This is a genomic window from Ktedonobacteraceae bacterium, from assembly GCA_035653615.1.
Lineage (GTDB): Bacteria > Chloroflexota > Ktedonobacteria > Ktedonobacterales > Ktedonobacteraceae > DASRBN01.
Window position 1 is genome coordinate 173,015 of record DASRBN010000033.1, and the last position, 57,671, is coordinate 230,685.

General features: G+C 53.8%; 48 protein-coding genes and 1 other RNA gene (2 of these 49 running past the window's edge). 23 read left to right on the top strand and 26 right to left on the bottom strand.

Translation table 11 applies throughout. The features are described from left to right. Nucleotides 1-473, bottom strand: the 5' portion of a protein-coding gene (gene metG, locus VFA09_18975; GenBank protein ID HZU69368.1) for a methionine--tRNA ligase. The gene continues 1,195 nt to the left of window position 1, outside the view; only the first 473 of its 1,668 coding nucleotides appear in the window; it begins with the start codon at nucleotides 471-473; its stop codon lies beyond the left edge, outside the window. A 186-nt stretch (nucleotides 474-659) separates the two neighbouring features. Next, entirely contained in the window at nucleotides 660-1,682 is a 1,023-nt protein-coding gene (locus VFA09_18980; GenBank protein ID HZU69369.1) for a ThiF family adenylyltransferase, read from the bottom strand. A 221-nt stretch (nucleotides 1,683-1,903) separates the two neighbouring features. Here VFA09_18980 and VFA09_18985 point away from each other — a divergent pair, with 221 nt between their 5' ends. After that, complete coding sequence (locus VFA09_18985) at nucleotides 1,904-2,392, top strand: response regulator (GenBank protein ID HZU69370.1); 489 nt, start codon at nucleotides 1,904-1,906, stop codon at nucleotides 2,390-2,392. Next, nucleotides 2,393-2,788: a response regulator gene (locus tag VFA09_18990; protein ID HZU69371.1), complete on the top strand. Its 396-nt coding sequence runs from the start codon at nucleotides 2,393-2,395 to the stop codon at nucleotides 2,786-2,788. 14 nt (nucleotides 2,789-2,802) lie between these two features. Here VFA09_18990 and VFA09_18995 read toward each other — a convergent pair whose 3' ends face one another. The 9 genes from VFA09_18995 to VFA09_19035 all read right to left on the bottom strand — a co-directional run bounded on the left by VFA09_18995 (nucleotide 2,803) and on the right by VFA09_19035 (nucleotide 16,067). Next, nucleotides 2,803-3,807, bottom strand: coding sequence for an oligopeptide/dipeptide ABC transporter ATP-binding protein (locus tag VFA09_18995; protein ID HZU69372.1), 1,005 nt, complete (start codon nucleotides 3,805-3,807; stop codon nucleotides 2,803-2,805). A 19-nt stretch (nucleotides 3,808-3,826) separates the two neighbouring features. Further along, a complete protein-coding gene (locus VFA09_19000) occupies nucleotides 3,827-4,801 on the bottom strand; it encodes an ABC transporter ATP-binding protein (protein HZU69373.1) in 975 nt (324 codons plus the stop codon). A 16-nt stretch (nucleotides 4,802-4,817) separates the two neighbouring features. Next, nucleotides 4,818-5,924: an ABC transporter permease gene (locus VFA09_19005; protein ID HZU69374.1), complete on the bottom strand. Its 1,107-nt coding sequence runs from the start codon at nucleotides 5,922-5,924 to the stop codon at nucleotides 4,818-4,820. An 11-nt stretch (nucleotides 5,925-5,935) separates the two neighbouring features. After that, a complete protein-coding gene (locus VFA09_19010) occupies nucleotides 5,936-6,895 on the bottom strand; it encodes an ABC transporter permease (GenBank protein HZU69375.1) in 960 nt (319 codons plus the stop codon). Between the two features lie 446 nt (nucleotides 6,896-7,341). Next, the gene (locus VFA09_19015) at nucleotides 7,342-9,114 is read right to left on the bottom strand and encodes a peptide ABC transporter substrate-binding protein (GenBank protein HZU69376.1); all 1,773 of its coding nucleotides are present in this window, start codon (nucleotides 9,112-9,114) and stop codon (nucleotides 7,342-7,344) included. A 332-nt stretch (nucleotides 9,115-9,446) separates the two neighbouring features. Beyond that, nucleotides 9,447-11,156: a peptide ABC transporter substrate-binding protein gene (locus VFA09_19020; protein HZU69377.1), complete on the bottom strand. Its 1,710-nt coding sequence runs from the start codon at nucleotides 11,154-11,156 to the stop codon at nucleotides 9,447-9,449. Between the two features lie 168 nt (nucleotides 11,157-11,324). After that, nucleotides 11,325-12,770, bottom strand: coding sequence for a hypothetical protein (locus VFA09_19025; GenBank protein ID HZU69378.1), 1,446 nt, complete (start codon nucleotides 12,768-12,770; stop codon nucleotides 11,325-11,327). Nucleotides 12,771-12,957: 187 nt separating this feature from the next. After that, entirely contained in the window at nucleotides 12,958-13,731 is a 774-nt protein-coding gene (locus tag VFA09_19030; protein HZU69379.1) for a hypothetical protein, read from the bottom strand. A gap of 116 nt (nucleotides 13,732-13,847) precedes the next feature. Further along, the gene (locus VFA09_19035; protein ID HZU69380.1) at nucleotides 13,848-16,067 is read right to left on the bottom strand and encodes a tetratricopeptide repeat protein; all 2,220 of its coding nucleotides are present in this window, start codon (nucleotides 16,065-16,067) and stop codon (nucleotides 13,848-13,850) included. Nucleotides 16,068-16,349: 282 nt separating this feature from the next. On the opposite strand from VFA09_19035, the gene VFA09_19040 reads away from it, so the two are divergent. Continuing rightward, nucleotides 16,350-16,775: a cyclic nucleotide-binding domain-containing protein gene (locus VFA09_19040; GenBank protein HZU69381.1), complete on the top strand. Its 426-nt coding sequence runs from the start codon at nucleotides 16,350-16,352 to the stop codon at nucleotides 16,773-16,775. Nucleotides 16,776-16,976: 201 nt separating this feature from the next. Here VFA09_19040 and nrdR read toward each other — a convergent pair whose 3' ends face one another. Both nrdR and VFA09_19050 read right to left on the bottom strand, forming a co-directional pair. Continuing rightward, nucleotides 16,977-17,474 carry a transcriptional regulator NrdR gene (gene nrdR, locus VFA09_19045; protein ID HZU69382.1) on the bottom strand — a complete coding sequence of 166 codons (498 nt, stop codon included), beginning with the start codon at nucleotides 17,472-17,474 and terminating at the stop codon, nucleotides 16,977-16,979. Between the two features lie 94 nt (nucleotides 17,475-17,568). Then, nucleotides 17,569-17,901 (bottom strand): DUF6788 family protein, encoded by a 333-nt coding sequence (locus VFA09_19050; protein HZU69383.1) that lies wholly within the window; start codon nucleotides 17,899-17,901, stop codon nucleotides 17,569-17,571. A gap of 549 nt (nucleotides 17,902-18,450) precedes the next feature. Between VFA09_19050 and raiA the strand changes: the two genes are divergently transcribed. Further along, entirely contained in the window at nucleotides 18,451-19,086 is a 636-nt protein-coding gene (gene raiA, locus VFA09_19055; GenBank protein ID HZU69384.1) for a ribosome-associated translation inhibitor RaiA, read from the top strand. A 239-nt stretch (nucleotides 19,087-19,325) separates the two neighbouring features. On the opposite strand, the gene VFA09_19060 is transcribed toward raiA, so the two are convergent. The 3 genes from VFA09_19060 to VFA09_19070 all read right to left on the bottom strand — a co-directional run bounded on the left by VFA09_19060 (nucleotide 19,326) and on the right by VFA09_19070 (nucleotide 22,758). Next, the gene (locus VFA09_19060; GenBank protein ID HZU69385.1) at nucleotides 19,326-19,961 is read right to left on the bottom strand and encodes a ClpX C4-type zinc finger protein; all 636 of its coding nucleotides are present in this window, start codon (nucleotides 19,959-19,961) and stop codon (nucleotides 19,326-19,328) included. Between the two features lie 125 nt (nucleotides 19,962-20,086). Next, nucleotides 20,087-20,962 (bottom strand): hypothetical protein, encoded by an 876-nt coding sequence (locus VFA09_19065; protein ID HZU69386.1) that lies wholly within the window; start codon nucleotides 20,960-20,962, stop codon nucleotides 20,087-20,089. Beyond that, nucleotides 20,959-22,758 (bottom strand): MurT ligase domain-containing protein, encoded by a 1,800-nt coding sequence (locus VFA09_19070; GenBank protein HZU69387.1) that lies wholly within the window; start codon nucleotides 22,756-22,758, stop codon nucleotides 20,959-20,961. The genes VFA09_19065 and VFA09_19070 overlap by 4 nt, the downstream gene beginning before the upstream one ends. A gap of 415 nt (nucleotides 22,759-23,173) precedes the next feature. Between VFA09_19070 and topA the strand changes: the two genes are divergently transcribed. The 3 genes from topA (at nucleotide 23,174) to VFA09_19085 (ending at nucleotide 27,308) form a co-directional block, all read left to right on the top strand. Next, nucleotides 23,174-25,609, top strand: coding sequence for a type I DNA topoisomerase (gene topA, locus VFA09_19075; protein HZU69388.1), 2,436 nt, complete (start codon nucleotides 23,174-23,176; stop codon nucleotides 25,607-25,609). A gap of 169 nt (nucleotides 25,610-25,778) precedes the next feature. Next, the gene (locus VFA09_19080; GenBank protein HZU69389.1) at nucleotides 25,779-26,864 is read left to right on the top strand and encodes an isocitrate/isopropylmalate dehydrogenase family protein; all 1,086 of its coding nucleotides are present in this window, start codon (nucleotides 25,779-25,781) and stop codon (nucleotides 26,862-26,864) included. A 36-nt stretch (nucleotides 26,865-26,900) separates the two neighbouring features. Next, nucleotides 26,901-27,308, top strand: coding sequence for a rhodanese-like domain-containing protein (locus VFA09_19085; GenBank protein ID HZU69390.1), 408 nt, complete (start codon nucleotides 26,901-26,903; stop codon nucleotides 27,306-27,308). 46 nt (nucleotides 27,309-27,354) lie between these two features. Here the strand turns inward: VFA09_19085 and glpX are convergent, their stop codons facing one another. Both glpX and gmk read right to left on the bottom strand, forming a co-directional pair. Next, entirely contained in the window at nucleotides 27,355-28,419 is a 1,065-nt protein-coding gene (glpX, locus tag VFA09_19090) for a class II fructose-bisphosphatase (protein ID HZU69391.1), read from the bottom strand. A 72-nt stretch (nucleotides 28,420-28,491) separates the two neighbouring features. Next, entirely contained in the window at nucleotides 28,492-29,139 is a 648-nt protein-coding gene (gmk, locus tag VFA09_19095) for a guanylate kinase (protein ID HZU69392.1), read from the bottom strand. Between the two features lie 254 nt (nucleotides 29,140-29,393). On the opposite strand from gmk, the gene VFA09_19100 reads away from it, so the two are divergent. Continuing rightward, nucleotides 29,394-31,331, top strand: coding sequence for an NFACT RNA binding domain-containing protein (locus VFA09_19100; protein HZU69393.1), 1,938 nt, complete (start codon nucleotides 29,394-29,396; stop codon nucleotides 31,329-31,331). Here VFA09_19100 and rpoN read toward each other — a convergent pair. Genes rpoN through selD form a run of 3 tightly spaced genes read right to left on the bottom strand, consistent with a single transcriptional unit; the run spans nucleotide 31,314 to nucleotide 34,533 of the window. Next, nucleotides 31,314-32,777: an RNA polymerase factor sigma-54 gene (gene rpoN, locus VFA09_19105; GenBank protein ID HZU69394.1), complete on the bottom strand. Its 1,464-nt coding sequence runs from the start codon at nucleotides 32,775-32,777 to the stop codon at nucleotides 31,314-31,316. The two genes, VFA09_19100 and rpoN, sit on opposite strands and share 18 nt — an antisense overlap. A 20-nt stretch (nucleotides 32,778-32,797) precedes the next feature. Continuing rightward, nucleotides 32,798-33,478: a ribonuclease III gene (rnc, locus tag VFA09_19110; GenBank protein HZU69395.1), complete on the bottom strand. Its 681-nt coding sequence runs from the start codon at nucleotides 33,476-33,478 to the stop codon at nucleotides 32,798-32,800. Further along, nucleotides 33,475-34,533, bottom strand: coding sequence for a selenide, water dikinase SelD (gene selD, locus VFA09_19115; protein ID HZU69396.1), 1,059 nt, complete (start codon nucleotides 34,531-34,533; stop codon nucleotides 33,475-33,477). The genes rnc and selD overlap by 4 nt, the downstream gene beginning before the upstream one ends. Before the next feature lie 298 nt (nucleotides 34,534-34,831). On the opposite strand from selD, the gene VFA09_19120 reads away from it, so the two are divergent. Beyond that, the gene (locus tag VFA09_19120; GenBank protein HZU69397.1) at nucleotides 34,832-35,146 is read left to right on the top strand and encodes a hypothetical protein; all 315 of its coding nucleotides are present in this window, start codon (nucleotides 34,832-34,834) and stop codon (nucleotides 35,144-35,146) included. A gap of 51 nt (nucleotides 35,147-35,197) precedes the next feature. Continuing rightward, an RNA gene (gene rnpB / locus VFA09_19125) (RNase P RNA component class A) lies at nucleotides 35,198-35,614 on the top strand. Nucleotides 35,615-35,722: 108 nt separating this feature from the next. Here the strand turns inward: rnpB and VFA09_19130 are convergent. Further along, entirely contained in the window at nucleotides 35,723-35,923 is a 201-nt protein-coding gene (locus VFA09_19130) for a hypothetical protein (protein HZU69398.1), read from the bottom strand. 459 nt (nucleotides 35,924-36,382) lie between these two features. Between VFA09_19130 and VFA09_19135 the strand changes: the two genes are divergently transcribed. The 13 genes from VFA09_19135 to VFA09_19195 all read left to right on the top strand — a co-directional run bounded on the left by VFA09_19135 (nucleotide 36,383) and on the right by VFA09_19195 (nucleotide 53,937). Further along, nucleotides 36,383-37,567 (top strand): hypothetical protein, encoded by a 1,185-nt coding sequence (locus tag VFA09_19135; protein HZU69399.1) that lies wholly within the window; start codon nucleotides 36,383-36,385, stop codon nucleotides 37,565-37,567. An 84-nt stretch (nucleotides 37,568-37,651) separates the two neighbouring features. Next, entirely contained in the window at nucleotides 37,652-38,866 is a 1,215-nt protein-coding gene (locus VFA09_19140; protein ID HZU69400.1) for a 6-phosphofructokinase, read from the top strand. Continuing rightward, nucleotides 38,863-40,044 (top strand): phosphopentomutase, encoded by a 1,182-nt coding sequence (locus VFA09_19145; protein HZU69401.1) that lies wholly within the window; start codon nucleotides 38,863-38,865, stop codon nucleotides 40,042-40,044. The genes VFA09_19140 and VFA09_19145 overlap by 4 nt, the downstream gene beginning before the upstream one ends. A gap of 48 nt (nucleotides 40,045-40,092) precedes the next feature. Then, a complete protein-coding gene (locus tag VFA09_19150; protein HZU69402.1) occupies nucleotides 40,093-40,653 on the top strand; it encodes a GNAT family N-acetyltransferase in 561 nt (186 codons plus the stop codon). Further along, the gene (manB, locus tag VFA09_19155; GenBank protein ID HZU69403.1) at nucleotides 40,650-42,011 is read left to right on the top strand and encodes a phosphomannomutase/phosphoglucomutase; all 1,362 of its coding nucleotides are present in this window, start codon (nucleotides 40,650-40,652) and stop codon (nucleotides 42,009-42,011) included. The genes VFA09_19150 and manB overlap by 4 nt, the downstream gene beginning before the upstream one ends. A gap of 319 nt (nucleotides 42,012-42,330) precedes the next feature. Then, a complete protein-coding gene (locus tag VFA09_19160) occupies nucleotides 42,331-42,615 on the top strand; it encodes a hypothetical protein (protein HZU69404.1) in 285 nt (94 codons plus the stop codon). 646 nt (nucleotides 42,616-43,261) lie between these two features. Next, nucleotides 43,262-44,026, top strand: coding sequence for a response regulator transcription factor (locus tag VFA09_19165; protein HZU69405.1), 765 nt, complete (start codon nucleotides 43,262-43,264; stop codon nucleotides 44,024-44,026). Between the two features lie 269 nt (nucleotides 44,027-44,295). Then, nucleotides 44,296-46,158, top strand: a complete 1,863-nt coding sequence (locus tag VFA09_19170; GenBank protein ID HZU69406.1) for a non-ribosomal peptide synthetase — start codon at nucleotides 44,296-44,298, stop codon at nucleotides 46,156-46,158. Between the two features lie 231 nt (nucleotides 46,159-46,389). Then, nucleotides 46,390-49,953, top strand: a complete 3,564-nt coding sequence (locus VFA09_19175) for an amino acid adenylation domain-containing protein (protein HZU69407.1) — start codon at nucleotides 46,390-46,392, stop codon at nucleotides 49,951-49,953. 86 nt (nucleotides 49,954-50,039) lie between these two features. Further along, complete coding sequence (locus VFA09_19180; GenBank protein ID HZU69408.1) at nucleotides 50,040-50,240, top strand: MbtH family protein; 201 nt, start codon at nucleotides 50,040-50,042, stop codon at nucleotides 50,238-50,240. Nucleotides 50,241-50,248: 8 nt separating this feature from the next. Beyond that, entirely contained in the window at nucleotides 50,249-51,322 is a 1,074-nt protein-coding gene (locus tag VFA09_19185; protein ID HZU69409.1) for a cellulase family glycosylhydrolase, read from the top strand. Nucleotides 51,323-51,347: 25 nt separating this feature from the next. Beyond that, nucleotides 51,348-52,451: a GNAT family N-acetyltransferase gene (locus VFA09_19190; GenBank protein HZU69410.1), complete on the top strand. Its 1,104-nt coding sequence runs from the start codon at nucleotides 51,348-51,350 to the stop codon at nucleotides 52,449-52,451. A 382-nt stretch (nucleotides 52,452-52,833) separates the two neighbouring features. Beyond that, complete coding sequence (locus VFA09_19195) at nucleotides 52,834-53,937, top strand: GNAT family N-acetyltransferase (GenBank protein ID HZU69411.1); 1,104 nt, start codon at nucleotides 52,834-52,836, stop codon at nucleotides 53,935-53,937. Between the two features lie 141 nt (nucleotides 53,938-54,078). On the opposite strand, the gene VFA09_19200 is transcribed toward VFA09_19195, so the two are convergent. The 4 genes in view from VFA09_19200 to VFA09_19215 are tightly spaced (at most 20 nt apart) and all read right to left on the bottom strand, a layout consistent with a single transcriptional unit that may run on beyond the window. Beyond that, nucleotides 54,079-55,239, bottom strand: coding sequence for a glycosyltransferase (locus tag VFA09_19200; protein HZU69412.1), 1,161 nt, complete (start codon nucleotides 55,237-55,239; stop codon nucleotides 54,079-54,081). Between the two features lie 6 nt (nucleotides 55,240-55,245). Next, nucleotides 55,246-56,622, bottom strand: coding sequence for a hypothetical protein (locus VFA09_19205; GenBank protein HZU69413.1), 1,377 nt, complete (start codon nucleotides 56,620-56,622; stop codon nucleotides 55,246-55,248). 20 nt (nucleotides 56,623-56,642) lie between these two features. Next, nucleotides 56,643-57,425, bottom strand: coding sequence for a DUF1616 domain-containing protein (locus VFA09_19210; protein ID HZU69414.1), 783 nt, complete (start codon nucleotides 57,423-57,425; stop codon nucleotides 56,643-56,645). Further along, nucleotides 57,425-57,671 carry the 3' end of a zinc ribbon domain-containing protein gene (locus VFA09_19215; GenBank protein HZU69415.1) on the bottom strand. Its footprint extends 1,997 nt past the window's final position, so only the last 247 of its 2,244 coding nucleotides appear in the window; the start codon falls outside the window, past its right edge — the gene reads right to left on this strand; the stop codon is at nucleotides 57,425-57,427. The genes VFA09_19210 and VFA09_19215 overlap by 1 nt, the downstream gene beginning before the upstream one ends.

The window sequence follows — 57,671 nt, forward strand, 5'->3', positions numbered from 1 at the left end:
TCGCACTGGTCGCCGCGCGCTGATGTATAGCCGCAGTGCGGGCATGTTCCCTCCACGTAGCGGTCGGGCAGGAAGCGGCGATCAGTTGGGCAATAGGGAGATTCCATCGTATCTTTGAAGATATACCCCTTATCACAGAGCGTGAGAAAGAAATCCTGCGTAATGCGATAATGATTTTCTGTTCCTGTCTCGGTATACAAATCCCAGGATATACCCAGCCTGTCCCATACCTCGCAAATTTGCCGGTGATAGCGCGCCACGAACTCACGTGGCGTAATGCCTTCGCGTTCTGAATCGACGAGAATCGGTGTTCCATGCTCATCGCTGCCCGAAACCATCAAGACATGATTGCCTTTCAAACGATGATAGCGCGCGAAGGTATCGGCGGGCAGATAAGCGCCAACAATCTGGCCCACGTGCGTCGAACTTTTCGCGTAGGGCCATGCCACACATACCAGAATATGTTCGCTCATTCTATAAAAATCTCCCTTAAATGAAAGTAGTAAAGATAAAGCTCTTTATCCTCTGGGGTAGGCGTAGGGGCCATATTGATCGCGCCTTGAGCAGGGCTTCCCCGGTCACTCCGAAGGTGTGAGAACTAGATAGATTGCACGTAACCGTGGCTATTATAACATAGCCTGCGAGGAGTACAACATTTCCTACATCCCCACGTAGCGCGCATAGACTGAACGTGCCACCTGCTCATCATCCGTGCCTTTAATAATAGCGCGCGCATCGGGGAAAACGGTTAGCTCGTAGCCATCGACAAGGAAACGCAGCAAGAACTCGTTATAGGATACCTCTCCAACCGGTTGTAAGCGTTCGGCCAGGGTTGGCAGATCAATGCGATCTCCCCGTTTCCCGCCACGCACCTGTACGGCATTGCGCCCGCACAGGCTTGTGCTGTTCATACCACTCAGTGAATCGAGGAACTCGTAATGATGCTGGCCGCACGCGGGGCAATCGGGCTGGCGAGGCAGTTCAATCCTCTCGCTGGTATTCTCCCACAGATCCATCCAGAACATTGCCCGGCTCACCCTGTCGCTCCTCAACAGCAGTTTGATTGCCTCGGTCGAGGCAACACCGGCAATCGCTCCAACGATACCGTTCAGAACACCAGCCGTATCGCAGGTAGGAGTCGTGCCTGGCATAGGCATCTCAGGAAAAACGCAGCGCAGGCAAGGAGTATCACCCGGAATAATATTCATCGTCACACCATAAGACGCGATAACGCCACTATAAATCCAGGGTCGCGAGTACTTTATGCTAACATCATTGAGCAGATAGCGCGTCTCAAAATTGTCCGTTGCATCCAGCACCAGGTCTGCATTTTGTACCAATGCCTCGATGCCATCGGCATTGATATCTTCCACCAGTGCCTCTATCTTTGTATCGCTATTCACACGCCCCAGCTTCTCGGCGGCAGCAATGGCTTTCGGCAAATGCCGGGCAATGTCATCCTCGTCGAAAAGTATCTGGCGCTGCAGGTTATTCAATTCGATATAGTCGCGATCCGCGATGATCAAGTGTCCAATGCCGGCGCGACACAGATTGCTGGCAAGCACGGTTCCCAGTGCGCCGCAACCGATAATAGCAACTGAGGAAGATAGTAATTGCTCCTGCCCCTTTTTTCCTATAGGGCCGAATAAGGTTTGCCTCGAATAGCGCTCAAGTGTGGACATGAAAAGCATCTCCTGAACTGGCGTTCTGCAACTTTTTCTTGTATTCTAGCACAAATATGGCGGGCGATTCGACTATCCGGGCGCAGCCGGTAAGAATAAAAGTGGGACAAACCTCATGCCTCTATTGAATCCAGTAGCCCATCCGATAAAAGTAGTGTGAATATCGTGTAATACTATGAGTTGGCACTTCAGTGGAACTGTGCTACAATGCAGGAAAGTGGGTGACCATCTTTTCTGGCGGCCAGTACGTTGATGATGTAGCCAGGCAGTGCAGGGAAACAATGAAAAAAGTATTGGTGATTGACGACAATCCAACCATCGTGGAACTTATTAAGTACGCAGTCAATCTGCAGAGCAGCTATCAGGTATTTGTTGCTTATGATGGCGTACAGGGGTTAGAGCGTGTTTACGCTGAACGGCCCGACTGCGTCATCATCGATGTCAAGATGCCTCGCATGGACGGCTATCAATTGGTACGTTGCCTGCGCGGCGATCCTCGCACAGCTAATACTCCCTTGATTATTCTCAGCGCCATGACCCGTGAAGAAGATCAGATGATCGGCCTGCTCTCTGGTGTCGATGAATACCTCACCAAGCCCTTTAAGCCCAGCGCGCTCAATGCAGCAATCGAACGTGTGCTGCGCCTTTCACCGGATGAACGCCGCCGGCGTATGGACTACCTGGTGCAAACACAGGCTGATCGAGAATAAGTGCGTAGATTACACATTCTTTTAGTAGACGGCGATCCCAATGCGTGTATCAGAATGCAGCACTCTTTGGGAAACGAGTTCTTGCTGCAACAGGTTGTATCTCTGTCGCAGGCCAGGCGCTTTCTTGCTGAGGCCCTGCCTGACATTTTGATCTGTGAGGTAATGTTTGGCAATGAAAGCGGCCTGGACCTTTGCCGCTTTGTCCGGCGCTCGCCTGAATTATGTCACCTCCCTATCATACTCCTGACCAATCTCTCCACAATACAGGACAAAGTCGCCGGATTTGATGCCGGGGCGGATGATTACATCGTCAAACCATTTGATGCGCGCCATTTAGCGGCGCGCATCCGTCTATTGTGGCGTATTAAACGCCTTCAACAATTTGACTCTATCTAACTTATACCCATTCCCTATCCTGGGAAGTGACAGGCCGCGAAATGATTCGACTGCTTCTCTTCCAGGGGTGGGATGACTTCGCGGCAAATCTCCTGAGCTTTCCAGCAGCGGGGGTGGAAATTACAGCCACTCGGTGGATTGACAGGGCTTGGCACATCGCCTTCAAGAATGATACGTTTGCGCCGTGCCTCAACATTCGGATCAGGCACAGGAATGGCCGAAAGAAGTGCCTGCGTGTAAGGATGCAGCGGCAATTCGTAGAGGTCCTCACTGTCTGCCAGTTCCACGACACGCCCTAGATACATAACCGCTACTCTATCGCTGATGTGTTTCACTACTGACAGGTTGTGAGCAACGAACAGATAGGTGAGATTGAACTCTTCCTGCAAATCTTCCAGCAGGTTCAATACCTGTGCCTGAATGGAGACATCCAGTGCTGAAACAGGCTCGTCAGCTACGATGAACGAGGGTCGCAGGGCCAGAGCGCGCGCAATACCGATACGCTGTCGTTGACCTCCACTGAACTCATGCGCGAAACGATTCACAAATGCTGGATTGAGGCCTACGACTTCCAGCAGGTGCGCGACCTCGTCTCTGATTGCTTTTTCGTTGCCCTTATGGAAATTGACAAGCGGCTCAGAGATAGACTGACCAACCGTGAAACGCGGATTGAGCGAACCGTAAGGATCCTGGAAAACCATTTGCATTTCTGCGCGCTTTTTTCGTACTTCGCCAGGTGGAAGTGTCGTCAGTTCAACGCCATTCAGCTTCACACTCCCTGCTGTCGGTTTGATCAACTGCAAGATAGCGCGTCCCGTTGTTGATTTGCCACAGCCACTTTCGCCCACCAGCCCTAGCGTCTCGCCCTTGCGGACAAACAGGTCGACACCATCCACCGCCTTGACGTGAGCTACTGTGCGGCCCAACAATCCCCCTTTGATGGGGAAATGGACTTTTAAGCCTTTGACATCAATCAGAGTTGTTCCTGTCGCCACTGGCGTCTCTATTTGTTGTGTCATAGCACCAACCCTTTCCCCTTTAATCTGGATAGAAGCAGGCAGCTACCTGTTCACCACGACCTACGGGCTTCAATTCCGGACGTTCTTGTCGACAACGCAGCTGCACTTTCGGACAGCGCGGCGCATATGGGCAACCAGGAGGAGGGTTTAACAAATCGGGCGGCTGGCCAGCAATGGGATTAAGCCTTACACCACGTTGATCATCCAGGCGCGGAATAGAGTGCAGGAGACCGACGGTATAAGGATGAGCCGGAGTCTCAAAAATTTGCTTGACCGGCGCAGACTCCACGATGTGTCCGGCATACATCACATTCACATACTCGCATGTTGCCGCAACCACTCCAAGGTCGTGCGTAATCAGCATTACCGCGGTACCGAATTCTTTTGAGAGGCCTTTCATCAGTTCGAGCACCTGTGCCTGGATCGTCACATCCAGAGCGGTCGTGGGCTCATCCGCGATCAACAACTGCGGGTTACAGGCCAGTGCGATTGCAATCATCACACGCTGGCGCATGCCGCCACTGAATTCATGCGGAAAGTTCCTGGCACGGCGCTTGGCATCTGGTATGCGCACCAGGTCGAGCATTTCAATGGCCCTTTTCCAGGCCTGATCATTGCTCAGGTCTTTGCGGTGCCGTTTGACCGTCTCTGCGATCTGGTAGCCAATGGTAAAGACCGGATTGAGCGAGGTCATCGGATCCTGGAAAATCATGGAGATTTTACTGCCGCGCAGTTCCGTCAGTTCGTCTCTATTCTTATCCATGATATTATCACCGTTGAAAAGAATATCACCGGTGATTTTACCTGGAGGGGTCGCTACCAGGCGCATTACAGAAAGCGCCGTCACGCTTTTGCCGCAGCCGCTCTCGCCTACCACTCCTAATGTTTCACCAGGCTGCATGCTAAATGAGACATCATCAACGGCTTTCACTACTCCTGCGCGCGTGAAGAAGTAGGTCTTGAGATTATTGACTTCAAGCAGATTCTCTGCCATTTTTTATTACACTCCACTAATCTTTTGATCGAGGATCGAAAGCATCACGCAGGCCATCGCCAAAGAAGGAGAATGTCAGCACGATAATTGCCAGCGTGACAGAGGGAACGAGTACCTCCCAGGGATGCGTATTCACGAATTGCGCTCCATCTGCAATCATGAGGCCAAGACTTGATCCCGGCGCCTGCACCCCCAGACCCAACAGGCTAATACCTGCCTCGCCGATAATTGTATTCGAAATGTCAAGCGTTGCCGCGACAACCACAATGCTGAATAAATTGGGGATGATGTGCCGCAGGATGATGTGTACATCCGTCGTGCCGGAGGTTCGCGCCGCTTCAATAAACTGTTGCTCTTTCAACTGCAGCGTCTGGCCGCGTACATAACGTGCCATCAATGGCCAGATGGTAAATGCCAGCGCCAGCGAGACCAGCAGCAGGCGCGCATTGCCATTAGGACCGATCACCGGAATGTGGCTGAAGAAGCTATCAGCGCTGGTTCCGAAAATACCGGTGAGCAGGATGACGAAGAGCAGGCCGGGGAAAGCAAACATCAAGTCCGTGAAGCGGGCAAGCAGTTGATCGATCCAGCCTCCAAAATATCCTGCCAGCACACCTATAAGAATGCCCAGCACAATATCCATGATCTCAACCACAACAGCCACTGACAGCGAGACCAGTATGCCCTGCATCAGGCGAGCCAGAATATCTTGTCCGATTTCATTCGTGCCCAGCCAGTACTGGTTTGATGGCAATTCGTCCTGCCGGTCGAGTTCTGAATGATAGTAGCTGCGATAGACGGTCCCAGGATAGGTGTTGCCATCAATGTTACTTTTATAGAGCGGAGCGTCTACATGCTGGTAGATGAATGGCCCAACGATGGCGACCAGCACAAAGAAAGCAATGATGCCGATACTTATCATGGCACGCTTATCACGCCGCAAGCGCTGCAATGATTCACGGAATGGCGAAACCGGCGGCTTCTGCAGTTTCTTTTCGTCCACGGCAGCAGGAGCCGGCAAATCCAGACTCTGGGCCGGGTTTGTTATATCCGGCGAGATCGGAATCGCTCCCGTATCCGGCATGATCGCCTCTGGCGGGTTAAATTGATCCTTTGTGTCCATTCGTAGCCCTCCTAAGCAAGTTTAATGCGTGGATCAACAATCGTATACAGGATGTCCGACACGAGATTGGCCAGCACGACGGCAATCGCCAGCATCACCGTGGTTGCCTGGATCACCGGGTAGTCGCGCGAGGAGATGGAAGCGATCGTGATGTCCGCAATGCCGGGGATGTTGAAGATCTGCTCGATGAAAAAGGCCCCCGTCACCAGGAAGCCGACCGAGACGCCGATGACGGTCACCAGGGGAATCATGGCATTGCGCAACGCATGGCGGTAGATGACCACCCGTTCGCGCATGCCCTTGGCGCGTGCCGTGCGCACATAATCCTGGCGTAACACCTCCAACATGGTGGTGCGCGACAGACGCGCGAAGTAGGCGATGCCGATGGCGGCATACACCAGGATGGGCACCAGCTTGAATTGGATATCGCTCCACGAATACTGCCAGGGGGTGCCCCATTGCGAGACCGGCCAGTTGATGCCGGTACCTTGATCGAGGGCGATGATGATCACCTGGGCGAAGACGGCCAGCACAAACGAGGGAATGGCGTACATGAACAGCACAATGCCCTGGTTGGTGGTATCAATCCAGGTATTGGCTTTGAGCGCCGAGAAAATCCCCACCGGCACACCAATGATGACCTGCAAGAACAAGGCCCACAAGCCCAACTCCAGCGAGATAGGCACTCCATCCTTCAAAATATCGATCACCGCCCGGCCCTTGATCTCATAGGAGAGGCCGAAATTGAGCGTGACCAGGTTCTTCAAGAAGTTGAAGTACTGTTGATACCAGGGCAGGTCGAGCCCATAATAATGTCTGAGCGAGACATATTGCGCCGTGGTAAAATGTTGGCCCAGCATAAAGGCGATGGGATCGCCTGGGGCGAAATAGCCCATGATAAAGGTGATAAAGGTGACGCCAATGATGACAAAAATCAAACCGATGAATCGCTTGATCAGAAACTGTATCATATCGTGCCCTCACTCCCTTGCTTTGTTCAAGGTTGCAATCACATGAGAGATAGCCTTCAACTTCCCTCTTTGCTGCGGTTCGTACCTGATGCGTGTACACCTGCGTAAAGACACCTACGAAACGGCACCATTCCATAGAAAATTCCTACAACCCGTAAAAACAGGTGTTACATAGGTCGATTTCTACTAATTGTAAGTGACATTCCAAGCCTTGTCAAGCAAATTGCTAGCATCATTTCTTAGTTCTGCTCTTAGTTCTGCAACCCGACTTCCAATCTCACGTCTTTTTTGGGATATCGTAAGCTTGATAAAGCAGATGAGATAGACAGTGCGGTCGAAGAAAAGTGAAGAGGGACAGGACTCGTACTGAATCCTGTCCCTATCTGGCCTGTGAGCCAGAGCGCATCAGATAAACGCTCCTCGCGACACACAGGCCTCTCTAGCTATCAATGAACCGCGATGTACACATTGGCCCAGTCATCGGCTGGGACGATGGCCTGTGCGTTGAAGACGCGGCCAATGACATAGGTCTTCAGCAGGTGAGTGCCGAAGCGCTGATCCATAGGCAGCCAGGCCACATCGTTGACCAACTGCTGCTCAGCCTGGTTGTACATCTGGATACGCTTGGTCTGATCCAGCGTCACGTCGGCCTGTTCCAACAACTGCTGCGTCTGCACTTGCTGGGCGGCATCGGTGCTGCCATTCTGCCCATAGTTCCAGTCATTGTTAGGCGCACCCTTGTCGAACTGCAACGTCGTCCAGTCCTGCGGATCAGGATAGTCGGCAATCCAGCCCAGTTCCCACATCTGCAAGCCCTGGTTCAAGCAGGAATGGTAATCCGGCTTGGTACAGAGGGTATTGGTGACATCGGTCAGCAAGGTCGGGAAATCGACGATCTGGGTCTGAACGGTGATGCCCAGCACAGTCTGGATCTCCTGACGCACCTCGGTGATCTCGTTCTGCAGGGTAGCAGCGTTGCTCTCGAAGGTGATCTTGATTGGCGGGATCTGCGAGACGCTCGTCCAGCCCTCTTGCTGCATGCCTTGCTGGAGCAACTGCTTGGCCAGGCTGGGATTACCAGAGGTAGACGCTCCACCTGGACACTTGAGACCTGCGTAGTAGCCCGGCATACCCTGCGGTATGATGTGGCAGGTGGCAGGGCGCGTGCCATGGTAGAGGGCATTCATGATCGCATCTTTGTTGATGGCCAGCTCGAATGCCTGGCGAATATCGATGTTATCAAATGGCTTGTACAGGTAGTTCATGGCAAAGTAGTCAATCGTCAGCTCAGGCTGCTGGCCGTATTCCTTAGTCTTTGTCCTGGCTACCTGGATATCCTCTGCTGGGACGGAGGTGATATCGACCTGGTTGGCCTGGTAGGCGGCATAGGCGCTCTCAGCTGTCTTGTAGAAGTCGAAATCGACCTCCTGCAACTGGGGCTTGGCATTGTAATAAAACGTATTGGGCACGAACACGATGCCGGTGGTGTGGCTGTAGCTCTTCACTTTGAACGGCCCGGCTCCGCCCTGACCGCCATTGTCGGCCAGGTGATCGGTCCACTTGAGACCCCACTTATCGATGACGCTCTTCTCAACCACGTAGGCGGTCGGATACGAGAGCGCCTCCAGGAAGTAACCAGTCTCTTTGTTCACCTTGATGACGACGGTGTTGGGATCGGGAGTCAGCAGGCTATCACCGATCAAGGTCGAGATTTTCCCGTTGACGCGCTTGTCCGAATCCTGGATGAGACCCAGGTAGGTCAAGGAAACGCCATTGAGCGAGGAAATCTGTGGCGAGAGGGCACGGTCGATGCTATAGACCACATCCTGCGAGGTGAGTGTCGAGCCATCACTGAAGTGGAGATTCGGTTTGAGTTTGAAGGTCCAGGTCAGGCCGTCAGATGAGACGGTGGGTAGGGCCGCGGCCAGTTGGGGTACGACCTGCAAGTTATCGTTCAACGCGACCAGGCCGGTGAAAGCCATATCGATGGCCTCAATAGAGGGCGCGTCGGTGGCCTGGCCCGGGTCAAAGGTGGCGATATCAGCGGCGCCAATCGCATCGCCATAGCGATAAATCTGCTGCGATGCAGGGGCCTTGGCCGGCTTGTTAGAGCCAGTGTTGCCAGGTGTAGTTGAGCTACCGCAGCTCGCGAGTAACATTGCTACCAGGCAAAGCAGGGTCGGCAGAAACCCGATGGTGAATTTCTTGCCAGATCTCATGTCAAAACTCTCCTTATGTAACGAGAAACAGTAAATAAACCACTATATACAGGGCAATGATGCCCCTGTACCGGAATTACCTTTTTGTGCTTCGTTTGCGATAAAACCTCCTTTCGCCTCAGGAATTGAACACTATCTTCCTGGCATCTGTTATCAACTTCTATGCAGCGGTTCGTCTGTATGAGAGCGGAAAGACTCACGCGTCGAAAGGCAACAGCATAGAAAGGCCGCTGGCGAATGAATCCGCTGCACACGGTGGCATATAATACTACGACTGCTAGTAGTTGAATCTCTCAAAAAGACCACCAGAAAGGGAAAAATGTCTTTGCGGGTTAATGTTGCAAGATGTAGATATTGGCCCAGTCATCGGGCGGAATCTGCCCCATCTCATTTTCCACCACTCCAACGACATAAGGCTTGAGTAAAAAGACCTCAGTTACCTGGCTCATAGGCATCCAGGCCACATCATTGACCAGCTGCTGCTCCGCCTTCTGATAGGTTTGAAAGCGCGCACCCGGCGATGACATGCTATCCGCGCTTTCCAATTGTTGTTGTGTCAACTGTTGCAGGGCCGCGTCGTTGCTGGTATTCTGTCCATAGTTCATATTATTATTGGGTACACCACTATCAAATTGCCGTGTCAGCCAATCCTGTGGATCAGGATATTCGCCAACCCAGGCCAGACCCCAGAACTGCAGTCCTTGAGCATTGCCGGTTGCCGCGGTCACTTCGTCGAGGAGTGTATTATAGTCAACCGGGTCTGGTGTCACTGTAACGCCCAGCACCTTCTGCCACATCCCGACCATAGCCGTCACTTCCTGCCCAAAACTGCTGATATTGCTGGCATAGGTCAATTTAATTGGCGGCATTTGTGAAACGCTCTTCCAGCCCTCTTCTTGCAAGCCTTTCTGTAATAGCGCCTGCGCTTTTTGTGACTCCCCTTTAAGACTTTGTGTCCCATCCGGGCCTGTCAATTGTGGATTATAGCCGGGCATACCCTGAGGTACGATATGGTTGGTTGGTATCACCGTCCCTTTCCACACGTTATTCGCGAGGGCCGTTTTATCGATGGCGAGCGCGAACGCCTGGCGAATCTGTATATTATCGAACGGCTTGACCAGGTAGTTCATCGTGTAGTAGTTGATCCACAACTGGGGTACCTGGTGGAAATCCGGGCGATTTTTATCGTTAGCAAAGGTAGAAACAGGAATGCCCGTCGTATCGACTCGTCCCCTCTGGTAGTCATTATAGGCTGCCACCGCCTGCGGATAAAATGGGAAAATGACCTTGCGTAGTTGTGGTCGCGGGCCAGCATAGTTCGCGTTGGGCGCGAAATCGATCTCCTTACCAGGAGTGTACTGGGTCACCTTGAATGGACCCGTGCCGCCTCCCTCGCTCAGATGAGCGGTGAAATTCTCTCCGTAGGCATCAATCAAATTCTTTTCCACGACATAAGAACACGGATGGGTGAGCATCGCCAGGAAATAAGGAGCTTTCTTTTTTGTGATGATAACTACAGTATTATCATCAGGAGCCAGCAAGCTATCATTGATGAGGGTGGTGATTGTGCCTCCCAACAACTTGTCCGAGTCTTTGATGAGGGACAGGTAGATGGGAGCAACGCTCGACTTCGTGGCCGGCTGCAGCGCCCGGTCGATGCTATAGATCACATCGTGCGAGGTGAGCTGAGTTCCATCGCTGAACTTCAAGTGCTGCTTCAGGTGAAATGTCCATGTCAGGCCATCGTCGCTTATCTGCCACGATTCTGCAAGCTGCGGGACGACCTGCAATTTATCGTTCAACTGCACCAGTCCCGTGAAGACCATCTGAATGGCGCTGATTGAAGATGCGTCATATGCCAGTGCCGGGTCAAATGTTTGAAGATCGGAAATTCCTTCCAGGGGAGAAATATATACCTGCTGGTTTGGCGGAGCCTTCACCGGTTTAGCCGGCTGGCTATTGCCTCCAAAGAGATTGCAGGCAGAAAGCAGTATGGCTATAAAGCACAGCAATGCTATGCTCGATTTCTTCCCTGGATGCATTTCGGCAACTCCTTATAATGAGTCTTGATAGCCAGCGTCAGGACGCCTCTTGCGGTTCTGACAGGGGTAGGTTTTTACTAAGAATCCTTGCATTCGTCCTGGCTTCTGCCCCCGGCCCTTTGTTAAGCCCGTCCAGCCAGTAAGGGCTGGCTGAACGAGATCACACTCTTATAAATTCCTGACCAGGTCATTATGTTTCGCGAAAGCGATTGCGCGCAGTGCTACATGTAAAAATCCCTCGATATTGGTATCGCTGAGGGAGACAGGCCAGCCCATATATTCTTCGCAGGCCGCCTGCACGATTTGCAGCGTGTGTCCCTGGTCGGTGGATGGATCGGTATTCGCGCTTGCCAGGGCCATAGATGCGAATAACGAACGCACATCATGCCCATGCAGAATATACCGGCGAGCCGTCGCAAAAGCCCCATTCAGATCTTGCGCATCCAATTGTTCGCGCAGTGTATCCAGTAATGCGGGCGCGATTAAACCTCCACCCAGAATAGGGCTGCGCGTGCTGGTCTGAGCAGGTGCTTGAGCTTGCTGCTGTTCCCCAATCTCCTTATGCAGCGCGTTGATATAGCAGGCCGAGGTGAACAGTAGTGGCAGCGCCTCCACATCCTGTATCTCCGTGAAAGCAATACGTACCGCCGAGGCGAAGAGTAGCCCGTGCGCCGCCTGTATAAATGCCTCACGGTCACCATCGCCAACTCGCGTCATCAGGTCGGTAGCGGCCAGCGCAATCACCGAGGCGATACCCCGCGACGAAGCGCCTTTCGAAATCAAAGCATCGAATACGCCTGAGCAAATTTGTGGCGCATCGACATCGCTGAGGATGAGCTTGTGTAGGGGAAGCGCATTTTCGTTCTTCGGCGCAGCCAGGCGCGTGCGATAACTATCGAGGCTATGATGCTCATCGGAAAGAAACGCGCGTACCGTATCGACCCAGGCAGGCTCTTCTGTCGTGATTGGCAGGTGCGGCGCGAGCCAGTGTACGATGTTCGGGACGCGATCCCCCCACTCGACCGCATCCAGTAATTGCGTACCGCGTACCGCGAACATCATTGGATGCCCGGCATTGTGAAAGGTGGTAGAAATACCATCGTATGAACGAATCTGTATCGTCCGGTAATCGGCCCCTGTAGAATAAAGACCCAGCAGCAAACGCTCGACCAGCAAGGGATCATTACCATAAATAGCCTTGTGCATTTCCGAATTGACCGTTTGTCCCTCGGATAGTTCGCCAGGAACGAGCGGGTCCGGGTAATTGGGATGGGCGAAATTTTCTCGCCCGGCGCGCAACTGCGGAATGACCGCCACGGTAGATTGAATCAAAAGCGGAAAAGCGCGTTTCTGGGTTTGCCGCCATTCTTCTCCCAGCGTATATTGAAGCGCAATCAGCCAGCGGCACATCATACTCGCCGCTGCCAGCATAATGGTTGGATGGCCATCGCTATCCCCATGGGCTACGATCATGCCTACGCGCCCTATTAGCTCGCTGGGATCGGCGCCCTGCTCTACAAGCTGGCCGGCAGTATCGATAATCTGGTTAGTATCCCCGGATGCCAGCGCATCCACAAAAGCAGAAATATCGGTATTCAATCCAATTGATGGCATAACTTTTTCAATCCTCCAGGTGGGCACAATAGTGAGTGTCACGGCTGTGCCGGTCGGGGCCGATTGATCGCGCCCACCGCCGATTGATCGGCCCCGCGTCCATTATCGTATTATGTTGTCAAACCCCATAACTCCGCCCTGAAATTATAGATTTCCGGTGCATTCGCATATGTATATCGTGATAGCGCTATGTCTGTTGCAACTCTCGAATAGCGCGTTCGATGCGTGGAATTTCCGCGTATTCCTCATCGAGCAATTTGTATCCTCGCTCCAGGTATAATTCTGCCAGTCTGGCCCCCTTCTCGCTTGGATCAACCGCAGCTGTTATTAGTTCGGTGCTGCGATATTTTTCAGGCAAGGGCGAGGTGATCCGCTGCATGCGCCGCTTCGTATCCTGCAGCAATTGAGTATCGTGTCCCTCAAGCGCGTAACGTGCCACACCTATCAATTTGCCCAGCTCCGCCAGGCGCTGCCGCTCGGTCATCGTTTGTATCAGCAATTCTTCCGCGTCCAGATCATCCAGTGCCTCTTCATCCTCGGCCGGTTCAATAGAGGGAGTGGTAGCAAAAGCCGAAGCGTAGGTCACATAGTATTGTCCATATTCCTGGCATGCCTGCGCTACCAGTTGCATGCGTTGCGGTTCGTCACGCGGATTGACGGTTCCAATTTCGCACAGATCATCATCACGTCGTTCCGCCAGCACCTGCAAATGCTCCAGCGCGCTTCCTTCCTCCAGCATAGGAGGAATGGGCATCACGGGAACATTCGTCGCATCCTGCAGTTCCTCTTGCGATAATTGGGAAGCTAAAAAAGATGGAAGGTATTTTGCAAGAGAGAGCGGTATCGGTGGAACAACGCAATAGGTGGAGAGAATCGTGCGCGAATTATTAGTGCTGCGTGCCACAAAGATGGCGTGCCCCTTTGGTGCCTGTGGATCACCACGCAAGAAACGTATACTCATAACATTTTCCTTCCTGCCATATCATAAGGCGGTTCTCCTCATCGTCCGCCATCAAAATCAGCAACCTATCTTTGCCCTCTAATAATATCCCGTTTCGTCACACATGTACATAGTAGTCATAATCCTTTTCGTACCTGCCTGAGTCGTTTGATCAAATCTTTGTTCGCGCGTATCTCCTCGTCGGTCAAATCTTCCCCGCTGGTCGGGAGCGAATCCTCGTAGGCTTTCAATTGCTGCTCGATTGCTGGCATCCCTGCTATACGCACAAACGATGTGAGAATCGCTCGCCCCTGCTCATCCTCCTGCTGGCGCACCGCTGTAATGATTGCCTGCGTATACAATTCGGCATATTGGTGCAGGAACGTACTCCATTGCTGAGGTGTACTCAACGTCTTGACTACCTGTTCTACCAGCGCGATGGCCTTCCTGAATTCATTCATGGCCGCATTCAGGTCTCCGCGTGCCAGGAAAACGCCGCCGTGTTCATAACGCGCGTCGGATTCGCCCAGCAGTTGCCGCTGTTCCTGATATAGCGTCAATGCCTGGTCAAAGCAATTGAGCGCCTCATCCACTTCATCATTTCCTGCTCGCGCCATTCCCAGTGCCAGCAGGGCATCGGCCTGCCCCACCTGGTCATCGGCCTGCTTGAAGCGCAGGATCGCCCCCTCACAATGCTCAATCGCCTCATCCCATTGTTCCCGTCCCACCAGCGTTTGTCCTACGCCAAGCATTGCGGCAGCATCACCATCAGTGCTCTCGATCAGTTGAAACTGCCGTCCCGCTTCCAGAAATGTTGTCGAGGCTGCTTCAAGATTGCTCTGCGAAAGATATGCGCGAGCCATGCCCAGCAGGGCTTCCGCCGCGTAATATGGCTCCTGTATGCCCTCTGCCTGGTTGTGAGCGTCACTAAAACGCTTTTCGGCCTGCGCGAAATCTCCCTGCGTCAATAGCAATTGACCCTCCACCACCAGCATCAGGGGTACCAGGTGAGCAGCCAGTTCATTCCCTGTGACTATTCGCTGCGCAGTTGCCAGGTATGATTCCGCTTCATCCAGCCTGGCAGTAAGCACTGCCAATCGCGCCCTGCGTGCCGCGGCCTCTGCCACGCCCAAAACATGATCTGGCTCCTTGCTCCGTTCCATGCCCGCCTGGACCTCACTATAATTGCGTTCTGCCTGCGCAACTTTCCCCTGCTTGTAATAAATGTCACCCAAGCCCAGCAGCGCCCGATACTCGACACGAGTGTCAGACAACGCGCGTGCCATGCGATGCGCATCTTCAAAGGTTTGCCTGGCGCGATTCAGAAAGCCTCTCAACCGCTGAATCTCGCCCAATCCAACCGTCGCCTCCGGTTGGCCAAGACGGTATCCCTCCGACTTAAACATGCGCAATGCCCGCTCCATCTGCCCGCTCGCGTAGGAAAGCTGTCCGCGCCGCGCGTTGATCTCACCTAACAGCCGGCTCGCGGAAGCAACTCCCAGACCGGAGTGCATATTCGTGTAATTTTGTTGCGCCTGCTGCGCGCTGATAAGTGCCTGATTAATGTTATTGCGCAGGAAATAAATCTCCGCCAGCCCCAGGTTACAATCAGCCTCTCCTAATTCATATTCTATTAGCCGTGCCGCGTTATAGGCATCGACAAACGTATCCGTCGCCTTATCAAGTTGCAGCTGATCCAGGTAGACGCGCGCTAGCCCCACCAGCCCATCGACGCTACCATATTTATCGCCCATATCATCATAGGCCTGCAATACCTGCTGGTAATCGGCAATCGCTTTATCGAACTGCTCCGTCAGGCGCTCGATATCGGCCAGGCTGCGCCGCGCATCGGCTTCATTGATGCGATCCCTGGCTTTAGCGTAATAAGAGATGGCCTGTGAATAGTGCTCGGCGGCCTGCTCGATGTTCCCCCGTTGAAACTCGATGTGCCCCAGCGCCAGCGTAGCATTACCCTGCCCTCCTGCATCCTCCTGCCCTGTGTATAGATTCCACGCATCTTGATAGGCCTCTTGCGCCCGCTCAAGATGCCCCAACTGGCGCTCAAGGTGTCCCAGCGCCAGCGTACTGGCCGCCTGGCTCAATACACTGCCGGCCTCCCGGTACAGGTTAATCGCTCGCTGGTAACTATTCGCTGCCGCCTCCAACTGATTTTGCTGTCGTTGCACATCCGCCAGCAAATTCCGGCTATCCGCCGCTCGTTTGAAATCATGCAGCAGCCGGAAACGTATCTCCGCATCAGATAGCGCCTCCGCTGCCACATCCAGTTTGCCATCATTGAGGGCAGTAATACCTGTTTGAAAACGATTCTCAGCCGCTTTTGCATCTTCTGTAGTCATGACATCTATCCCTCATAAGAGGAGAATTGCCTCTGCAAGCTCATTCTCTATGTAAATAGTTCTCTTGTTCTCGAAAAATTATGGCGCGTAATAATTGTAGTGCGTCAGGAGAAGAATGTCAAAACGCCCGGTGCTCCCCATATTCTCGATAGGCTTGACAGGACTGCCGTGGTAAGATACTCTACACTAAACGGTCTGGCATCATTTCTCGATTCTGTCAAAAGGGCATCCTTCTGAAAAGATGCCTCCAGTCGTAATATTCATGACATAAGGAGCTACCGCATGTACGAAGACACCTTAGCGAACGTGCCTCTCTTCTCAGGTCTGGACAAGAAAGAATTACGTGAACTCGCGAGAAGCGTCCAGGAACGGACCTATAGCCCTGGCACAGTCATCGTCAAACAAGGCGACACAGGCTCCGGGCTGTATATCATCACCAAAGGTAGAGTGCATATTACCCAGGTCTCCGACCCCGATAGACCTGAAAAAGACCTTGCAACCGCCGGCCCCGGAGAGGTAATCGGCGAAATGGCGCTGTTGGATGACCTGCCACGCTCTGCCACTATGACAGCTGTCGACGAGGTAACAGCCCTGCTGCTCCCTGTCTGGGAATTTCGTACCGCCATGCGCAATTCCCCTGATATCGCTATCAAATTGCTCGCGGTGCTCAGCCGCCGCCTGCGCAATGTCGAAAAGCCAGCTCGTTAAAGTTGTGCAATGGCGTCAATAAGAGACCGGTGATGAGTTTCCACAAATTAGTCGGGCAATGAACGTGGGCCGATAAATCGGCGATGTGTATGGCAAACCGGCCCCTACACCCCGTAGGGGCCGGTTTGCCATACACATCGCCGATTTATCGGCCTCTTACCAGATGCTCTTACCAGGCATTCTCGCAAGAAGTCGTCGTCATCACGCATTATCCCCCGCATATATCCCATCGGACTCCTGCTGGTTGGCCTTCTTGCGGTTGAGCAGCGCCTCTAACTCCTCCAGCATCGTCTCCGCATCGTTAAAGGAGCGGTAGACACTCGCGAAGCGAATATAGGCGATCTTATCCATATGCCGCAATCGCTCCATCACCAGCTCACCAATCGCGCTACTCGAAATCTCCTGCTTCCCCTGGCGATACAGTTCCTGCTCGATCTCCTCAACTGTATTTTCGATCTCACCCATAGGCAGCGGGCGTTTCTCACACGCCTTGCTGATACCCACAAACAGCTTCTGCCGGTCAAAAGCCTCTCGCCTCTGGTCGCGCTTGATCACCATCAACTGCGACTTCTCAACGCGCTCATATGTGCTGAAACGCCCCTTGCACTGCTCGCACTCCCGCCTGCGATGAATAGCATCTCCCACGTCCCGCGAGTCCTTCACGCGCGACTCGGTTCCTCCGCAATATGGACATTTCATACATGCGCTCCCACATCTAGCGTACTTAATAATGGCATTATTGTATCACAGCACGCAATGTGGGAGCGCTTCTTTTCCGCGAACACGGGCAATGTCAAGCAGACACTCTTTGCGCTTCATTCATATCGCCCGCGTTATGCGGTGCCGGCATCGCCTCATCATTCCGCGAGGACATGGAAGCTTGCAGGGTCTTCTTTGCCCTGGTTATACCATCTGGTGGCGTCTTGCCAACATAACCCGACCGCAGACGCGAACCCTCACGCCAGTAGGCGTACCAGTACGGCCCATGTCCCTTCCCCTCGCGACAGGTCTTACACGAAGGCTTGCCGCATTTACGATACTGCAATTGATACGTGATGTGCTGATCCTTTGGTAATTGCGTCATGTGCCGCTTACCCTTCCGCAATTCAATCTGGCACCCGTTCATCTTGCCGTCCTCAACTCATTTCAGCACCGCGGCTTTTTAATGAGAAGAAGCTCTGCCCCTACAGTTTCCCCGGCAGATGAAAAGGAAACGATACTTATTCATGTACGTACCGCTAACAGCATAACATCATTGCATGAACATTTTATGAATCTTTGTGCGAACAAGATGAAACATTGTTCATCTTAATAGCAAGTATACCAGGAAACAAATTGCTTTTCAATGACACATCCTTCATCTTGATCTTCAATGCCCAGGGTACCAGTGTTTCTTTCCCAGCTAACCCCACCATCGAAAGAAGAATGGTATAATAGAGATACACCATTCGCTCATGGGTACATGTTTCCTGAGGAATGGAAAATCACTGTCCCATGCGTTTTGTCTTGTTGTTGGTACGGAAAGCGTCGGCTTCAATCCGGCAAGCAATAGCACCGCAGTACCTTCTGTGAAGTAGTTGTTGCGAGAACTCTAGCCTTTCCAGTCGCCGTCCAGCCAGGACATGGAAAGATGGGCTTCGTCCTACCAGATTGAGCCGGAAGTAGGAGGCAAACCATGCAGATCATTATCAAGGGTAAGCAGATGGAAATCACGCCCCGCTTGCGCCAGTATATCGAGCGTAAGGTAGGGCGGCTCTCCCGTTTTCTTTCTGATAATGCTCGTATAGAGGTCACTGTCACCGAGGAACAAACCCGCAGCGCCCGCGACCGCTACTCGGTACACCTGGCATTGTCCAATAGCGCTCACCCGATTCATAGTGAAGTCAGCGCCGACACAGCCATCAAGGCCTTTGACCTGGTATTGGATAAAGTCAGCGCGCAACTGGGACGTCAAAAGGATCGACAGACCAGTGTGAAGCGCCATCATACCCCCGCTATGAAGATTCTCTCACTGTCGCGCTCTGGGGCACTTACATCTCTGGAAGAAGGCGACCAGGGCGAAGAAAATGAAGAATCTGTTTCGGCTATTACAGAAGAGCATAATGAGGAAATCTGGTCGCAGATCATGGAGATCCGGCGTATTCCCACCAGGCCCATGAATGATCAACAGGTGATAGCGCAGATGGAGGCCCATGGCCTCTCGTTCTACCCCTTTTTTAACCATGAAACGCAGAGTGTCAATGTCATGTATCGTCTTGAAACAGGTGGCTATGGCTTGCTTGTTCCTTCATTAGAACAGGTCGAGTCATAGACCTCACAGACTGGAGGCAGTCTGATCAATCGGCCCCACATCTCCCTCATCGGGGCCGATTCATCGGCCCCTAATATCCCGTAGGGGCCGGGCAGTCCTGTCTGGGGGACAGGCATACCGCGCCCACCGCCGATTGATCGGCCCCGTCCCCAGATTATTTTGTCAAAGCCCGTATCGAGTCCAGCGTGAGGTAGTCCACAAAACGCTCTAGCTAAAGGATGATAACCCCGGAAATCTCTTTAATACAAACCGATTTCAAAACGCCACGGTTCTAGCGGCGGGTCCTCGAATTGTCCCAATGGATCGGCGGCCTGCACAATCAACCTGTGCGCATTTGAAGAGGGCAATGGACGAAAGCGCGCGCTCCCCTGGTACACCGCCGAATTTGCATCTCCCGCAAGCTCTGGCCGCGCCAGTAAAATGCCGCCCCGGTCTCCTGCCCAGCGCATCCCGGTATCATCGCGCAGGAAGAAAATCAACCGTGGCACAAAAGCAAAACCCGCCGCCAGCGGTGGCCGCATCCAGATATAATGCAGCTCGAAATGCTCCTCGTACCACTGCATCTGGTGCAGGAACAGCGTCATATCCCGGTGTTTCTGTTCTATCTCAAGCGTCATTGTCCGTAATGGCCGCTGGCGCGAAACCGAAGGTGCATCTAATGGTAGACTCTGAGGCGCAGCAATCACTACAGGCGGACGCGACGCAAGCTCCAGCGCTTTTGCCGAAAAAGGCGTCGGATCAGACATAATCTCATTACATAATTGCAGACAGGCCTCGCAGATGTAGGCAGCACCTGGGCCGGCTACCATACGCCGGACTTCTGGTGGGCGTTGCCCGCAAAAAGAACAGCGAGCCAGTGACCGATCATAATTCATGTCTACCTTCCTGCTAGATCATTGGTTGACCCTTGCGGTCTCGTCATCTCCGCTCCACATCTATGGAAGCGAGCGCCTGACCAGAACCTGCCGGTTTTGTCAAATCGCTTCTAACGATACCGCAACTATGACGAATGCAATGCAGTAACAGCAGCTTGATATAATCCCAACCGCTCTAACATGGAAGCGTGTGCCTCCCATTCCAGTCTATCATCGAGCGGAGCCAATGGGCCTGGTACTGGCGAGTGCCCGTCAGTCTCAAAAGGCCTGGAACCGTTCTCTTTCCCACCCTCCTGCTCGTACCATTCTTCCTCCGCCCTATCAATCGCACCGTATTTACGAGACAACGCTAATGAGATCAGGTGATCGGCAAAGTGCGGATTTTTAGGCAACAGCGAGCCGTGCAGGTAGGTTCCAAACGTATTCCGGTAAACCGCTCCCTCGGTATGGTCCTCGGCATTATTTCCATAGCCTTTCAGCACTTTCCCTAGCGGCTTAGCCGTTCCGAGATATGTGCGGCCTCCATGATTCTCGAAGCCAACCAGCGTTTTACCGTTCCAACTGATAGCAATATTGCCGATGCAGCGCGCTACCTGCGGCCCTTTGTGGATCGTCCAGGCGTCAAATACGCCCAGGCCCCGCATGTCAGGACCCTCCGCCGGCCGGTAATAATGCGCCAGCAGTTGATATCCTCCGCAAACCGCCAGCACCGGCATATCGTCCTCAATTGCAGCCCACAACCCGATCCCCTTGACCTCATACAAATCTTGCGCCACCGGCGCCTGCTCTTTATCCTGCCCGCCACCGATAAACAACATATCATACTCGTCCGGCGCCAGCGCATCACCGATGCCCAGACCCACGACACGCAGTTCAATATTGCGCAGCTCGCACCTCCGGCGCAACGTTAAGATATTGCCTCGATCACCGTACAAATTCAATTGATCTGGATACAAATGCCCCAGAGTGAGGGAGTAACGAGGCATGGTCTGCTCGTTCATGGGCCTTTCTCCTCCCAGTAATGAGGTGTCAAACCTCGCCGCTCCAATTCACGATGAACTTCTAACAAGCCCGTATACGTTGGCACTATAAACAACGTTTCACCGGCAGGCGCCCGGCTGATGGCCGCATCCAGCGCTTTCGCAATGCCATATTCCCTGAGTTCAATCCCCCCTTGCTGAGTAGTATGGGCGTACCCTTGCGGTCGCCCGCCACTATTTTCTCCCTCCAACCGCTCCCCGCTATTTTCCTCTTCCAGTCGCTCGCCCGCCTCAGAAGACGGCTCATTTTCTGCCGTTGAAATCGCCGGCCCCTTTACGTTTTTCGCCGACCGGATTCGTCTCAGCCTGCGGCGCTCCTTCGCATCCAGGCTTCTGGTAGCCGCGCGCAGAGGTGCAGGTGGCACGATCTTCATCGTGTCCACATCTACTCCTGCGTACTTCAGGCGCAATGCCAGGTCCAATGCGCGCGTTCCCGCAACTGTCAGAGAATCGGTGTGTCCAACTAGGCGCTCAAAATCGACATCCCAGATCCACGAGATATCGCGCCCATCGGCAATATTATCGTTCAGAATGAACAGAACGTGACGCTGCGTACCATCGCTAAACAGCGTGCGCAGCACCTCATTGAATCCGGTAGGATTTTTTGCCAGCAGCAAGCGTAATGTGCGTCCATCGACCTGAACGCGCTCGCCACGTCCAAAAACCGGCTTGAACTGTTCAATGCCCGTGGCTATCGGACTCCAGGAGATTTCTAATGCTTGCGCCACCGCGATTGCCGCCAGCGCATTGTACACATTATATAGCCCCGGCAGCGGAATAACGATTTCTCCCCTGTGTTCTGGCGTCTCAACCTCAACACGCAGCCGGTCTAACCCCTCATTCGCTACTTTCACCGCTCGAACGGAAGGTTGAGGTCGCCCATACCCGCACCCGGGACAGAAATAGTGGCCTAAATGACTATAGAAACGCACGTCGTAGCTGTAATCGGTGCCACAGCGCGAACAGGTGCGCGTATCTAAGGTCTGGTGCCTCTCCGGTACATCTCCAAGATGAAGCTCAGCATCATCGATGCCGAAATACACAACCTTGCCATCAAAATTTCCGTCTAAAACAGCGATGCCCGGATCATCGGCATTCAATACCAACGTCGTGCTATCGGGCAGCATTCGTACAGCCTTTTGCCAGCGGGCCGCGACGCTATCGACTTCGCCGTAGCGATCCAGCTGGTCGCGAAAAAGGTTGTTGAAGACGACCACACGGGGATGTACAGACTCCACAAACTGCGGTACAACAGCCTCGTCAACCTCAAAAACCGAGATTGCCTGTCCCGAACGACGCAGTCTGCCATCCGGCTGGGCGCGAATCACCAGCGCCCCTGCCACGCCGCGCATCAAATTCGAGCCTTCCCGGTTGCGCCACACGCGCAGGCCGGCGTCGCTTAAGATTGCGGCGATGAAGCCGCTGGTCGTCGTTTTCCCATTCGTACCTGTAACCAGTATGCTTCCATAGCGCAATTGTTTCGAAAGATGCCCCACGATATCCGGGTACAGGCGCTGTGCCACCACGCCGGCAATGCTGGTGCCACCACCCAGGTGCAAACGGCGGCTCAACGCGCCCGCCGCTCTTCCACCCAGCACAGCCAGTCCTGCGCGCAATGAACTACGCCGTCGCCTGCTATAACGATGACTTTCAACAGATGTATGATCAACAGAGGACTGTTCTTCCCCTGCGCTGCTTCGCGGTCTTTTGATACGCCCGTCCCTTTTCACCAGGCGTGGCGACTTCTGTTTCCCCATCCTATTCCTCCGTCACGATTTACATTACATAAATCTTATAATTTGCAGCATAGCATGCAGGCGCAAGCTGGTCAAGTAGGCGCGACCCTTGAGGTCGCCCTCCACAAAAAACGCTTTGAGGTCGCCCGCCCATGCCTTTTCCGAGGAATAGATGCTGGACAACCCGTGTTATTCTTGCGTAGAACATTTTGTTGAAATAAACGTGTCATGTAGTAATATGCTGTTTCGCTGTTAAGTTTCAAGGAAGGCGAGCGAAAAATAAGTATTACATCAGGCCTGGTTCGGGTCATTGGTGAAAACAACCCCTTGTCAAGATATGCTATCCTATGCAATGAGCATGGAATATGGATGTGTCGGCGGGGCGAATAAACCACTCGCGGTTTGTTTCGCCCACTCATTAGATCAGGTATAGGGAATGGCTAAGAAACTTGTAATTGTAGAATCTCCGGCGAAAGCCAAAACTATTGAGAAATTTCTGGGGCGCGACTTCGAGGTGCGCGCCTCCATGGGGCATATTATAGATTTGCCCAAAAAGGGCCTTGGAGTAAATACACGCAAAGACTTTACACCACAATATGAAATCATTGAGAAAAAAGATAAGCTGATCAATGAATTGAAAGCGGCCTCCAAACGCGCGGATGAGGTCTACCTGGCGCCCGACCCCGACCGCGAAGGCGAATTCATCGCGTGGTCGCTGAAACACACGCTTGATCTCAAAAATCCACGCCGTGCCGTCTTCAATGAAATCACGAAAGGCGCCGTCCAGGAAGCCATACGCAAGCCTCGTGATATCGATGAAGACCTCTTCAACGCCCAGCAGGCTCGTCGTGTCTTAGACCGCCTTGTCGGCTATAAAATCAGCCCATTGCTCTGGCGGCGCATTCAATCGGGCACCAGCGCCGGGCGCGTTCAGTCCGTGGCTCTGCGACTCATTTGCGACCGTGAGGCCGAGATCCGGGCCTTTGTCCCGGAAGAATATTGGAGCATCATCGCGCTGTTGAGCAAACAGGGGCAGCAAGAACGCTTCGAAGCCAACCTCATCGCGCGCGTCAAAGATATCGCGGCCCTGGGCAGCGAAGACATGGGTTCAGAAGGCGAAGAGCCGGCCAATCCTTCGCTCAATGGCTCAAGCGGCTCGAATGGCGCGCAAAAAGTACGGGCCGAAAAGGGGCGCATCAAAATCGTTTCAAAAGAAGAGGCCGATACCATCCTGGCCGATTTAAAGGGCGCGACCTATACCGTCCTCAAGATTGAGGAGAAGGAGCAGCGCCGCCAGCCATTCCCGCCCTATACCACCAGTACCTTGCAGCAGGATGCCTCGTCCCGCCTCTACTTCAAGCCCAAGAAGACGATGAGCCTGGCACAGCAACTCTACGAGGGCATCGAACTCGGCGAGCGTGGGCATCAAGGTCTCATCACCTACATGCGTACCGACTCGACTCGCATCTCTGAAGAGGCACAGGCCAGGGTCAAGGCGTACATTGGGCAGGAATTTGGCCAGCCATATGTCGGGCAGGGCCGCACCGGGAAGGCTAAAGCTACCACCCAGGATGCCCACGAAGCCATTCGACCGACCGATGTCACGCTGACACCGCAGATCGTCAAGCCGCATCTCTCTGCCGACCAGTTCAAGCTCTATAACCTGATCTGGCGGCGCTTCGTGGCCAGCTTCATGACGCCTGCCGTCTTTGATACCGTGCGTGTAGACATTGTAGCAGCGCAGTATGTCTTTCGCGCTACCGGCTCGCATCTCAAGTTTCCAGGCTTCCTGGCGGTATGGCAGCGTGAAGAGGACGAAAAATTGCTGCCCGCCCTTAAGGTCGATGAAGTACTTGACCTGCGTGAATTGAAGCCGGAGCAGCATTTTACGCAGCCGCCTCCACGCTATACAGAAGCAAGTTTGATCAAGGAGCTTGAGGAGCAGGGCATTGGCCGTCCCAGTACCTATGTACCAATTCTCAGCACCATTCAGGATCGTGGCTATGTCGATCAGGATCAGCGCCGCTTCGTGCCTACCTGGTTAGGCGAGACGGTCAACGAGGTAATGAACAAGCACTTCCCCGACATCGTCGATACCGGTTTCACCGCCGAGATGGAGCGCAAGCTGGACGAAGTCGAAGAGGGCCGCATATCCTGGACAGAATTTTTGCACAGCTTTTATGGTGATTTCAAGGTCTTGATGGAAAAAGCCGAGGCCGAGATGAACCGTGTGCAGAAGCCTGTTGAGGAAATAGATGAACCATGCCCGGAGTGCGGGCGCAACCTTGTCATTCGCACCGGGCGCTTCGGTCGTTTCATCTCCTGTTCGGGCTTCCCCGAATGCCGTTATAGCCGCTCCTTCGTCAATAAAACCGGCGCGTTGTGTCCCGTATGCGGTGGCGACCTGGTAGAGCGTAAGACAAAACAGAAAAAACGTATCTTCTTCGGGTGTAACAATTACCCAACCTGCAATTTTGCCATCTGGGAGCGTCCCGTGCCCGATCTCTGTCCCAGGTGTGGCGGATTGATGGTCATCCCACGCGCCGGGCAGGACCCCGTCTGCTACGCGGAAGTTGTTGCCGTCCAGAAATCAGCTGAGGAGAAACCCAGGCCGGATGGCACAACCACGCGCCGCACCACACGCAAAAAAGCCGAAACCCCAAATCCAGAATCTGAACTGGCCGCAACCGGCTCTGTAGCTACTATTTCCCGCCGTTCCACCTCCAGGACAAAAAAGATGGCTGCCGGGACATCGAGTAATGGGAAGGTTCCCAAATCTACAACACGCAAAGCCAGAACGACGACCTCAACAAGGGGTAGAGCAAAGAAAACGACCGCACGATCTTCTACCGCAAAGAAGAAATCAGAATAGCCCCTTCCACATGTCTTATGGGATAAGCTGCATGTCGTGTGCTATAATCAGGTAGAAGTTAAATGTTTCTCGCTATCGCTACCAGATACTTCTTTGCATTCGAAGGTCGCGAAAAGGCGTTTCTGAACGGGAATGGGGCACCGCGTTCTACTTTAGATGGAGGAAATTCATGCCGCATGCAGTAACGCTCATACCAGGCGATGGCACAGGACCGGAAATCACCGAAGCCACCCGCCGGGTACTTGAGGCTACCGGAGTCCAGTTCACCTGGGACCTGCAGCGTGCCGGGTTGGAAATGTTGGAGAAGCATGGCACCGTCTTACCAGATCAAGTCATCGAATCGATTAAACGCACGAAGGTCGCTTTAAAAGGACCTATCACCACCCCGGTCGGCAAAGGCTCCCGCAGCGCAAATATGGCCCTGCGCAAAAAACTCGATCTCTATGCCAACCTTCGCCCTGCTAAAACCTACCAGGGCTTACGTTCGCGCTATGAAAATATCGATATGATTATTGTTCGTGAGAATACCGAAGACCTCTATGCCGGTGTTGAATTTCAGCGCGGCACTCCCGAACAGCAGGAAATTCTTGAGACCATCGCCCGCACAACGGGAATGCACCTTGACAATGAGTCTGCCATCAGCATCAAATTTATTTCTGTGATGGCGACGCGCCGCATCGTCAAGTTCGCTTTCGAGTATGCGCGCGCGAACGGTCGCCGCAAAGTGACCGCCGTACATAAGGCCAATATCATGCGGTATTCCGATGGCCTCTTCCTTGCTATCGCTCAAGAGGTTGCTAAGGAATATCATGATATCCAGTTTGAGGATCGCATCGTCGATAACATGTGCATGCAACTGGTGCAGAAGCCGGAGCAATACGATGTGCTGGTGCTGCCCAATCTCTACGGCGATATTATTTCTGATCTTTCGGCAGGCCTTATTGGTGGTCTGGGGGTCGCGCCTGGCGCGAACATCGGCAGCCAGTACGCGGTATTCGAGCCGGTACACGGCAGCGCCCCCAAGTATGCGGGTCAGAACAAGGTCAATCCGATGGCGATGATGTTCTCCGGTGTGCTCATGCTCCGCCATCTTTGTGAAAAGAATGCCGCCAATCGCCTGGAGAAAGCCATTGCTCAGGTCATTGCCGAGGGCAAAAATGTTACCTACGATCTCAAGCCGCGCCCGGATGATCCAACCGCTGTGGGAACCTCGCAGGTAGCAGACGCCGTCATCGAAAAATTGCAGAAACTGTAATGCTCCACTGCATACTGCAAGAAAGGACATCTGTTTATGGAACCAATGTCGGTCAACGATATGGTCGCCGATGCGCGTACCCGCATAAAGGGCCTATCTAAGCAGGAGATGGAACGCGAACTTGAGGCGGGCGAGGCTGTCATTATCGATATACGTGATCCCCGCGAGCGCTGGCGTGAAGGTGCAATTCCAGGGGCGAAACACGTCCCGCGCGGCATGCTCGAGTTCTGGGCCGATCCGCAATCCGAGTATCACAAACGTTTTATGGACCCCGAAAAGCGCACGATTCTCTACTGTGCCGGCGGTTTGCGTTCATCATTAGCAGCAGATGTTTTGCAGAAGATGGGCTACAAAGACGTAGCCCATCTGGAAATGGGTTTTGACAGGTGGAAAGCTGAAGGCGGAGCCTGGGAAGAGGTTCCGGTTCCTGAGAATCTGAAGTAGGAACCCGGTATCTTTTCTTCTCATTAAGCCACTTTTGATATTCCCATTATTCAACTCTTTCCTTGCCTAGAGAACCCGCTGTTGTGCGCCACTTGTGACGTGCCTGGATATAGCGCACCGTGCCGGAGCGAGAACGCATCATCACTGACGAAGTGCGCGCACCCCAACCGTAATATTCCACGCCTGCCACCAGCTCCCCGCTCGTTATGCCTGTAGCCGCGAATGAGACATCGTTGCCTTTCACAAGATCATCTGTATCTAGAACCTGGTCGGGGTCAACGCCGTTCTCCCTCAAGCGATCCCGTTCCCGGTTCAGCTCTTGCACCAGGTCAGAGGGACTAAGGTTTCCGCGATCCTTTTCCGTCAAAGGCCAGATCTTGCATTGAATTTCCCCCCCAACGCATTTAATGGCTGCCGCTGCCAGCACCGCTTCAGGGGCGCCTCCGATACCCATCAACACATCAACGCCCGTATAGTCTTCCATAGCGGCTTGAATCGCTGCCGACACGTCGCCATCGCTGATCAGCCGGATGCGCGCTCCAGCCTCTCGAATCTGGCGAATGATATCCTTGTGACGTGGACGATCAAGAATTACAACCGTGACATCATCGATACGAGCGGAACGTACCTTGGCAATACGCTGCAGATTCGTCGCCACCGGAGCATTGATATCGATCACTCCCCTGGCTATCGGGCCAACGGCGATCTTTTCCATATAGTAGACGCCTGGAGGGGCCGAATACATGGTGCCCCGTTCCGCCGTAGCTACAACGGCCAGCGCTCCAGGAAGCCCCAACGCGAGCAGCCGCGTGCCATCAACCGGATCAACAGCCACATCTACGTCCGGTGGTAAGCCATTGCCAACCTGCTCGCCTACGTAAAGCATAGGAGCCTCGTCCTTTTCGCCCTCACCAATCACTACAATACCATTCATATCAACACCATCGAGCGCTTTACGCATGGCATCTACAGCCGCCTGGTCAACTTTCTCCTTATCCCCTTTGCCCATCCAGCGTCCCGCGCTCAATGCAGCCGCCTCGGTGACGCGCACCAGTTCCATGGCGAGATTGCGCTCCCTGGTACCCGACTCCTCAAAACGTGTTTCCGTCATAAATAAGCCATCCTCCTTTGACTTCTGTATGTACTGCTCGGGATCGTCTCTCATTTTTTGTCCTACAAGACGCTAAATAGTTACCTGCCGGCGTCGTACACGACAATGTTCGGCCAACATGATAGCGCGTAGCTTCTCCACCGCCTCTTCAAGATGGCCTTGCCTATTTAAGATGATATAATCGTAGCGATCCTTCTCTGCAAGCTCTAGCTGGGCATCTGCTAATCGTCTCTGGCGCTCCTCTGATGTCTCGGTCTTGCGTTCATCCAACCTCTGCGCAAGCTCCTCCATCGATTCAGGGGCTAGAAAGATGAAAATTGCATCCGGCACCTTGCGTCGCACTGTAGCAGCGCCCTGCACATCGATTTTCAGCAGCACATCCTTGCCTGCTTGTAGAGTGTCCCGGATGGGCTTTCGTGGCTGCCCATACCAATTCCCATGCACTTTTGCATATTCCAGCAGTTCATCATTCGCTACCATGCGATTGAACGTCTCTTGATCGACAAAATGATACGGATTGCCCTCACTCTCTCCCAGGCGAGGACGACGTGTCGTAATGGAAGAAACAACGTAAAAATCCATTCCCTGTTCTTTAAGCGTCTTGATAACTGTGTCTTTTCCGGTACCGGAAGGAGCTGAAAGCACAAAGAGCAATCCCTGGTAGTTCGGGGGCTGTGAAGCTCCCTGTTGGGAAATCAATCGCTCCGCGTTCAATTGCATGCAACTTTCCTTCTCTAATGGAGATGTTACGAACTACAACACCGGTATACGAAAGGCCTACTCTTTGCTATACTATCCTTTCAGCCGGGTAGGAAACACGTAGGAGCATTTGACACCTGCATATTATGATAAGTGCGGTAACAAAAGAGAAAAAATCCCCAAAGGACTCTTAAGAACTGCTCCTATCAGTATTGTACAACACACACCTGTAACTTGTGTAGGCAGGGTTTTAATAGAAAGTCAGGAACCACTCTATGTATGTCGATGCCATAACACTTGCGGCAGTCGTCGACGAATGGCATATGTTGCTTTTAGGCGCGCGGATAGATACGATTATCCAGCCAACAGAGCACTCTATTGCCCTGCAATGCTATGTGTCCGCACGGGAGGGACAGGCCGGTCGGAATCACTGGCTCTATCTATCAGCTCACCCGCAACTGGCCCGTGCGCACCTTACCACCCGCAAGCCCGCAAAAATTTCTAGCGAGCCGCCGGCTTTTGTCATGCTGCTGCGCAAATATCTGGAGGGCAGTCGCATCGAATCGATTTCCCAACCGCGTTGGGAGCGTGTGCTGGAAATTGTCGCCGGCCATCGTAGCGCTGAAAGCGAAGAGCGCACCCGCAGCCGTCTCATCATCGAAATCATGGGCCGCACCAGCAATATCATTCTTTGCGATGAGCAAGGAATGATTCTTGGCAGTCTCAAACATGTAGGGCCTGATATTAATCGCTATCGCATCATCGCCGCCAACGTGCAGTATGTTCCACCCCCAGCGCAGACGCGTACATTCGCGGACCAGGTGCTGCCTCGCCTCGATCCAACCACGATCACCGCCGCTCAACTGGCTATACTCGTGGTAGAAGAGCCTGCCGAACCACCGGCCGCACCTGCGAAAAAGGGACGTTCGCGCCCGCAGGAGCAACAAAAGCTCTGGCAACTTCTCATCAGGAACCTGCTCGGCTTCAGTCCCCTCGTCGCGCGGGAAGCCGTCTATCGTGCGACCGGAGATTCGGAATCTTCGCTCGACATCTCAGAAAACACCTGGGAAGAGTTAGCCCGCAACACGCGTGAACTGGCCTCGCTCTATGATACCCACGCCTGGAAACCACAACTCGTGGAGCGCCTGGACGGGGATTCCAGCACCTCACCGGCATTTCCTATAGCCTTTGCCCCTTATGCGCTGGAGCAGTATGCCGCAATGCCAGGAGCGCGCATACGTACTTCGCCATCCATCAACATCATCATCGACGAATATTACGCGGGCGCGGAATGGCGCGATGCTATGGAGAGCGTGCGTTCTCCAATACGAAAAGTCCTGCAAACGCAGCGCGAGCGCACTATTCGCAAGGCCCAATTGCTGCAACACGAGCTGGCCGCGGCTGAGGAAGCGAATACCTATCGCCTGCACGCTGAATTGCTGCTGGCCTATCAACATGAAATAACGCGGGGACAAACAAGCGTCACCGTGCAAAACTATTTTGATGATCAGGCCGCCGAGGTAACAATTCCGCTTGATCCGCGTTTTGATGCCGTGGGCAACGCTAATCGCCTGTTCAACAAATATCATAAACTGCGCCGGGGACTTGCCCTCGTTCCAGGTCAGATCGAACAGAATGCCGCGGAACTGGCAACCATCGAGCAGTTGCTAGCCGACCTGGCGCTGGCAGAGACGCCGGCTGAAGTCGCGCTCGTTAAAGTCGAGGTGCAGGCAGCCGGCTACATGCGCGGCGCGAAAATGGGGAAATCGCCTGCCGCAGGTTCTCCGGGCAAACAGGCGAAGAAAGGGAAATCTGGCAAACATGCGAAAGGGAAACCCGTTCTACCCGGCGGCGGCATCCCCTTGCACGTACAGAGCCGCGATGGATTCACCATCTTGATCGGCAAAAACAGCCGCCAGAACGAGGAAGTGACTTTCCACCAGGCCTCGGCAAACGATATCTGGCTTCATGCCCGCGGCGTCCCTGGGTCGCATGTAATCATCAAAGCAACTGGACGCGATGTTCCTCGTAGCACCATAGAGCAGGCAGCAAGCCTCGCTGCCTGGTACAGCCAGGCGCGTGGCAGCACCAGTGTTCCCGTTGATTATACCTTGCAGCGCCATGTGCGCCATATGAAAGGCGGCGGACCGGGAATGGTCATTTACGAGCGCGAGAGAACCTTATATGCCGAACCATCATCTCTCGCGCGATGACGCGATGCCCATTTCCTCGCGGTACTTCGTCACTGTGCGGCGGGCCACCGGTATCCCGCGCGCGGTGAGCAGGCGCGCCAGTTCATCATCGCTCAGGCGGTGTTTCGGTTCCTCGGACGCAATCAACTCGCGCAGTACATCTTTCACGCCCAGCGAACCATCGAAGAAATCCGCGACAGGTATCAGGCGACCATTTGGCAGCAGCGCGTACTTATTCGCCGTTGTCCGGCTGACCGTCCCTTCATCCAGATTCAGGCGTGAAGCGACTTCCGCCCGCGTCAGCGGCCGTAGATAGCGCACACCCTTCTCGAGAAACTCGCGTTGATAATCGACAATCAGTTCCGCTACCCGCTTCAGGGTACGCCAGCGGCGATGCATGCAATCGATGAAAAACCTGGCTCGATCCGCGTTCTGGCGTAAGTAATGGCGCACTTCATCGCTTTCCGCGTTGCTGTTCAAGTATAACGGCTGCGTGCCGTAACCCGCGCCGATCTGAAAACCGTAGCGTTTCTCCTCGATCAATTCTACCTCAAAGCCCGCTTCGCCTTTGCGGATGATGATATCGGGGCGAATATATGAAGCAAATGTAGGGACAGTGCCTCGTGCCTGTCCGGGCAGAGCAGCGTCAAATGCGTGCGCCGGAAACGGATGAAGCGAACTGCGAATGTACAATGCTGCCTGCCTGATCTCTTCTTCCGTCACTTTCAGAGCGCGAGCGACCTCGCTGAACTGGTTGCGGCCCAGCCGGTCTAAATAATCCTCAATCAGCACTTTTGCCAATGGATGCGGCTCTTCCTGCTCGCTGATCGCCTGCAGTTGGATCAGCAGGCATTCGCGCAGGTTTCGCGCCCCAATGCCGGTCGGCTCCAGCGTTTGCAACTGGCTAAGTACATATTCGACACGCTCCACGGGAACCTCTAACAACCCGGCAATCTCTTCCACGCTCACTTCCAGGTAGCCGCGTTCATTCAAATTACCCACCAGTTGCTCAGCGATCTCGATATCATCCGGTGTAACAAGCGCCTCCAGTTGTTGCAGCAGCACTTCCGCCAGTGTCTGGCTCATGGGGATGCGTGCCAGTGGGTCAAATTCGTCCTCGTCATCACTCTCAAATGCCGCATAATCGGAAATATCGTAGGGATGATACTCGCCCCATTGCTGCTCGCCCTGAAGTTCATCGCCAGGCAGCGTCTCTGGCGCCGGAAAAGATGGTTCCGTGGGCTGCGTGTAATGCCCGCAAGAGGCACAGGCAGGTCCTTGTACCAGCGAGCCGCAAAAAAGGCATACCCGGTGTTCAATCACCTCAATCGCCGGATTCTCCATCTGTTCCTGCGCCACCGCCCGCTCTATTTCCTCCGCGGAAAGCTGCAACATTGTACTCGAGGTAATCAGCCGCGCGCTCACTCGCAGCACGTGATCTGGTTTTTGTGTCGGTTCCAGTCGCATGTATCTCTCCCCTCCTATCACTAAATCCACCCGCGACTAAGCAGGGCATTGTACGCCGCCTCCTGTTCTGCTGCCTGTTTATTGCGCCCATGCCCTCTGCCCGCCACCTGCGAGCCTAGCATGACTTCTACAGTAAACTCCCGGTCGTGCGATGGCCCCTCCTGGCTAACCAGGCGATACGAAGGGGTGATACCGTCACGCGCCTGTGCCAGCTCCTGAAATAAGGACTTGTTGTCCTTAAACAGGCGTTTCTGCACAATAGTATGTGCCAGGGGCTCCAATCGAGGCAGCAGGAAATCGCGCGCCACCTCTATACCCTGGTCAAGATAGATAGCGCCCAGAACCGATTCAAAAGCAGCTGCCAGGACACGTTGTCCTCCACCACTGTGCTGCTCTCCCCGGCCCATCAGCAAATAATTCCCCAGCTGCATCTCGCGTGCGAAGCTCGCCAGCGTATCTCTTTTTACCAGGATCGCTCGTATATCGCTCAATTCCCCCTCGCTCAACTCTGGAAAAGTCCGGTACAGGAAATCCGCGCTAACGAAAGCCAGGATAGAGTCGCCCAGGAACTCTAACCGTTCATTCGAACTCAGTCCCGCGCCCGCCGTTTCAAAAATATATGATCGATGCGTCAGGGCCAGTTGCAAAAGCTGCGGATTTCCAAAATGTACGCCCAGAGCCTCTTCCAGCGCTTCATTCATCGCAATACCTCCAGAACCACCTGTGTCACATCCTCTGCTCGTCCTATCACCTGGCCTATGCGCCAGAATTGCGCGCCCGTCGTTCCATCCCGCCGTATCGACTCCCATGCCTCTGCACTCACGGCAGCAAAAAGGCCGCCGGACGTTTGGGGATCCCATAAAATCTCGCGCTCGAAACCATCCACGCCCTCATCAATATGTACATGAGGAGCAAGATACGTTTCATTGCGGTGCGCGCCGCCCGTAATGCATCCCAATTCGGCATAATGCCGTGCGTGAGGAAGTACAGGCAGCGCATCAAATTGGAATCGCATATTGGTAAGACTTTGTATTGCCATCTCCCAGGCATGCCCCAGCAAGCCAAAACCGGTAATATCGGTAACGGCATGCACGCCTGGACGCAGAAGCGCACGCGCGGCATCGCGATTCAATTGCATCATCGATTGCAGGGCCGCTTCAAGATCGCCCTCCTCAACCTCGTCGCGTTTGTGCGCGGTGGTAATCAAGCCCGTCCCCAACGGCTTGCTGAGAATAAGCACATCCCCAGGCTGCGCTCCACCCTTGGTCAGTATGGCGTTGGGGTGAACAATGCCGGTCACCGCCAGGCCATATTTTGGCTCCTTATCGGAAATGGTATGTCCGCCGGCAATCACTGCCCCTGCTCGTGCTACCGTATCCGCGCCCCCGCGCAGGATTTCGCTCAGGATGCCTGGGGCGAGATTATCGGGCCATGCCACCAGGTTAATCGCCATCAGCGGCGAACCGCCCATCGCGTAGACATCGCTCAGCGCGTTGGCAGCAGCAATCGACCCGAAGGCATAGGGGTCATCTACCACCGGCGGAAAGAAATCCGCGGTGCTGATAACAGCCTGCGCCTCGTTGAGGCAATATACAGCAGCGTCGTCAATGGCATTCAGCCCCACCAGCAATTCGGGTGGTGCCGCGTGTGCAATCAATGGTCGCAGAACCTGCGCCAGGGCCTCCGGCCCCATTTTAGACGCTCAGCCGGCGCAACTTGCCAGTGATGTCAGCCGAATTTGCCGACCTGTGGACATAGGTATCCTCTGATCTCTCTAGCTCAGGTAACGAAAAAGAGTATGACAAATCACGTACCGGTACCGTATTTGTAACGCCATTGTAGCGCGTCGAAAGCCTGAACGTCAATGTGTGTTGGTTATGCTGTTTTGCTGTGTTTTACTCTCGACAGCAATACCTCCACTATGCTACACTGCAATCACGCTCGAACAAACAGGAAGACGCGATTCACTTGCGGCAGCATATACATTAGTATCCCTGGCTTTTGGCAAAGAGAACAGAACTGAGCAAGATTGGCTCTTAAGGAGGGTCAGTAATATGGATGATGTACTACGTGAGACACCTGTCTACCAGGAAATGACTCGATGGGCGCGAGAGGAAGGCCTGGAACAAGGGTTTGAGAAAGGTCTTGAGAAAGGTCTTGAGAAAGGTCGTCACGATGGCTTGCAGCAAGCTCTTCTCGCTATCCTGGCAGAACGTTTCCCAAAACTCATACGCCTGGCAAAGAGACAATTGGCAATGATAGATACGCCCGAAGTTCTACAGCTTTTAATCGTCAAGATGAGTATTGCTCAAACCCTGGAAGAGGCGAAACAATACCTGCTCGAAGCGGATGAAGATGAAGAGGAATAATACTTCACTAGACTTGTGTTCACCTGTATGGTACCCTTAAGAAGGTGGGTTTGAGTAAGACAGGCAATCACGGGTCGCAAGGCCCGAGGAAAGTCCGAACTCCACAGAGCAGGATGCTGGATAACGGCCAGTGAGGGTGACCTCAAGGAAAGTGCAACAGAAACATACCGCCCGGCACCAGAAAGAAAAAGGTGCAATTCAATGCATCTATGCCGGGTAAGGGCGAAATGGTGAGGTAAGAGCTCACCAGCAGCCGGGTGACCGGCTGGCTGGGCAAACCCCATCCGGAGCAAGACCAAATAGAGGGGATAGCGCGCCACACGTTGGTACGCTTGCAGGTTGCTCGCCTGTCAACCCTCGGGTTGGTCGCTTGAGGCGTTGGGTAACTAACGTCCTAGAGAGATGATTGCCACCTGCACCGTCGTAAGGCGCGCAGGTACAGAATTCGGCTTATGGCTTGCTCAAACCCACCCACCCACATCGCTATCAATAAAAATAACCTGGAAGTCACAGAGGTCTCTTAAACAACCTCCCCGGCTCCCAGGTTATCTGTGTCCCGATCTATTTACAAGCAGCTTACTTGCTCAGGCGATCATGTTCAACCAGCCAGCGAATGAAATCCAGACGATGTTTTTCCTCCACCATCTCGCGATACTCGACCTGCTCGCTCACATGGTTTTTCATGAAAATGATTCGTGTCGCTTCTATTTCAGAAAATCCCTTTGAAAGCAAACGCTCAAAGTCTGCGTTATCTGTCGTATAAACGTGATCCGACATAAATCCAATGCTCCCTCTATCATACATAAAGGAACGACCTAAGAACCAAACCCGCGCAGACGACTGGTAGCCTCTTTGTTAAGTACACGCTGCCAGGCGCCTGCAAGATGCACTTCCGGCTTAGAAGTCGATTAATATATTCCACCGCTTGTATGAGAAGTCTCCAAGGTTACGCCTTTGTAGAGACTTGTATCCCTCCTCACTACTTAACAACTTCTTTTTGGAAGCAGAAATTCCGGTCTCCCTCCGCCTGCTCTCTCGAACAAGTGGGTGGAATTCCCCGGACCTCTTTGTCGAACAGGGAGACAAATCAAGGTATATTAGACCAGATTTTCTCGGATGCATTTCTTTCTATACTCATATATACGAACTGAGCCTCAAAAAGTGACGGGTTTTTCCCCCCTCTGTAGAATGAGAAGAGAATATGTTACTGACTATTATAAGGAAGTGCTTCGTCAAATGCCAGGCTCATCAGATTCGCACAATCAACATGTGATCATTATCACAAGACCGCGGGAACAGCGAGAAAACAATAGAAATCAACATCCTGTCCTATCCGGAGTTCTCACCGTTTTGCTGGCAGTTGCGTCCATAGCCGCTCTCTGGCATATCTTCATCATCACGCGGCAGACCGGCGCAGTGAATCCTCCTGCCAACTGCCTGCAATTGATACGTACAACAGACTATACCCAGCTGGTACATTTGCAAACGCAGTCACAGGAAATGGAAGCAGTGCAATTCATCGACCAGGTTGTGGGTGGCCAACCGGCGGCGCTCGTCCAGGTAACGAACCAGAACGCCGGGCATACGCTCGATGTCTATGTCTATGGCTGCGTCATGCAGAAGCAACATCCCCGGCTCGCAGCGTTATTTACGCAACATGGCCTGGTTCAAGGAACCGTATCCATCAGTCAAACAAACACCTTGATCACAAGCGCCCTCGATACCTCTCTACCCGCGGCTAGTAGCGCGCTTTTGCAGCCATTGCAACAGAACGTCTATCGCGAATATGCCTGGCATAACGGAACGTTTATCCAGGTACGTTTCCCCGGCCTCTACCCGGTTGCCAGCAGCAGCGAAGCAATGGCATTGCAGCAGGAAGCCGACAATGGACAATCATTGCCCTGGTCTGACCCGCTTGCTACTGCTGAGCAGATGGCGCGCGATATTTTTAAATGGCCGCTCATCAGTACTCAAGATAGTGTGCTGAGCAACGATGGCATGACTGCCCAGGTACAATTAGTGCAGCAGAGTCCGCCGCTACAGGTCACAGTTACCTTGAAGCGACTCGTTCAGCACGATAACAAGGGCCTCTGGTTTGTAACAGCAGCAAAAACCTCCGGTCTTACCCTGGATCAAGCCAGTTTTGATATGCCCCTTACTTCTCCCCTCCAGCTTCACGGAACCGGAGTCCTGGTGGATGGTCAAACTACTATCCAACTTTTCGATCATACCTTGTCGCCCATAGCCACCACTAATGCCCAATTACATGTCAATCCCGACGGCACCTATACATGCACGCTCGCTTATGCGAGTATAGCGCACGCTCAGCAGGGCCTGCTGCTGATCCAATCTCTTCCGACCCAGGCGAACTATAGTATCGAGCCGGGTCAATTGCTGCTAGTGGGAGTTATTCTGGGATAGTCCATCCCACTCGACGCCATCCCATCTCCCTTGATATAATGTGCAGAGAAAACAAAACCCTGCTCAGGCTAGATGGGGAGAAATATGTCATTATTTCCGGCAACAGGCGGCAATCTCATCATCGGGCAATCCGGTGGGGCAACGGCCGTCATCAACGCCAGCCTTGTCGGAGCATATGAGGCTGCGCTGGCTGAAGAGCGCATCGAAAGTATTTACGGCATGCTCTATGGCGTCCAGGGATTATTACAAGAACAGATCGTAGACCTGCGCGCCGAATCAAACCAGGTATGGCCCGCGCTGCTTCATACGCCCTCGGCTGCCCTTGGCACCTGCCGCTACAAGCTGCAAGACCATGATGCCGGACACATCATCGACATTTTGCGCCGCTACGATATCCACTCTATGCTCTATATCGGCGGCAACGATTCCGCCGACACTGCCCATCAACTGGCTCTGGCCGCCCGCCATGCCGGTTACGATTTGCAGGCCATCAGCGTCCCCAAAACCATCGATAACGATCTACCGGCTACCGATCATTGCCCCGGCTACGGCAGCGCGGCCCGCTTCCTTGCCCTGGCGACGATGGATTCGACCATGAATACGATTTCCATTCCGTGGCATTATCCGGTCAAAGTCATAGAAACGATGGGGCGTGATGCGGGTTGGCTTGCCGCCTCCTCAGCCCTGGGGAAGCGCGATGAAGACGACGCGCCGCATATTATTCTCGTCCCCGAACAGCGTTTCAATGCCGATCGCTTTCTTGAGCAGGTTGAGCAGGTATATCGCCGCGTAGGATACGTTGTCGTAGTCGCCGCGGAGACCATTCGCGATGAACAGGGGCAGCAATTAGGCGCCATCAACCAGGCAGGAACAGATGCCTTTAACCATCCCTTGCTCAGCGGAACGGCGGAGTACCTGGTAGAGCTGGTCAAGCAGCATCTCAAGCTACGTGCCCGCTTCGACAAACCCGGCGACCTGCAACGCATGGCCTCTTTTGCCGTCTCACAAACCGATCTCGAAGAGGCGTACCTGGTAGGAAAAATGGGCGTACAGGCGCTTTTGGCCGGCGAAAGCGATAAAATGGTAACGCTGGTACGTCACACAGAGCCGGCATACCATTGCTCAACGGGATTAGCAGACCTGGCCCAGATCGCCAACGCCCAGAAGCTGTTACCCGATAACTTCCTGGACGAAAGCAGGACGATGGTAACGCGGGCCTTTTACGAGTACGCGTCACCGTTGATCGGCGAACCGCTGCCGCAGTATACGCGATTGCGAAAAATAGGAGTAACTAAATGACAGGTCTCAAACGAGCCATCGTAGTCGTTCTTGATGGTGTCGGCGCGGGAGCTAATCCTGACGCTCATGCCTATGGCGATGATGGTGCCAGCTCGCTCGAACACTGCGCTCAGGCCATCGGCGGGCTGGAGTTGCCCAACCTGGGACAAATCGGCATCGGCAACATCACACCCATCCTGGGTACGCCACCGGTCGAACATGCCAGGGGAGCATATGGGCGCATGACCGAGGCAGCCGCCGGCAAGGACAGCACCACAGGCCATTGGGAGATGATGGGCGTCATCCTCCGCAAACCTCTTCCTACCTATCCGCATGGATTTCCTGCGGACCTTGTGGAGCGCTTCGAACAGGCTATAGGTCGCAAAGTCCTCGGCAATAAGCCGGCTTCGGGTACGGAGATCATCAAGGAACTGGGTGAAGAGCATCTTCGCACCGGTCGCCCCATCCTCTATACCTCGGCGGACAGCGTTTTTCAGCTCGCGGCGCACCAGGAAGTTATTCCACTTCCCGAACTGTATCATATGTGTGAAGTCGCACGTGCTATGCTTACCGGAGAACATGCCGTTGGGCGCGTCATAGCTCGTCCATTTATCGGCACACCTGGTAATTTTACTCGTACAGAACATCGACGTGATTTCTCGCTCGCGCCGCCAGGAACAACACTGCTCGACGTGCTGAAGGAAAGCGGCAAAGAGGTCATCGGCATCGGCAAGATCGAAGACCTCTTTGCCGGGCGTGGCCTCACGCAGCGCGATCATACCGAAACGAATCGTGATGGTATGGCCGCGACACTTCGCTGGCTGGAACGAGACTTCACCGGTCTGCTCTTTGTCAATCTGGTAGAATTTGATATGCTGTGGGGCCATCGCCGTGATAGCCAGGGCTATGCGCAGGCGCTGCGGGATGTCGATGCCTGGTTCGCGCAGGTGCAGCAGCTGATGAGGCCGGGTGATGCCATATTCTTCACCGCCGATCATGGCGTAGACCCGACCTATCGCGGCACCGATCATACACGCGAACACGTGCCACTCCTTGCCTACGGGGAACCTGTACGCGCGGGAGTAAATCTCGGTGTTCGTTCGACCTACGCGGACCTTGGCCAGACACTCGCTCACGCCTTTCACGTCGAACCACTCGCCGCCGGCACAAGTTTTGCCGGCGATATTGGATTGGCCTGACCCGGCCCATCCACTCCACGGCAGGGATATTACTAGAGAAAAAATATTATGACTGAGGTACAACGAAACGACACTTATCCGGTTTTACATGGGGAGCGCGTCTATTTACGCCGTCCCAGGATGCAGGACGCGCAGTATGTTTTTCATTGGGAGCGCGACGACGTAGTCTGGCGCTACGATCCCCGCCGTCCCTACTCACAAAACATGCGCGAATTTCTACCCGTTTTTGAGCGCAATTATGTGCAGGGCAACGGGCGGCAATTCTGGTTCATCATCGAAGATGAGCAACATATCCCCATTGGTACCATCACCTATTTCAATATCGATTATCGCCTCGGCCAGGTTGAAGTAGGGCTGGGATTGGGAGATCGCTCACGCTGGGGCAAGGGTTATGGCCCGGAAGCTATCCGCACCCTGGTCGCCTATCTTTTCACCCTGCCCGGCATCGCCCGTATCTACGCGGAAACTGCCCTGGCTAATCATCCGGCACGCCGTGCTTTCGCCAAGGCCCATTTTACGGAAGTTGGCCAGATTTATGACCCGCGCAGCACCGGCGAACCCTGGATACTTTTAGAAATTTGGAAAAGGGAGTATTACTCTAGGAAATGAATACGCCTAATGTAAAAATCGATCCTGGCATTTTCGGCGCGTATGATGTACGCGGCATTTATGGCCAGGATATGAATGAAGAGGTCGCCTATCGCATTGCGCGAGCCGCTGCCCAGTATCTGCAAGTGCCTGCAATCGCTGTCGGGCGTGATATGCGGCTTTCATCACCTCAACTGGCTGCCGCTATCACACAAGGCATCATCGATCAGGGCATCGATGCCATTGATCTTGGCATGACGACCACGGATGAGCTATATTTCGCGGTCGGCAACTTCAATTACCCTGCCGGTATCATGATTACCGCTTCGCACAATCCTCCTGAATACAACGGCATGAAATTGTGCCGCGCGCAGGCCGCCCCCATCAGCATGGCAACCGGCCTTTCCGATATCCGCGACCTGGCCATGCACGGCAATTTCGCTGAACCTGAGCACAAGGGGCGCGTCATACAGCGAGATGTCCTTGATGACTACGTCAAACATGCGCTTTCATTTATCGATGTGAGCAAGATCAAGCCCCTCAAAGTGGCCATTGATGCTGGAAACGGCATGGCAGGTATGGTCATTCCCCGTGTCTTTCAATACCTTCCCTGCACGCTCATCCCATTGTATTTTGAACTGGATGGCAGCTTTCCCAATCACCCCGCCAGTCCGATTGAGCCGCAGAACATGGTAGATTTGCAGCGCAAAGTACGGGAGACCAGCGCCGATCTTGGCGCTGCCTTTGACGGGGACGCCGACCGCATGTTCCTGGTAGATGAACATGGCAATCTCGTAGATAGCTCCATGGTGACGGCTATCGTGTCGGAAAGCCTGCTGCATAAGCATCCCGGCGCCAGCATCCTCTACAACCTGATTGTCTCCAAAAGCGTACCCGAACTCATCACCAGGCTCGGTGGCAAGGCCATACGTACCCGCGTCGGCCACTCCTTTATCAAGGCCGAAATGCGCAAAACAAACGCCATCTTCGGCGGTGAGCATTCCGGGCATTTCTATTTTCGTGATAACTGGTACGCCGACTCCGGTCTCATTGCTTTCCTGGTCGCGTTGGAACTGGTCTCCATCGAAGGAAAACCCCTTTCGGAATTGCTCGTACCCCTCGATCAATGGGTGCGCAGTGGCGAGATCAACAGCCGCGTCAGCGATGTAAAGGGCAAGCTGGATGCCCTCGAGCAGCGCTATGGGAAAGAAGCAAAAAGCGTGGATTACATGGACGGCATCACAGTAGAATACGAGAACTGGTGGTTCAACGTGCGTCCGTCCAACACTGAGCCGATGTTGCGCCTCAATGTCGAGGCTAAAGACAGGGCATTGATGGAGCAGAAACGCGATGAACTACTCGCCTTCATCCGCGGGTAAGGCAGTTGGATTGGAGGGCGACCACCAGCGCCCGCCCCTACTATGACACGCCTCTGCTCGGTCATGCTCACGTTATCATAGTAAGGGCGGACCCTGGTGGTCGCCCTCTCGATGTCCACCCGTCAAGAATTGGGATGATTCATGTTGTCTGTAACCAACTTTCACCGGCTCAAATTTAGCTTGCCTCTCGTTTTTTCTCATTTTATATGGTACTCTCTTACTGATTCGTAACAATAGTTTCATCGTTTTTGAGGCTGAAAGGCAGAGCCATATTTCCATAAAATCTTGATTGCGCAACTATTGAGGAGCCGGGAAAGAGATGCCAGCAGATCGAGAATCACAGATGGCTCAAATTCTGCGCTTTGAGCAGCAATTTGAGCGCCTTCAACAAAAATATAACCGCCTGGAAGCACGCCGGACGCAAATACAGCAGCAACTGGGTCGCCTGGAGCAGCAGTATAATAAACTGGAAGCAAGCATCGACAAGCGTCAACAGCAGTTGGAACGCATCATGAAACAACAGACCTCCCTCTTAAGGGAACAACAACAGTTGGAACAACTCATTACATTGTTAAAAGAGCAGCATAAAAATGAGACAGAATAATGTAACCATTGTTTCGTTGGTAAAAGATAGGATGCTATAGAGACCATTATTTTAAGCGGAGCCAGATTCTCAAAAATCCTTTTTCACTTATTATCCATCTCAAATGCAAATGGTATATCCTTCATCACGCTCAACAAATACGTCCATACAACCAGGCTTTTTAAAGCCGCCGGCAAAGCATCTCTCTGCCCGCTTGATCTACTCATCTTTTAACGCTTCGGTGCTATGGAGATAGGTCTCCCCACGAAAGAAAGCTCGCTAACTATCAATAATCTAATTTGGAGTACGATATTGCTCAGTAATATCTACTATATTATGATGTGCTTATTCACTCATTAAAGTAAGCCTGCCTAAAAAGAGTAGAAAATCTATTGCATATTACCCAAAATTATGTTATAACTTCTTAGGGTTTCTACGGAAAAAGTTGTGGGATTCCATAGAAAAAATCCAGAAAACTACCTAGAAAAACATCGCTGTCTTTCTAGGGGAAAATCCGCTTCCTGGGGAAGGAGCACGATTACGCAAAGTTTTGTCTCGCTTTGAGAATCCGGCTCATTGCCAGGAAGTCAGTTCTTGCGAACAACCCTTAGAGTAACGTTGGGTATTCTCTAATCAGGGCATCAGCTAGCAACGTAAAGGATAGATTATGTCTCACCTTGGACTTGAACACGAATCTGCCACAGAATTCGCGATCTCAGGAGCTTCGACCTTGTCCGAAAAAGCACTCACCATTTTAGTGGTAGACGATCATGTGCTGATTCGTCAGGCAATTAGCCATATACTTGTTGCTCAGCTAGAGATAGAGCGCGTCGTGGCCGCTCAGGACTATGTTGAAGCAAGAGAATTGGCGGCAAAGCTCCAGCCCGATATTATCTGGCTTGATATGCGAATCAATCATTCTAACAGTATTTCAGAAATAGGCCGCCTACGAAGAATTTCTCCCTCATCCAGCATCATCGTCTTAGCAGATCAAGAGGACGAACACGAAGCCTTTGCCGCCATCATGGCAGGCGCGCAGGGCTATCGTTCTAAGCAGGACCTTGATGAAGGTGAAGTAATGGCATCCATTCATATGATCCGCCGCGGAGAATTCGTCTTGCGCCCGTCGCTGGCCGCGCTTGTCGTTCATCGCTTGCGAGCTGCCGCCTTGCCATTATGGGGATCGGAAAGCAATCATGGAAGCCATCCATTGATGCGCAACACCGAATTTAACGGATTGGCACATCTCACAGCGCGCGAACGTGAAGTACTCCAGCTAATCAGTCAGGGATATCGCGATCGCGATATCGCTGAAGGGTTGCATATTTCTGAAAAAACCGTTCAAAAGCACGTTCAAAGCATCCTGAACAAACTTGGCGCTCAGAATCGTACCGAAGCCGCATATCTCATCCATCGCCAGTCCTTCACCTGATCTATGGTGAAAAGCAAACGGGAGCGCGGTAGAACTACGGCAGTTCTATCATGCCCCCGTTTGCTTTATGAAGGTCATCTACGTAAAATTCCCTACGTACTTTTCACTCTACAGCAATTCTCCTTTCCTTAGTATCCACTCAGAAAAATCAAGCGAGGAAATCTGGCGCAAAGTTTCGTACTTTCAAGGTTGTTCCAGTCTCTATCTCTTGATAAGCTATCTTTATAAATATGTGAAAATTCATAAGAGAAATCTCGGAGGACATATACATGGTTGTAGATGATTATCCATCCGATCAATCGATACATCAACTTTTCGAAGCTCAAGCCGCGCGCACACCAGCTCGCGTCGCTCTTATCTCCGGGCAGCAGCGAATAACCTATCAGGAATTGAACCGGCAGGCCAATCAACTGGCCGCCTACTTGCGTCGCTCAGGTGTAGGACGAGAGGCACTGGTAGGCATTTGCATGGAACGTTCGATAGAGATGGTCATCGGACTGCTTGGTATCCTCAAGGCAGGAGCTGTCTATGTGCCACTCGATCCAACCTATCCCCGCGAACGCCTCGCTTTCATGCTCGCTGATGCTCACCCGGCAATTTTGCTAACGCAGCAGCATCTCGCCGCACGGCTTCCCCCGCATGATCGCACCATCTGCATAGATAGAGACTGGCAGGCAATTGCTCAAGAAAATGAAGAAAATGTTTCCAGCGGCGCAGGCAGGGACAATATTGCCTATATGCTCTATACTTCCGGCTCTACCGGTACGCCCAAGGGTGTGCTTGGAACGCATCGCGCAGCAATCAATCGCTTTTGCTGGATGTGGAATACCTATCCATTTGAGCCGGGCGAAGTCTGCTGCCACAAAACATCGTTAAGTTTTGTGGACTCGGTCTGGGAGATTTTTGGACCACTCCTGCAAGGTATCCCGGCGGTCATCATTCCCAACTCGATAGTGAAAGACCCTCAGCAACTACTTCAGACGCTGGCCGCCCATGCTGTTACCCGTATCGTACTTGTTCCATCGCTTCTCAGGGTGCTATTGGAATCGGAACATCTACAAGATTTGCTACCCCGCCTGAAGTACTGGATCAGCAGCGGCGAAGCGCTACCCATGGACCTGGCACAGCGCTTTCTAAAGCAGATGCCCAATAGCATACTCCTCAACCTGTATGGTTCCTCGGAAGTGGCCGCCGATGTGATGTATTACGATGTGCGCGACTATACCTCTCAAGCCAGCATTCCGATTGGTCGTCCGATTGCTAATACCCAGATCTACCTGCTGGATGAGCAAATGCTGCCGGTTCCTATTGGTGCTCCGGGAGAACTTTATGCCGGTGGGGATGGCCTGGCACGCGGCTATTTCAATCGCCCAGAGCTAACCGCCTCTCGATTCGTTCCCGACCCGTTTAGCGGCAAACCGGGAGCGCGGCTTTACAGAACAGGCGATATAGCCCGCTACCTGGACGACGGCAATATCGAATATCTGGGCCGCCTCGATCATCAAGTGAAGGTGCGCGGCATACGTATTGAACTGGGCGAGATCGAATCGGTGTTGGGACAGCATCCCGCCGTGCGCCAGGCGGTCGTGATAGCCCGTGAAGACGCGCCGGGCGATAAGCGCCTGGTGGCCTATATTGTCTTGCATGAAAAGCAGACCGCATCCTCAGATGAACTATACAATCACACCCTGGAACGCCTGCCGGATTATATGGTACCCGCCGCCTTCGTTTTCCTCGCGCGCTTACCACTGACACCGAACGGAAAGCTGGATCGACAGGCATTGCCGCTACCCAGGCCAGTTCGTCCAGACCTTTCATCGGACTTCCTGGCCGCCCGCACGCCAGTTGAGGAGACCATCGCTGCCACCTGGTCGCGGGCGCTGGGAATCGAGCAAATTGGCATCCACGACAACTTCTTTGAGTTAGGCGGCCATTCTCTGCTTGCTATGCAAATGCTTTCGCAGCTGCAAGCCGACTTCTCGGTAGAGTTGCCGGTGCATCGTTTCCTCGAAGCTCCTACCATAGCTCAACTCGTAGAATTGCTCCAACAAGGTCAAAACAATGGCTCAACGTCTCATAAACCTTCACTGCGGTCTATCTCACGCGAGGCATACCGTATGCCTTCGTCTTGATAGAGCTGGACGTGTAATGGGTGGGACGGACAACCACAAAAAGAGGTCTCTACGCACTTTTCTATAGTTGACGCTCACACACTACCCGAAATTACCTATAAAAATCAGCGGAAAAACTCATTGCAAAATTTCGTGCTTTCATGGTTGTCCCTGGCCGGCTCTCTTGCTAAACTCTTTTGCAGAGAGTACACGAAATCTCTCAATTTAGATCACAATCATAAGGATACTGTAATGGCCCTGACTTCTGAGTCACCCCTGTCAAAGCAGCAAGATATCTACGCCTTTCCTGCATCTTTCGCGCAGCAAGGTCTCTGGTATATCGATCAAATACATCCACACAATACCATCTATAACCTGTTCTCCACGCTGCATATTCGCACTGCTGTCAACACAGATGCCCTTGCTAGCAGCATTCAGGCAATCATTCAGCGGCATGAAGCACTGCGCACAGTTTTTGTGGCGCACAACGGCCAGCCACTGCAAATGATCCTTCCACAGCTGGAGGTACCGTTTACGGTTGTGGACCTGGAATATCTACCTGAAGCGGCACGACAGGCCGAAATGCTACGGCTCGCGAATGCGGAGGTGCAGCAGCCCTTTGATCTGGCTCATGGCCCCCTGCTGCGTACCACCCTCTTTCGCCTGGGGGCCAGGGAATTTCTCCTGCTGCTGACCATTCACCATATCATCTACGATGGCTGGTCGGTGCATGTCTTCTTTCGCGAACTGGCCGCGTATTATCAGGCTTTTGACAAAGGTTCGCCGCTCGCATTGCCCGCGTTACCCGTTCAATATGTCGATTTCGCCGTCTGGCAACGCGAATGGTTGAGCGGTGAAAGGCTCGATGAACAGCTTGCCTACTGGAAGCAACAACTGGCCGGCGCACCTGCCCTGTTCGAACTCCCAACCGATCGACCTCGACCGGCTATCCCAACCAGCAGGGGTTCCCTGCGCCTCTTTCAGTTTTCAAGAGCATTTACCGAAACGCTGAGAGCTCTCAGCCGGCAGGAAAAGGTCAGCCTGTTCACCACCCTCGTTGCTTCCTTTCAGACATTGCTGTATCGCTACACCGGGCAGGAGGATTTGCTGCTCGGTACCGATACTGCTGATCGCAGCCAGGCAGGAACGGAAGATTTGATCGGCTTTTTCGTCAATACCCTGGTGTTGCGTTGTGATCTATCCGGCAATCCTACCTTCCATGAACTCCTGGGCAGGGTACGCCAGGTGATCCTTGAGGCTTACGCGCATCAAGACGTGCCCATCGAAGTGCTCGCTCGCGAACTCCGGCCTGACCGCTCCCCGGGTCAAAATCCTTTCTTCCAGGTCATGTTGTCGCTTGACCTCTCATCCCCTGACCTGCCGCCGCATTGGGAACTGCTGCCATTGGAGTTGAAAACAGGTTCCGCCAAGTTCGATCTCTCATTCGAGATGCAGGACCGCTCGGATGGCCTGCTTATATTCCTGGAGTACAACACCGACCTCTTCGATGAAACAACCATTGTGCGCATGATGGGCCATTGGCAACGCTTGTTGGAAGGAATCGTCGCCGACCCCCAGCAACATATTGCCGACCTGCCGCTTTTGACCGCCGGTGAGTGGCAGCAGCAGATCATTGACTGGAACGCTACCTCAGCAGACTTTCCCCAACACTGCTGCTTCCCCCAGCTATTTGAAGAGCAGGTCGCCCGCACACCCGATGCTATCGCAGTCGTCTTCGAGCAGGAGCGATTCACCTACCGGCAACTGAACCAGCACGCGAATTACCTGGCACACCATTTGCAAGACCGTGGTGTCGGTCCCGAAACCATCATCCCTCTCCTCGCGGAACGCGGCAGCGCCTTCATCATCGCAATGCTGGGCATCATGAAAGCTGGGGGAACCTATCTCCCGCTCGACCCGCGTCACCCTGCCGCGCGCCTGCGCCAGGTGCTTGAACACAGTGGCTCGCATTTTCTGCTTGCCACGAAAAAGTTCGCCCCCATCCTTTCCCAGATCACCGCCCCCAATCCCGATCCCGATTCCACCCGTGGGGACAGCGCCTCGTGCCTGTCCTTCCCACGGCCCGATCAATCTGGCCCCTACGAGATTCTTTACCTTGAGGATATTTTCGCCATAGCGGATACGAACATGGCTCAGAGTAATTTGCCTGTGCGCGCAACGCCTCGCAACATGGCGTATGTCATTTATACATCTGGCTCAACCGGAACGCCCAAGGGGGTGATGATCGAGCATCGTGGAATGTTGAACCATCTCTATGCCAAGGTCTCCGATCTCAAACTCTCCGCGGCTGATAGGATAGCGCAAACCGCTTCGCAATGCTTTGATATCTCAGTCTGGCAATTTCTGGCCGCTTTGCTCGTAGGCGGGCGCGTTCACATCTTTCCCGACGAGGTGGCTCATCACCCGCTGCACCTGCTTGAGCAGGTTGATCAGCACGAAATCTCCATCCTCGAAACCGTGCCATCCCTGCTGCGCGTCATGCTCGAGTCCATCGAAAATGGAAGCAATGCCTATCCTCGCCTGCAACACCTGCGCTGGCTTATTCCAACAGGAGAAGCCTTGCCTCCAGAGTTCTGTAAAAGATGGTTGAATATCTACCCCGGAATTCCTTTGTTAAATGCCTATGGGCCTACCGAGTGTTCGGATGATGTCACCCACTTCCCTATCCATCATCCTCTTGCCAACCAGCAGCTACACACCCCCATCGGCCGGCCGATTCAGAACATGCAGCTCTACATCCTTGACCGGCAGTTACATCCTGTACCCATTGGCGTCAATGGCGAATTGTACGTAGGCGGCATAGGCGTAGGTCGTGGCTACCTCAATGACCCGCAGCGCACAGCCGAATCATTTGTACCCAACCCCTTCGTAAGAACCAACCAGATCGCGACCCCACAAGACCAATCCCCCGGCTCTGTCTTATATGCCGACCAATCCCCCGGCGAAGCCGTAGGGGCCGATTTATCGTACACACCGCCGATTTATCGGCCCTCGCCCAATCTCACACCCGAATCCGGCGCAAAGCTCTATAAAACTGGTGACCTGGTTCGTTACCTCTCTGATGGCACCATCGAATTCCTTGGCCGTATTGATCACCAGGTCAAAATACGTGGCTATCGCATCGAGTTGGGGGAAATCGAATCTGCGTTGCGCCAGCACAACAGCGTGCAGGATGTAGTTGTCATCGTTCGTGAGGATACAACCGGCAACAAATCCCTTGTCGCCTATGTCGTAGCATCATCGGATGTCACTGCGAACGAACTGCGAACCTCTCTAAAGCAAAAATTGCCCGATTACATGATTCCATCTGCCATCGTGCTGCTAGAATCGCTACCGCTCACGCCAAATGGCAAAGTAGATCGCCGCGCCTTACCCGTCCCTCAGTACGAGCGATTCGAGCCAGGTGAACGGTTTGTAGCTGCGACTCAACCCATCCAACAGCAGCTTGTCCAGATCTGGGAGGAACTCCTGGCGATTCGACCTATCGGTATCCAGGATAACTTCTTCGAAATCGGAGGCCATTCCCTCCTGCTCGTTCGCCTGCTTGACCGCATCGAACAGGTCTTCGGCAAAAAGATTCCCATAGCTACCCTGCTGGCCGCCCCAACGATTGAGCAACTGGCTCATATCCTGGCCGCCGAACCCGGTAGGGACAGCGGCCTGTCCCTATCCCGGTCGGGGCACGAGGACAGGCACCAGGACCCCAGAGAGGACAGGGACAGGCCGCTGTCCCTACAGGACTTATTGTCTTCAATGAAAGCGGTCTGGAAAAGGTCGCGCCCTGGAAAGGCGTAACACAGGAGGCATGTCATTCTGAGCGAGGGGAAGAGTCTCTGCCAGGAAAGGCTTAAATACCATCAATACTTGAAAAAGGAGATCATATGAGCAATACTAATGAACAGGACGATAACATTACCTACAAAGTAGTCGTCAACCATGAAGAGCAGTATTCGATCTGGCCTGCCTCCCGCGAAAATGCCCCTGGCTGGCGTGATGCGGGCAAAACAGGTTCAAAAGCAGAATGCCTGGCGTATATCAAAGAAGTCTGGACCGACATGAGGCCGCTTAGCCTCAGAACGTAGGCATCGCAATGAACACTACTTCCGAGCAAGGCAGGAGAAAATCGAATCTCTTCATAATTATCCTTCTCCTCCTCTTATCAGTAGGAATCTCCGCGTATTGGCTCAACAACACCGGCGCCAGGCAGGCTGCCTATACATTTCCTCGCGCGATCTCAAGGGTCGTTTATGGCGTCAATGTTGATATAAGCGCAATGATCCCGGGTTCGGGCTATACGGTCTGGGATCCCCAGGGAGGAGACTTTTTCGACCTGGCTTCCCGGCTCGGTATCAATACGTTGCGCATCACGGATGTTCGCTGGGCTACTACCGGTCAGGAGCGTAGCAGGGCAACCTGGAAGCAGATTTTCGATAAGGCCGCGAGTCATCATATCAACATCATCCTGTTACTGGCAGACGGCGGCAATAAATCCGCGCTGGAAGAAGCCCATACCCTGCTGGGCGATTATGGGCTGGCCTCTGCTGCCGCGCTCTGGATGGTAGACCTGGCCAATGAACCGGATGTAAGCGATCCTCAACAGATGAGGGAACTGCGACAGGAGGCTTTATATGTACACCAGGTGGCTCCCAAAATTCCCGTTACCATAGGAGGTTGGAAGAGCGAGATTGTGGGATCGCCTGGCACATACGATTGGCAAGACCCCGCGGATATACCGAAACTCATTAATCTGGTGGATGTCGTTTCGCCTCACCTGTATGGATTCGAACAGGACGCGCAGAATGACGTAACGCCTGCTCAATTGACGCAACGTTTCCTTGCTGCCGTCCTGCAACAGGCACGAGGCAAACCTGTGTTGCTCGAAGAATTCGGCGCCAGCAATGGTCTGGCGACAACCACTGCCGCCACTCCAACTGGGGGTCCTTCCTGGCAGGCTTCAGTCTACCGCAGCGTTTTAGCCGCGGTCTCAGCCGAACACGCTGAAGGAGTCATGGGCGCCGTGGCCTGGATTATCGCGCCCCGTCCTGTCTGGCCAAATTCTGATAGTTATCAAGGAGACATGACGGGCTGGGCTTTTGTCCTGAACCATGGCCAGCGTCTTTTACCGGCTGCGAAGGTATTTTCCATCATACAGCATAGTGGATAGATGCAAAGAAAGCATAGGAAGTTTCATGGAGGTTCATCACATTTCAGATACAGTAGCAGCAAGTTCCGCCTTGCGCGTAATCGCCATTGACCCTCAAACTGACGAGCGGTGGGAAGAACTGATGCGCGATACACCGGCAAGTTGGATCTATTATGCACCCGCCTGGTTCCAGGTCTTGCAAGAGGTATACGGCTACAAACCGGCACACCTGGCCTGTGAGGATGAAGCCGGTCGCTTAGTCGCCATCCTGCCACTCTTCTACCAGCATGGATGGCGCAGCGGCCGCATCATAAAATCCGTCTTTACCGGGCCGCTCACCAGTAGTGACGCGGCCCGCCTGGCCCTTTTGCGAGCGACCGTCGCGCGTTTCCGAGCGCGGTCGTATGTCAAACTGCACCTCAAGTTGCCATCGAATTCATTCGATGGACTGGTGGAGGGTATGGTTGGACGCCCCGCGTACTCGACATATGTGCTGGCCCTGCCCGAGTCAGCCGATTCCCTGCGCCTGGATCCTACCATTAAAAGGGCTATCAACAAGGCAATCAGGTCAGGTGTGGAGGTGCGCGAGGCGGAAACAGAAGCCGAGTTGCGCTCCTGGTACGAGTTGTACTTACAGACGATGCGTAAATTCGATGCATTGCCCAATCCATACCGCTACTTCAGGGTGGCATGGCAGCGACTGCGCTCAAAAGGCATGCTGCGTCTGCTGCTGGCCGAGCAAGTGGAGGCAGGACGCAGGAGGTTGATAGCTGGTTTCCTGTACCTGCTGTGGGGCGCGACCATCTCCTATGCCTGCGCGGGCTGGCGCGACGAGAATCAGGCCTTGCGCCCCAACGACCTGTTGCACTGGCGCGCCATGCAAGATGCCTGCGCAGCAGGGATACGCTGGTATGATTTTGGCGATGTCGAACCGGGCAACAGCGGACTGGCACGCTATAAGGCCAAGTGGGGCGCGGAGCCAACGCTGGTGTATGATTACAGCTACCCTCCGGCGTCTCAGCGCGCGAGCGACACACCGGCGCTTATGAGCGACCGGGCACAGCAGCTGATGCAGTTCGCCTGGCGCCATTTTCCTGCCAGGATGGTGGGGGCATTAAGTGATTGGTACTATGCCATGCATCTTTACTAAAATTTCAATCCCAGACGGGTTCAGGAAAGGGTCTGGCTCCTGCTGCTTCCCTGCTGGGGCAGCATAGCGGCTAAACCCGAACACATCAGGTGTACATATACTCATCATAGGTAAGTACGCACGATAGGTGGGGGACACTATCCTGCTTCCGATGAATATACACATGCTGTGCGGTTCAACCGCACGTTGTTGCGCGTGCAGTGCATACAATACACACGTACCTGTATCCTGCCTGACTCGCCAACAAATATGAGAGCATGAGATTGCCTTTCAATCCTATCCCCGGTTGAATAATTTGCCGGCCAGCAAGGCCTATACTCAAAAAGGAAAGCCTGCTTCCTTTCCCGGATTACCGCTCCGGCTCTCAGCAGGCGGAGGTATCATGAAGACACGACTTACGTTCGCGCATTCAACATTGTCTATGCCCTTACGCGTTAGCGAGATCGATCCCCAGACCGATGCGCGCTGGGAGACTTTTTTGTCCGGCCTGCCCGGCATCTGTATTTTTTACACTCCCCCCTGGTTGCGCGTTTTGGAGGAGACATATGGCTACAGATCATTTCACCTCATCTGTGAAGATGCGAGCGGCCACACGATGGGCGTGCTGCCGCTGTTCTACTCACGAGGATGGCGTAGCGGGCGCGTCTTGCGCTCTGTCTACACCGGTCCCCTTGCCCTCAGCGATGCCGCCCGCCTGGCCTTATTACAGTTCGCGCTCAAGCGTGTTGACACTGAAGATGACGTGAAATTACGCTTCAAGATGATGTCTAACGCGATTGATGGTCAGGTAGGTGGAATGACTGGCGTACCGGCATACGAAACGTATATGCTGGCTTTGCCGGAAAGAGTAGAACTGCTGCGCGTGGATTCGGCTATTCGCCGGGCCGTGAACAAGGCGCTCCGGCTGGGTGTAAAGGTGCGTGAGGCGGAGAGCGAGCGTGAGCTCCGCGCCTGGTACCGGCTCTACGCGCATACCATGTGTAAGCTGGCACTGCTGCCGAATCCTTACCGCCTCTTTGAACTGGCATGGCGCTACCTGCGATCCAGAGGCATGCTGCGCCTGTTGCTTGCGGAATACGTCAAAGAGGGTAAGAGAAAATTGGTGGCAGGTAACTTGCTACTATACTACGGACAAACGATCTCTTTTGATTCTTCTGGTTGGAGCGAGCAGGATCAAGCGCTCAGGGCCAACGACCTGCTGCACTGGCAAGCAATATACGACGCCTGTGCCGCTGGCGCACGCTGGTACGATTTTGGCGATGTAAGCCTGGATAATGCGGGACTGGCGCGCTATAAAACGAAATGGGGAGCAAAACCCGACCTGATCTATGGTTATAGCTACCCCGTACTGCATGGCGTGAGCAATGAACAAAAAGCGAATGAGCCAGGTGCTATGCGGCGCCTGATCCGCGTTGCCTGGCACCACTTACCGCCGGGCATGCTTGGGCGAGCCAGCGCCTGGTACCATAAGCTCCATCTCTATTAGCGCCGCGATCATTTGTAACAATGGGGGCCACAGTAGGGGCGAGGGAGCGTGCTCTGCCCTCGCGCACTCAATGGCCGCTAGAATCCTGAAAATCTTCGACCTGTCGAGAGCAAAGAATCTGATTATCGCTCAAAAGCCTGGTCAGAGTTCTTCAATCAACGCCATATACCCATCTACAGTGCGGTCCCAGGAATGCGGATCGCGGTAGCGCCTGCCGCGTAGTTGCGCCACCTTTCGCAGCGCGTCTCGTAGGGCCTCCGCATCTCCTGGCGGCACCACGATTGCCCCTTCATACTCCGCGACAGCCTCGACTAAGCCGCCCACACGCGTGACCACAACGGGGAGTCCGCAGCTCATAGCGATGTGCAGGGCGCCGCTGCTGGACGCCCGCCGGTAGGGTAGGATGACGGCATCGGCGCCTGCGAAGTATTGGGCCACCTCGTCGTCGGCTACATAGCGGTTGACGAAGGTGATGCGCTGGCGATAGGGACTCTGCTCGATGAGGGCAGCGGGTTGCGTGCATCCCTCCCAGGTTTCGCCGACGACTGTGAGCCGGTAGCCCTCGATCTCGCTTGCGGGTAAGGCATCGAAGGCGCGGATGAGGTCTTCGAGTCCTTTATAGGGACGAATGAGGCCGAAGAACAGCAGGTTACAACTGCTGGCAGAGTCTGTGGGCGAGATCTGTTCAGGCTGCGGCGTTGTGCTTGCGGTGTAAGATGCGTAGGGGCCATGGCCGATCAGCGAGACAGGGCGTTGTCCCAGGCGGTAGGCATGGGCCAATAGCTTGCGGTCATGTTCCGAATGCACGACGTAGCCATGGGCGAGGCGTAGCAACAGGGGAGCGAGCAACCGCACGTAGGTGGAAACGAGCGGTAGTTTTGCCTCCCCAGGGTCAAGCACTTCGTGAAACTCAATCACGACACGCGCGTGTAAGAGCCTGGCGGCGAGGGCGAGCAGGAGATAGGAGTGCAGCACGGTTGCGCTCCACCATTGGAGGGTGACGACATCGGGTCGCTCGTGCCGCAGGAAGAGCAGCGCGCGCAACATGCTGGGCAGCCAGTACCAGTTAATACCATCGAAGATACGCGCGCGAGGGTCGTATGCCAGCTTCGTGGTGATACTACCGACGCGCCGGTGTCCCGGATAGAGGCGGGTTGGCAACAACTGTCGCATCAGGATGGCCGATACGATGTAACTGCTTGCGAGAGCGTTGACAAGGTGCAGTGTGTAGTAGCTGATTCCTCCCAGGAAGCGTGTTCCCGCGCCAATGACGCATATCCGTAGTGGCAGGTTCTCTTTCATTCCGCTCTAATCTCCTTGCGCGATTTTTCTCATTATATCGTCTGTATCTTCTGTTGCTTGATGCTCTGTGACTGAACCAGGGGCCATTGCCGGGACAATATGTCGCCGGTGGCGGGCGAGCAGGGCATCAATCGCTGCTGCCACGCTGCCGCTGCCCTCGCCGATCAATACAGCCACCGGTACGGCGGCAATCCCCAGCAGGGGCAGCAAGAGCCAGGCGAGTACGAGCATGACACCGGCCATACCCAGGTTGAGCAAAGCCGCCGCTCGTAGACGCTGGTGAACACGTAGCACACTGACGTAGACGCTGGTAATGGCATCTGGCACTGCTGAAATAGCTTCAATACGTAAGACGATAGCGCCATGCGCCGCGTAGCTTTGCCCAAAGACGAGCAGGATATAATAGCCGCCCAGGAAACACAGCAGCATGCCCGGCGCTAAAATAAAGGCGATAATTTTCGCGCTGGAACGTACTTTATGCGCGAGGTCACCTGCGGCGTGCGACCCCTCCGCAAAGAGAGAGGTGGCCACCGCGGCCGAGCCTACGAGCAGGAAATCGCCCACGCGTGTTGCCGTGTAGTAATAGGCGTTATCCGCTGCTGATAGCCGTACCAGCACAAAAACAGGTAAAAGGTAGCCGGCGGCCTGGCCACCAAGGTTGATGAAATAATTGCCGGTAAGCGCCGAGAGCATGGAGCGTATCTGCCCGGCGATGCCCCGCAAGGCCAGGCGATAATCCCGTCCAAGGCGTGGCACCTGCACAGCGAATGCCGGAATAAGGGCGATTGCCATAGCCAGGACCGCTGCCAGAAAGATGCCAGATCCGCCAGCTGGCGCCAGCAGCAGGACGGGCAGCGCGACAAGCGGTATTTTGAGCAGCGCAACGAGAGCATTGCGTATCAGCATATGCTGCGTGGCACGTTCGGCAACGAATGTCTGATCTAGCAGCGTGGAAACGCTCATCAACGGTATGCTGAGAATAAAAGCCAGCGCATACCCAGGATGCAAGATGATGATGGAGAATTGCGACGAGAAGAGCGGCAATGCCATCACAGCTATAATTCCGACGAGTAAACCCGCGACAATACCTGTAATCAATCCTGCATTCACTGTGAGCGACCAGGCAGTTCCATTTTTGCGACCGGGGAGCAGCTGTACGAGTGTAGGACCCATACCCATGTTGGCGAGCAGCGCTGCCAGCGTCATAGCCGAGATGAGCGCCGAACCCAGGCCAACGGCAGAGGCAGTGTAGAGGTGCGCGGCCAGTATCCAGAAGAAGTAACCGAGTACAGAGGTGGCGGTCCCTGTGCCGATGATATAGATACTGTTGCGCAGCAGGGAAAAGCGCTGTATCCAGGCCAGTAAGGAGCGTATCCCTTTCATGATCGTCACCTGTTACTGCGTTAATGCAGCCATAGCATGACATGGCGGTAGGGAGCTGCCGGCATATCCACACGGTACAGCATGGCCTCTACCGTTGATGTATCCGTATGCTGAGCTTGCGGTAGCGCGAGCGTTACCTGCCAGTTCTGTCCCGACGCGAGCGTAATCAGAGGCCATTGCTTGACGATTTTGCCATCTTCATTTACGACAAGTCGGTATTGCATGGCCGTCTGCTCCATATTTCTCATGCCGATGCGCACAGCACTCTTCGCGGAAACTCCGCTCCCCGGTAGTATCCACAGTTGAGTAAAGCCGGGACGTGGTTGTTGTTGTGCCCCAATAGTGGAGACAACAACTCCTCCGCAGAGGATAAGCGCGGCCAGCCCAAGCAATAGCCCTTGTCCAAAAGTGAAGGCAAGACCGCGTGGGGCCGATTCATCGGCCCGTAACCCCCCCTGAAACCGTTGTATAAGCGCAATCGCGCACGCGACAAGCGTGATGCTCCCTGAGAGGACCGCCCATGAATCGGCCTGTAAGCCGAATGGCGTCAGGTTAAGCAGCAATCCACACACTATGGCGCATACCAGGCTAAGGCCCAGGCTCAAAACGAGGCGCTCGATAGCATTCAATGTCTTTTGCGAAAATAAGGCGCTGGTGAGCGCATAGCCTGGCAGGATCAGCACCAGCGGCAATGTCAGGACGCGTAGCAGGTTGCCGGTTGGCGGTACTAACAATGCCAGCGCTATATCAGCAAGCGCGATTCCTATGACGATAAAGATATCGAGGTATCTCTGTTTCATCATCAAGTACTCCCTGGAAAAGTTTTCCGTCTATCGTACTCGTTTGTCCCCTGTTTGGGGAAAGACGGTTTGGGTACCGGAACGGGCGTCGATGGAAGCGGCTGGCCTGAAAGAGTGCCATTGCTGATCTGTTCTACATCGTAGATGATGATGTCGCCGCTATCAAAGATGCGACTGACACCCGGCACAACATCGAATTTTTCAAGCGCTGCCCGGTCAATGGGTTGTGTATAGTGCTGAGCGTCAGGC

Coding starts and splice junctions, on each gene's coding strand:
- VFA09_19195 (HZU69411.1), top strand. CDS start 52,834: ATGAAGACACGACTTACGTTCGCGCATTCAACATTGTCTATGCCCTTA.
- VFA09_19020 (HZU69377.1), bottom strand. CDS start 11,156: ATGCATCCAGGGAAGAAATCGAGCATAGCATTGCTGTGCTTTATAGCC.
- VFA09_19175 (HZU69407.1), top strand. CDS start 46,390: ATGGCCCTGACTTCTGAGTCACCCCTGTCAAAGCAGCAAGATATCTAC.
- VFA09_19160 (HZU69404.1), top strand. CDS start 42,331: ATGCCAGCAGATCGAGAATCACAGATGGCTCAAATTCTGCGCTTTGAG.
- VFA09_19050 (HZU69383.1), bottom strand. CDS start 17,901: ATGAACGGGTGCCAGATTGAATTGCGGAAGGGTAAGCGGCACATGACG.
- VFA09_18980 (HZU69369.1), bottom strand. CDS start 1,682: ATGTCCACACTTGAGCGCTATTCGAGGCAAACCTTATTCGGCCCTATA.
- VFA09_19130 (HZU69398.1), bottom strand. CDS start 35,923: ATGTCGGATCACGTTTATACGACAGATAACGCAGACTTTGAGCGTTTG.
- VFA09_19065 (HZU69386.1), bottom strand. CDS start 20,962: ATGAACGAGCAGACCATGCCTCGTTACTCCCTCACTCTGGGGCATTTG.
- VFA09_19140 (HZU69400.1), top strand. CDS start 37,652: ATGTCATTATTTCCGGCAACAGGCGGCAATCTCATCATCGGGCAATCC.
- manB (HZU69403.1), top strand. CDS start 40,650: ATGAATACGCCTAATGTAAAAATCGATCCTGGCATTTTCGGCGCGTAT.
- VFA09_19060 (HZU69385.1), bottom strand. CDS start 19,961: ATGAATTATGATCGGTCACTGGCTCGCTGTTCTTTTTGCGGGCAACGC.
- VFA09_19180 (HZU69408.1), top strand. CDS start 50,040: ATGAGCAATACTAATGAACAGGACGATAACATTACCTACAAAGTAGTC.
- topA (HZU69388.1), top strand. CDS start 23,174: ATGGCTAAGAAACTTGTAATTGTAGAATCTCCGGCGAAAGCCAAAACT.
- VFA09_19185 (HZU69409.1), top strand. CDS start 50,249: ATGAACACTACTTCCGAGCAAGGCAGGAGAAAATCGAATCTCTTCATA.
- rpoN (HZU69394.1), bottom strand. CDS start 32,777: ATGCGACTGGAACCGACACAAAAACCAGATCACGTGCTGCGAGTGAGC.
- VFA09_19170 (HZU69406.1), top strand. CDS start 44,296: ATGGTTGTAGATGATTATCCATCCGATCAATCGATACATCAACTTTTC.
- VFA09_19210 (HZU69414.1), bottom strand. CDS start 57,425: ATGATGAAACAGAGATACCTCGATATCTTTATCGTCATAGGAATCGCG.
- VFA09_19025 (HZU69378.1), bottom strand. CDS start 12,770: ATGCCATCAATTGGATTGAATACCGATATTTCTGCTTTTGTGGATGCG.
- raiA (HZU69384.1), top strand. CDS start 18,451: ATGCAGATCATTATCAAGGGTAAGCAGATGGAAATCACGCCCCGCTTG.
- VFA09_19010 (HZU69375.1), bottom strand. CDS start 6,895: ATGATACAGTTTCTGATCAAGCGATTCATCGGTTTGATTTTTGTCATC.
- VFA09_19030 (HZU69379.1), bottom strand. CDS start 13,731: ATGAGTATACGTTTCTTGCGTGGTGATCCACAGGCACCAAAGGGGCAC.
- VFA09_19035 (HZU69380.1), bottom strand. CDS start 16,067: ATGACTACAGAAGATGCAAAAGCGGCTGAGAATCGTTTTCAAACAGGT.
- glpX (HZU69391.1), bottom strand. CDS start 28,419: ATGACGGAAACACGTTTTGAGGAGTCGGGTACCAGGGAGCGCAATCTC.
- VFA09_19135 (HZU69399.1), top strand. CDS start 36,383: ATGCCAGGCTCATCAGATTCGCACAATCAACATGTGATCATTATCACA.
- VFA09_19190 (HZU69410.1), top strand. CDS start 51,348: ATGGAGGTTCATCACATTTCAGATACAGTAGCAGCAAGTTCCGCCTTG.
- VFA09_19040 (HZU69381.1), top strand. CDS start 16,350: ATGTACGAAGACACCTTAGCGAACGTGCCTCTCTTCTCAGGTCTGGAC.
- VFA09_19145 (HZU69401.1), top strand. CDS start 38,863: ATGACAGGTCTCAAACGAGCCATCGTAGTCGTTCTTGATGGTGTCGGC.
- VFA09_19200 (HZU69412.1), bottom strand. CDS start 55,239: ATGAAAGAGAACCTGCCACTACGGATATGCGTCATTGGCGCGGGAACA.
- VFA09_19015 (HZU69376.1), bottom strand. CDS start 9,114: ATGAGATCTGGCAAGAAATTCACCATCGGGTTTCTGCCGACCCTGCTT.
- VFA09_18995 (HZU69372.1), bottom strand. CDS start 3,807: ATGACACAACAAATAGAGACGCCAGTGGCGACAGGAACAACTCTGATT.
- VFA09_19070 (HZU69387.1), bottom strand. CDS start 22,758: ATGGGGAAACAGAAGTCGCCACGCCTGGTGAAAAGGGACGGGCGTATC.
- VFA09_19080 (HZU69389.1), top strand. CDS start 25,779: ATGCCGCATGCAGTAACGCTCATACCAGGCGATGGCACAGGACCGGAA.
- VFA09_19100 (HZU69393.1), top strand. CDS start 29,394: ATGTATGTCGATGCCATAACACTTGCGGCAGTCGTCGACGAATGGCAT.
- gmk (HZU69392.1), bottom strand. CDS start 29,139: ATGCAATTGAACGCGGAGCGATTGATTTCCCAACAGGGAGCTTCACAG.
- VFA09_19085 (HZU69390.1), top strand. CDS start 26,901: ATGGAACCAATGTCGGTCAACGATATGGTCGCCGATGCGCGTACCCGC.
- VFA09_19120 (HZU69397.1), top strand. CDS start 34,832: ATGGATGATGTACTACGTGAGACACCTGTCTACCAGGAAATGACTCGA.
- VFA09_19150 (HZU69402.1), top strand. CDS start 40,093: ATGACTGAGGTACAACGAAACGACACTTATCCGGTTTTACATGGGGAG.
- VFA09_19205 (HZU69413.1), bottom strand. CDS start 56,622: ATGAAAGGGATACGCTCCTTACTGGCCTGGATACAGCGCTTTTCCCTG.
- VFA09_19165 (HZU69405.1), top strand. CDS start 43,262: ATGTCTCACCTTGGACTTGAACACGAATCTGCCACAGAATTCGCGATC.
- VFA09_19005 (HZU69374.1), bottom strand. CDS start 5,924: ATGGACACAAAGGATCAATTTAACCCGCCAGAGGCGATCATGCCGGAT.
- VFA09_19000 (HZU69373.1), bottom strand. CDS start 4,801: ATGGCAGAGAATCTGCTTGAAGTCAATAATCTCAAGACCTACTTCTTC.
- rnc (HZU69395.1), bottom strand. CDS start 33,478: ATGAATGAAGCGCTGGAAGAGGCTCTGGGCGTACATTTTGGAAATCCG.
- nrdR (HZU69382.1), bottom strand. CDS start 17,474: ATGAAATGTCCATATTGCGGAGGAACCGAGTCGCGCGTGAAGGACTCG.